The organism is Dactylosporangium darangshiense, from assembly GCF_039537565.1.
GTDB classification, from domain to species: Bacteria; Actinomycetota; Actinomycetes; order Mycobacteriales; family Micromonosporaceae; genus Dactylosporangium; species Dactylosporangium darangshiense.
In genome coordinates this window covers 398,394-454,411 of record NZ_BAABAT010000002.1, presented here as the reverse complement: position 1 = coordinate 454,411, position 56,018 = coordinate 398,394, and the positions used below count along the sequence as shown (strand labels likewise).

51 protein-coding genes (2 of these 51 cut by a window edge) are annotated in these 56,018 nt (G+C 72.7%); 26 read left to right on the top strand and 25 right to left on the bottom strand.

Going from position 1 to position 56,018, the window contains the following annotated elements; all coding sequences use genetic code 11:
• Positions 1-635: the 3' portion of a caspase family protein gene (locus tag ABD901_RS05695; RefSeq protein WP_345121978.1), read on the top strand. The gene continues 406 nt to the left of window position 1, outside the view; the window shows 635 of its 1,041 coding nt (coding positions 407-1,041); its start codon lies off the left edge, out of view; it ends in the stop codon at positions 633-635.
• Positions 622-2,010, top strand: a complete 1,389-nt coding sequence (locus tag ABD901_RS05690) for a hypothetical protein (RefSeq protein WP_345121976.1) — start codon at positions 622-624, stop codon at positions 2,008-2,010. The genes ABD901_RS05695 and ABD901_RS05690 overlap by 14 nt, the downstream gene beginning before the upstream one ends.
• On the opposite strand, the gene ABD901_RS05685 is transcribed toward ABD901_RS05690, so the two are convergent.
• A complete protein-coding gene (locus ABD901_RS05685; protein WP_345121974.1) occupies positions 1,993-3,588 on the bottom strand; it encodes a GDSL-type esterase/lipase family protein in 1,596 nt (531 codons plus the stop codon). The genes ABD901_RS05690 and ABD901_RS05685 overlap by 18 nt on opposite strands.
• Before the next feature lie 153 nt (positions 3,589-3,741).
• On the opposite strand from ABD901_RS05685, the gene ABD901_RS05680 reads away from it, so the two are divergent.
• Positions 3,742-4,983, top strand: a complete 1,242-nt coding sequence (locus tag ABD901_RS05680) for a serine hydrolase domain-containing protein (protein WP_345121972.1) — start codon at positions 3,742-3,744, stop codon at positions 4,981-4,983.
• A gap of 85 nt (positions 4,984-5,068) precedes the next feature.
• On the opposite strand, the gene ABD901_RS05675 is transcribed toward ABD901_RS05680, so the two are convergent.
• Both ABD901_RS05675 and ABD901_RS05670 read right to left on the bottom strand, forming a co-directional pair.
• Positions 5,069-5,815 (bottom strand): hypothetical protein, encoded by a 747-nt coding sequence (locus tag ABD901_RS05675; protein ID WP_345121969.1) that lies wholly within the window; start codon positions 5,813-5,815, stop codon positions 5,069-5,071.
• Between the two features lie 62 nt (positions 5,816-5,877).
• Positions 5,878-6,855, bottom strand: a complete 978-nt coding sequence (locus tag ABD901_RS05670) for a cellulase family glycosylhydrolase (RefSeq protein ID WP_345121967.1) — start codon at positions 6,853-6,855, stop codon at positions 5,878-5,880.
• A 125-nt stretch (positions 6,856-6,980) separates the two neighbouring features.
• Between ABD901_RS05670 and ABD901_RS05665 the strand changes: the two genes are divergently transcribed.
• Positions 6,981-7,421: a VOC family protein gene (locus tag ABD901_RS05665; protein WP_345121965.1), complete on the top strand. Its 441-nt coding sequence runs from the start codon at positions 6,981-6,983 to the stop codon at positions 7,419-7,421.
• 6 nt (positions 7,422-7,427) lie between these two features.
• On the opposite strand, the gene ABD901_RS05660 is transcribed toward ABD901_RS05665, so the two are convergent.
• A complete protein-coding gene (locus ABD901_RS05660; protein ID WP_345121963.1) occupies positions 7,428-8,165 on the bottom strand; it encodes a DivIVA domain-containing protein in 738 nt (245 codons plus the stop codon).
• A 210-nt stretch (positions 8,166-8,375) separates the two neighbouring features.
• Here ABD901_RS05660 and ABD901_RS05655 point away from each other — a divergent pair, with 210 nt between their 5' ends.
• The 3 genes from ABD901_RS05655 to ABD901_RS05645 are packed head-to-tail and all read left to right on the top strand — an operon-like array spanning position 8,376 to position 10,387.
• On the top strand, positions 8,376-9,212 hold the full coding sequence (locus ABD901_RS05655; RefSeq protein WP_345121961.1) for an LLM class F420-dependent oxidoreductase: 837 nt from the start codon (positions 8,376-8,378) through the stop codon (positions 9,210-9,212).
• Positions 9,209-9,613, top strand: a complete 405-nt coding sequence (locus tag ABD901_RS05650) for a TIGR03668 family PPOX class F420-dependent oxidoreductase (RefSeq protein ID WP_345121959.1) — start codon at positions 9,209-9,211, stop codon at positions 9,611-9,613. The genes ABD901_RS05655 and ABD901_RS05650 overlap by 4 nt, the downstream gene beginning before the upstream one ends.
• Before the next feature lie 9 nt (positions 9,614-9,622).
• A complete protein-coding gene (locus tag ABD901_RS05645) occupies positions 9,623-10,387 on the top strand; it encodes a dienelactone hydrolase family protein (RefSeq protein WP_345121957.1) in 765 nt (254 codons plus the stop codon).
• On the opposite strand, the gene ABD901_RS05640 is transcribed toward ABD901_RS05645, so the two are convergent.
• Positions 10,384-11,013 (bottom strand): TetR/AcrR family transcriptional regulator, encoded by a 630-nt coding sequence (locus tag ABD901_RS05640; protein ID WP_345121955.1) that lies wholly within the window; start codon positions 11,011-11,013, stop codon positions 10,384-10,386. The genes ABD901_RS05645 and ABD901_RS05640 overlap by 4 nt on opposite strands.
• A 78-nt stretch (positions 11,014-11,091) precedes the next feature.
• Between ABD901_RS05640 and ABD901_RS05635 the strand changes: the two genes are divergently transcribed.
• Genes ABD901_RS05635 through ABD901_RS05625 form a run of 3 tightly spaced genes read left to right on the top strand, consistent with a single transcriptional unit; the run spans position 11,092 to position 13,269 of the window.
• Complete coding sequence (locus ABD901_RS05635) at positions 11,092-12,549, top strand: MFS transporter (RefSeq protein ID WP_345121953.1); 1,458 nt, start codon at positions 11,092-11,094, stop codon at positions 12,547-12,549.
• A 16-nt stretch (positions 12,550-12,565) separates the two neighbouring features.
• Complete coding sequence (locus tag ABD901_RS05630; RefSeq protein ID WP_345121952.1) at positions 12,566-13,075, top strand: GrpB family protein; 510 nt, start codon at positions 12,566-12,568, stop codon at positions 13,073-13,075.
• Positions 13,063-13,269: a hypothetical protein gene (locus ABD901_RS05625; protein WP_345121950.1), complete on the top strand. Its 207-nt coding sequence runs from the start codon at positions 13,063-13,065 to the stop codon at positions 13,267-13,269. Before ABD901_RS05630 ends, ABD901_RS05625 begins: the two co-directional genes overlap by 13 nt.
• 40 nt (positions 13,270-13,309) lie before the next feature.
• Here the strand turns inward: ABD901_RS05625 and ABD901_RS05620 are convergent, their stop codons facing one another.
• From ABD901_RS05620 to ABD901_RS05605, 4 genes are all read right to left on the bottom strand, one after another.
• Positions 13,310-14,917, bottom strand: coding sequence for an esterase/lipase family protein (locus tag ABD901_RS05620; RefSeq protein WP_345121948.1), 1,608 nt, complete (start codon positions 14,915-14,917; stop codon positions 13,310-13,312).
• Complete coding sequence (locus ABD901_RS05615; RefSeq protein WP_345121946.1) at positions 14,914-15,339, bottom strand: hypothetical protein; 426 nt, start codon at positions 15,337-15,339, stop codon at positions 14,914-14,916. Before ABD901_RS05615 ends, ABD901_RS05620 begins: the two co-directional genes overlap by 4 nt.
• Positions 15,340-15,422: 83 nt before the next feature.
• Positions 15,423-16,688 carry a hypothetical protein gene (locus tag ABD901_RS05610; protein WP_345121944.1) on the bottom strand — a complete coding sequence of 422 codons (1,266 nt, stop codon included), beginning with the start codon at positions 16,686-16,688 and terminating at the stop codon, positions 15,423-15,425.
• 30 nt (positions 16,689-16,718) lie between these two features.
• A complete protein-coding gene (locus ABD901_RS05605) occupies positions 16,719-17,255 on the bottom strand; it encodes a hypothetical protein (protein ID WP_345121941.1) in 537 nt (178 codons plus the stop codon).
• 68 nt (positions 17,256-17,323) lie between these two features.
• Between ABD901_RS05605 and ABD901_RS05600 the strand changes: the two genes are divergently transcribed.
• From ABD901_RS05600 to ABD901_RS05590, 3 genes are read left to right on the top strand one after another with little or no spacing between them, the layout of a single operon-like run.
• Positions 17,324-18,115, top strand: a complete 792-nt coding sequence (locus tag ABD901_RS05600) for a phytanoyl-CoA dioxygenase family protein (RefSeq protein ID WP_345121940.1) — start codon at positions 17,324-17,326, stop codon at positions 18,113-18,115.
• A 36-nt stretch (positions 18,116-18,151) separates the two neighbouring features.
• A complete protein-coding gene (locus tag ABD901_RS05595) occupies positions 18,152-19,177 on the top strand; it encodes a LacI family DNA-binding transcriptional regulator (protein ID WP_345121938.1) in 1,026 nt (341 codons plus the stop codon).
• Between the two features lie 41 nt (positions 19,178-19,218).
• A complete protein-coding gene (locus ABD901_RS05590; RefSeq protein WP_380133233.1) occupies positions 19,219-20,235 on the top strand; it encodes a LacI family DNA-binding transcriptional regulator in 1,017 nt (338 codons plus the stop codon).
• Here the strand turns inward: ABD901_RS05590 and ABD901_RS05585 are convergent.
• Positions 20,219-20,671: a hypothetical protein gene (locus ABD901_RS05585; RefSeq protein WP_345121934.1), complete on the bottom strand. Its 453-nt coding sequence runs from the start codon at positions 20,669-20,671 to the stop codon at positions 20,219-20,221. The genes ABD901_RS05590 and ABD901_RS05585 overlap by 17 nt on opposite strands.
• A 61-nt stretch (positions 20,672-20,732) precedes the next feature.
• Here ABD901_RS05585 and ABD901_RS05580 point away from each other — a divergent pair, with 61 nt between their 5' ends.
• From ABD901_RS05580 to ABD901_RS05570, 3 genes are all read left to right on the top strand, one after another.
• Positions 20,733-21,728, top strand: a complete 996-nt coding sequence (locus ABD901_RS05580) for a helix-turn-helix transcriptional regulator (protein WP_345121932.1) — start codon at positions 20,733-20,735, stop codon at positions 21,726-21,728.
• 38 nt (positions 21,729-21,766) lie between these two features.
• A complete protein-coding gene (locus tag ABD901_RS05575) occupies positions 21,767-22,579 on the top strand; it encodes an MBL fold metallo-hydrolase (RefSeq protein WP_345121930.1) in 813 nt (270 codons plus the stop codon).
• A gap of 93 nt (positions 22,580-22,672) precedes the next feature.
• Complete coding sequence (locus ABD901_RS05570) at positions 22,673-23,521, top strand: SDR family oxidoreductase (RefSeq protein WP_345121928.1); 849 nt, start codon at positions 22,673-22,675, stop codon at positions 23,519-23,521.
• A gap of 94 nt (positions 23,522-23,615) precedes the next feature.
• Here ABD901_RS05570 and ABD901_RS05565 read toward each other — a convergent pair whose 3' ends face one another.
• Complete coding sequence (locus ABD901_RS05565) at positions 23,616-24,860, bottom strand: GNAT family N-acetyltransferase (protein ID WP_345121926.1); 1,245 nt, start codon at positions 24,858-24,860, stop codon at positions 23,616-23,618.
• Positions 24,861-25,024: 164 nt separating this feature from the next.
• On the opposite strand from ABD901_RS05565, the gene ABD901_RS05560 reads away from it, so the two are divergent.
• Entirely contained in the window at positions 25,025-26,026 is a 1,002-nt protein-coding gene (locus ABD901_RS05560) for a LacI family DNA-binding transcriptional regulator (protein ID WP_425556658.1), read from the top strand.
• 61 nt (positions 26,027-26,087) lie between these two features.
• On the opposite strand, the gene ABD901_RS05555 is transcribed toward ABD901_RS05560, so the two are convergent.
• The 7 genes from ABD901_RS05555 to ABD901_RS05525 all read right to left on the bottom strand — a co-directional run bounded on the left by ABD901_RS05555 (position 26,088) and on the right by ABD901_RS05525 (position 36,637).
• A complete protein-coding gene (locus tag ABD901_RS05555; protein WP_345121921.1) occupies positions 26,088-27,692 on the bottom strand; it encodes a glycoside hydrolase family 13 protein in 1,605 nt (534 codons plus the stop codon).
• 32 nt (positions 27,693-27,724) lie between these two features.
• The gene (locus tag ABD901_RS05550) at positions 27,725-30,172 is read right to left on the bottom strand and encodes a glycosyl hydrolase family 28-related protein (RefSeq protein WP_345121919.1); all 2,448 of its coding nucleotides are present in this window, start codon (positions 30,170-30,172) and stop codon (positions 27,725-27,727) included.
• 22 nt (positions 30,173-30,194) lie between these two features.
• A complete protein-coding gene (locus tag ABD901_RS05545; RefSeq protein ID WP_345121917.1) occupies positions 30,195-32,579 on the bottom strand; it encodes a glycosyl hydrolase family 28-related protein in 2,385 nt (794 codons plus the stop codon).
• Positions 32,580-32,606: 27 nt separating this feature from the next.
• Positions 32,607-33,488 carry a carbohydrate ABC transporter permease gene (locus ABD901_RS05540; protein ID WP_345121915.1) on the bottom strand — a complete coding sequence of 294 codons (882 nt, stop codon included), beginning with the start codon at positions 33,486-33,488 and terminating at the stop codon, positions 32,607-32,609.
• Between the two features lie 11 nt (positions 33,489-33,499).
• Positions 33,500-34,441 carry a carbohydrate ABC transporter permease gene (locus tag ABD901_RS05535; protein WP_345121913.1) on the bottom strand — a complete coding sequence of 314 codons (942 nt, stop codon included), beginning with the start codon at positions 34,439-34,441 and terminating at the stop codon, positions 33,500-33,502.
• Entirely contained in the window at positions 34,442-35,824 is a 1,383-nt protein-coding gene (locus ABD901_RS05530) for an ABC transporter substrate-binding protein (RefSeq protein ID WP_345121911.1), read from the bottom strand.
• Positions 35,825-36,172: 348 nt separating this feature from the next.
• Entirely contained in the window at positions 36,173-36,637 is a 465-nt protein-coding gene (locus ABD901_RS05525; RefSeq protein WP_345121909.1) for an SRPBCC family protein, read from the bottom strand.
• A gap of 90 nt (positions 36,638-36,727) precedes the next feature.
• On the opposite strand from ABD901_RS05525, the gene ABD901_RS05520 reads away from it, so the two are divergent.
• The 3 genes from ABD901_RS05520 to ABD901_RS05510 all read left to right on the top strand — a co-directional run bounded on the left by ABD901_RS05520 (position 36,728) and on the right by ABD901_RS05510 (position 39,379).
• Positions 36,728-37,747, top strand: coding sequence for a hypothetical protein (locus ABD901_RS05520; protein ID WP_345121907.1), 1,020 nt, complete (start codon positions 36,728-36,730; stop codon positions 37,745-37,747).
• Between the two features lie 22 nt (positions 37,748-37,769).
• Entirely contained in the window at positions 37,770-38,594 is an 825-nt protein-coding gene (locus ABD901_RS05515; RefSeq protein WP_345121905.1) for an alpha/beta fold hydrolase, read from the top strand.
• A gap of 83 nt (positions 38,595-38,677) precedes the next feature.
• Positions 38,678-39,379, top strand: coding sequence for a hypothetical protein (locus ABD901_RS05510; protein WP_345121903.1), 702 nt, complete (start codon positions 38,678-38,680; stop codon positions 39,377-39,379).
• Between the two features lie 18 nt (positions 39,380-39,397).
• Here the strand turns inward: ABD901_RS05510 and ABD901_RS05505 are convergent, their stop codons facing one another.
• The 5 genes from ABD901_RS05505 to ABD901_RS05485 all read right to left on the bottom strand — a co-directional run bounded on the left by ABD901_RS05505 (position 39,398) and on the right by ABD901_RS05485 (position 44,897).
• Entirely contained in the window at positions 39,398-40,456 is a 1,059-nt protein-coding gene (locus tag ABD901_RS05505; protein WP_345121901.1) for an MFS transporter, read from the bottom strand.
• 127 nt (positions 40,457-40,583) lie between these two features.
• Positions 40,584-40,964 carry a hypothetical protein gene (locus ABD901_RS05500; protein WP_345121899.1) on the bottom strand — a complete coding sequence of 127 codons (381 nt, stop codon included), beginning with the start codon at positions 40,962-40,964 and terminating at the stop codon, positions 40,584-40,586.
• 25 nt (positions 40,965-40,989) lie between these two features.
• Positions 40,990-42,849, bottom strand: a complete 1,860-nt coding sequence (locus ABD901_RS05495; RefSeq protein ID WP_345121897.1) for a dynamin family protein — start codon at positions 42,847-42,849, stop codon at positions 40,990-40,992.
• A 24-nt stretch (positions 42,850-42,873) separates the two neighbouring features.
• Entirely contained in the window at positions 42,874-43,239 is a 366-nt protein-coding gene (locus ABD901_RS05490) for a hypothetical protein (protein WP_345121895.1), read from the bottom strand.
• A 2-nt stretch (positions 43,240-43,241) separates the two neighbouring features.
• Entirely contained in the window at positions 43,242-44,897 is a 1,656-nt protein-coding gene (locus ABD901_RS05485) for a dynamin family protein (protein ID WP_345122388.1), read from the bottom strand.
• Between the two features lie 275 nt (positions 44,898-45,172).
• Between ABD901_RS05485 and ABD901_RS05480 the strand changes: the two genes are divergently transcribed.
• The 3 genes from ABD901_RS05480 to ABD901_RS05470 all read left to right on the top strand — a co-directional run bounded on the left by ABD901_RS05480 (position 45,173) and on the right by ABD901_RS05470 (position 49,221).
• Positions 45,173-45,733 carry a sigma-70 family RNA polymerase sigma factor gene (locus ABD901_RS05480; RefSeq protein ID WP_345121893.1) on the top strand — a complete coding sequence of 187 codons (561 nt, stop codon included), beginning with the start codon at positions 45,173-45,175 and terminating at the stop codon, positions 45,731-45,733.
• Positions 45,730-46,083, top strand: a complete 354-nt coding sequence (locus ABD901_RS05475; RefSeq protein ID WP_345121891.1) for a hypothetical protein — start codon at positions 45,730-45,732, stop codon at positions 46,081-46,083. The genes ABD901_RS05480 and ABD901_RS05475 overlap by 4 nt, the downstream gene beginning before the upstream one ends.
• A 75-nt stretch (positions 46,084-46,158) precedes the next feature.
• Positions 46,159-49,221, top strand: a complete 3,063-nt coding sequence (locus tag ABD901_RS05470) for an Hsp70 family protein (protein ID WP_345121889.1) — start codon at positions 46,159-46,161, stop codon at positions 49,219-49,221.
• A gap of 158 nt (positions 49,222-49,379) precedes the next feature.
• Here the strand turns inward: ABD901_RS05470 and ABD901_RS05465 are convergent, their stop codons facing one another.
• Both ABD901_RS05465 and ABD901_RS05460 read right to left on the bottom strand, forming a co-directional pair.
• Positions 49,380-51,686: an Hsp70 family protein gene (locus ABD901_RS05465; protein ID WP_345121887.1), complete on the bottom strand. Its 2,307-nt coding sequence runs from the start codon at positions 51,684-51,686 to the stop codon at positions 49,380-49,382.
• Entirely contained in the window at positions 51,683-51,886 is a 204-nt protein-coding gene (locus tag ABD901_RS05460; protein ID WP_345121885.1) for a hypothetical protein, read from the bottom strand. The genes ABD901_RS05465 and ABD901_RS05460 overlap by 4 nt, the downstream gene beginning before the upstream one ends.
• A 117-nt stretch (positions 51,887-52,003) precedes the next feature.
• On the opposite strand from ABD901_RS05460, the gene ABD901_RS05455 reads away from it, so the two are divergent.
• The 3 genes from ABD901_RS05455 to ABD901_RS05445 all read left to right on the top strand — a co-directional run.
• Positions 52,004-54,796 carry a helix-turn-helix transcriptional regulator gene (locus ABD901_RS05455; protein ID WP_345121883.1) on the top strand — a complete coding sequence of 931 codons (2,793 nt, stop codon included), beginning with the start codon at positions 52,004-52,006 and terminating at the stop codon, positions 54,794-54,796.
• A 36-nt stretch (positions 54,797-54,832) separates the two neighbouring features.
• Positions 54,833-55,711: a DUF72 domain-containing protein gene (locus ABD901_RS05450; RefSeq protein ID WP_345121881.1), complete on the top strand. Its 879-nt coding sequence runs from the start codon at positions 54,833-54,835 to the stop codon at positions 55,709-55,711.
• A 74-nt stretch (positions 55,712-55,785) separates the two neighbouring features.
• Positions 55,786-56,018 carry the 5' end (the start) of a TetR/AcrR family transcriptional regulator gene (locus tag ABD901_RS05445; RefSeq protein ID WP_345121879.1) on the top strand. The gene runs 376 nt beyond the window's last position, so the window shows 233 of its 609 coding nt (coding positions 1-233); its start codon is at positions 55,786-55,788; its stop codon lies off the right edge, out of view.

The following is a 56,018-nucleotide window of genomic DNA, read 5'->3' as shown; positions in this document are numbered from 1 at the left end:
TCTACCAGCAGTGGTACCGGCGCAGCGGGTGCTTCCACGAACTGGTGCTCTTCGCCGACTGCTGCCGCAACGACTTCCCCGGCGCCCCGTCCTCCCCGCCGCCGTTCGTGCAGAGCTCGACGGTCGACCGCGAGGTGCGCGTCGCCATCGGCTACGCCACCAGGTTCGGTCGCCGTGCCTACGAGGACGTCATCCCGGGCGACGAGCACGACGACACGCCGCCGGACCAGCGGCGCGGTTTCTTCACCACAGCGCTGCTTCGCGGGCTGCGTCAGCACCGGCGCTGGGACCAGCTCAGGGCGTTCGTGGACCGGACGCTGCCGGACCTCGCGGAGTCCAGCCGGCGCGTCCAGCACGCCGACTGGTACGGCGACGACGACATGCTCTTCGGCCGGGAGGACGCGGATCGGGCGCCCGCCACGTACGAGGTCACCATCAACTTCCCGGCCGGCACGCCCGCGGTCGTCGAACTGTTCGACGACCGGCTCGCAGTGATCGACTCGTGGGACACGACACGAGGCCCATGGCGGCGGGCATTGCCGCCTGGCCTGTACGGCGTGCGCGGCCATTGTGGCGGGCCCGTCGTCGGCCGGCTGTTCCAAGTGGCGGGGGCGGACATCGATGTCAAGCTCTGAGAAACAGCCCGGTCGCATCCGCCTGTCCGCGGCACAGCCCGGCGTCGAGTTCGTGGTCCGCGACGGCAGCCTCACCACGCTCGCCGCGGCCACGCAGCGCCTGGATCTGACGGTCGAGCCGGGCCTGTACCAGATCGAGCGCCGCGCCGGCGAGGCCACCGTGACCGACGTGGTCCTGGTGCTGCCCGGCGGCGCCCACGACGAGGACGACGTGCGGCTGCCGCTGCCCGCCGTCGCACCGGTGTCGGCCTCACGCGACGCTCCGCCGAGGTTTCGCGAGACCGCGGAGGCGGCCAGCGCGGCGCTCACTACCAGCGCGGCCGCGCTGCACGTCACCGCCGGACTCGTGGTGGTGACCTGGCGGTCCGGACCGGGTCGCGGCTTCGAGGTGCTGGACGACAGGTTGCGACGACTGCAGGGAGTGGTGGTCTCCGAGGGCTTCCTCGCCACCTGGAGCGCACTGCTGCAACCGGGCGGGTACGTCTTGCGGACTCCGGCGAATGCCGACGTGTCCCTGTACCTGGTGGCGGGCTGGCAGACGGTGGTGTTCCACCGGGAGGGCGCCGGGATGTCGGTGCACATGACGCCGATGGACGTGCCGTGGCGGGCCGACGCGCCGGCCCACACGGCCACGGAGGCGGCGCTGGCCGGGTTGCGCCAGGGCCGCCCGGTCTTCCGCCACGACGTTGCCGGCGAATGGCTCGGCGCGCCGGATGCGATCGACCCGATGGTCGGCATCCTCGCCGCGCACGCACTGCGCATCGCCGGCGAGGCCGACACCAGGTACGGCGACATCGTGCAGCGCCTGCAGGAGCTCCTGCCCGGCCACCCCGACGTGACGGCCCTGGCCATGCTCCGCGGCGGGCGGATCGACCCGCGAGAGCTGTCCGTTTCGTGGCCGCCGACGCTGCTCGCGTCCTACCGCGACCTCATCCTGCCGGCGGACCTGGTCAGCCCGTCGGCGATCGCCGACGGCTCCATGGCCGAGCGCATCGCCGGCCGCACGGTGCGGTACGGCCCGTGGCTGGCCTGGTCGGACGCGCCCGGGCCGTTGCGGTCCCCGGTCCTCGCGCTCGCCGCCGGCGACCTCGAGGTGCGGGGCCTGGACCGCACGGCGCGAGGCATCGGCGGCCCACGGGCCGACCCGGCGGCGTACCGGCAAGTGACCGAGTTCCTGGCCCAGGTTGCCGGGTTCGAGGGCACCGATGTCGCGGACGTGCGGTCCCGGTGGAGCACCGCCGACATCGCCCGGGCCACCGAACTGCCGGTCCGGGCGGTCACCGCCGCGCTGGAGCTGCCGTCCTACGACCCGTCCATGGCCGGGGACGAGGCCCCGGCCATAGACCTCACCACATGGTCAAAGAAGGTCGAATGACTCCCAGGCGCCGATGGCGGTGCGGTTGGCGATGAGGGCGGCCGCACCGGCGTTCTCGGCGCAGACGTACTTGGCGTTGACCGTGGCCCGCAAGGCAACGCTGCCGTCGGGGTTGTGGATCAGGTCGAACGTCTCCCAGGAGCCGACGGACACTGCGCCGGCGATCAGTGGGGAGGCGCCGGCGTTGTTGGCGCTGACGTACTGGTTGTTGGCGTGGGCGCGCAAGGAGATGCGGCCGCCGCCCAGGTCGGCCATGTCGAACTGCTCCCATGGGCCGACCGCGGTGCGGTTGGCGATCAGCGGGGCCGCGCCGGCGTTCTCCGCGGTGACGAGGCGGCCGTTGGCGTGTGCGCGGAAGCTGACGACGCGGGTTGCCGGAGGCGTTGACGTACCGAAGAGGGAAAAATCGACGGCGTTGGCGATGGCCTGCAGGCCCGCCTCGTTGGGGTGCAAGTGGTCGCCGGTCTCCAAGGACGCCAGGAACCACGTCGGGCGGGCCGGGTCGTGGGTCGCGGTGTCCTGGTCGACGACGCCGTCGCAGCCGCTGCCGGCGCTGCGCACGAACGTGTTGAAGGCCTGGCGGCCGTTCTCGCCGGCCTGGGTCCAGTAGCCGGCGCCCTGGAAGGGCGTCAGCGTGGAGCACAGGAACTTCACGCCGGCGGCGTGCGCGCGCGTGATGAGCTGGCGGGTGGCGTTGATGAGCTGGTCGCCGGTGACGGAGCCGGCGCTGTTGCCGAGGTCGTTGATCGGGTCGTCGGAGAAGATGACCCACTTGACGCCGGGCTGGGACAGCACGTCGCGGTCGAAGCGGTTGGCGGCGCTCTGGCCGGCGCCGTCGCCGAGGAGGCGGTTGCCGCTGATGCCCTGGTTGAGCACGCCGATGGTGCGGCCGGCCTGGTTGAGGCGCACGGCGAGGTCGTTGGGCCAGCGGCGGTTGGCGTTGCCGCCGGAGCCGACGCCGTCGGTGATGGACGCGCCGAGCGCCACCACGGCACCCTCCGACGCGGCGTTCTGCACGTCGAGGTTGGTCAGGAAGAAGTAGTTGCTGCGGGTCTGCGGCCCGGACAGCGTGGCGTTGCCGGCGACGTTGCCGGCGGCGACGTAGTTCGTCTGGTTGCCGAAGTCGTGCACCGTGGCGTTGCCGGTGTTCGACGGCAGGTAGAAGCTGACGGCGACGTCGGCGAGCGCGTCGACGGTGAACGCGACCTGGTCGCTGGTGACGCTGCCGCCGACCGGGATCGTGGTCTGCGCGGCACCGCCGAAGGTGACGGCGCGGTCCGAGGCCGCGTCGATGGAGGATCCGCTGGTACGCCGGGCCAGGTGCACGTTGGCGATGGTGACCGGCTGGTTGCCGAACGCGTTGGACAACCGGATCCGGGCGGCGGTCCCGCCGATGCTGGTACGCACGATCTGGCGGATCGTCTGCTGATTGAACGTGGTGCCGCTGGACTGCGGCGAGGCCGCCCAGGTGCCGGTCCAGGCCGGCGCGGCGGCGGCCGCGCTGGTGAGGTGGATGGCGAGGCCCCCGATGGCGAGCGCCGCGACGATCGCGGCGGAGGCGAGCTTCCGTGTGCTCATGGCTCCGTTTCCTTCGAGACGGTACGGGCGTGGAAGCACGATTCGCCGAAATCGTGATGACCCGACCATAGCCGATCCTCGATAGCGCGGCACGGCCCTCTATATTGCACGAACTATATTGCACGGGCAGTGCCGAAACTCTATCGTCGGCTGATGTTGAAGGTTGACGTACCGCCGGACCTGATCGGTGGCGACGTCGACGAGGGCTACGGCCCGGTCGCCGACGCGTTCCGCCGCAACTTCACCGAGCGCGGCGAGATCGGCGCGGCTTGTGCGGTGTACCAAAACGGAAAAAAGGTTGTCGATCTGTGGGGCGGCTACCGCGACGGCCGCACCCGCACCCCGTGGGAGGAGGACACCCTCGTCACGGTCTTCTCCACCACCAAGGGCGTCTCCGGCCTGGCCCTGGCGCTCGCGCATTCGCGCGGCTGGATCGACCACGACTCGCCCGTGGCCGCGTACTGGCCCGAGTTCGCCCAGGCCGGCAAGGAGACGGTGACGGTACGCCAGCTCCTCGCGCACCAGGCGGGCCTGGCCGCGATCGACCGCCCCCTGACGGTGACCGACCTCGCCGACCTGGATGTGGTCGCCGCCGCCCTGGCCGAGCAGCGCCCCGCCTGGACACCGGGCACGCGCCACGGCTACCACGCGATCTCGTTAGGGTGGTACGAGGGCGAGCTCATCCGCCGCGTGGACCCGCAGGGCCGGACGCTGGGCCGCTTCTTCGCCGAGGAGATCGCCGCCCCACTGGGCCTGCAGTTCCACATCGGCGTCCCGTCCTCCGTCGACCCGGCGCGCATCGCGACCGTCCACGGCTTCAAGCCGGCCGAGATGCTGCTGCACATGGGCACCATGCCGCGCGGCTTCGTCCTGGGCTTCCTCAACCCGCGCAGCGTGACGGCCCGCTCGTTCGCCAACCCGAAGGTCCTGTCCCAGACCGGCAACTACAACCTGCCCGAGGTGCGCGCCCTGGAGCTCCCGGCCGCGAACGGCACCGGCGAGCCCCGCGCGATCGCCCGCGCGTACGGCGAGGCGGCCACGGGCGGCGCCGCGCTCGGCCTGCGCCCGGCCACGCTGCAGGCGCTGATCCGCCCCGCCGAGCCGCCGACCGAGGGCCTTGCCGATGTGGTACTCCGGGTCGACACCATCTTCTCGCTGGGCTACGTGAAGCCGTTCCCACGCCTGCGCTTCGGCGCTTCGGGCAACCAGGCCTTCGGCACGCCGGGCGCCGGAGGCTCCTTCGGCTTCGCGGACCCGGAGACGGGCGTCGGCTTCGCGTACGCCATGAACCGCGCCGGCTTCCACCTGTGGGACGACCCGCGGGAGCTGGCGCTGCGCGAGGCTCTGTTCCGCACCGTCCTCGGCGAGCGCACCCAGCACCCCGACCCCCGCTAGCGCTGGAGGCATTCGTACGCCATCACGCGAACCACGGCGGGCTCGAGCCGCACCAGGACGCCGACGGCCGAATCACCGTGAGGAATCACGTGCTCACGATGACTACTGCACGCCCTGCGGTCAACGAACGGCTCCGGACCGTGGCGAGCGTGGCGAAGGCGATGCCCCAGGCCATGCTGAGGACCGACCAGACCGGGCCGAAACCGCCCGGCGTGCCGGGCCAGGCGAGGCAGACGAGGCCGAGATACGCGGCCACCAGGCCGACCCCGATCCCGATGAAGCGCCGGCCCCGCGGCCGGCACGCCGCCGCGCCGCTCAGCAGCACGAGGGCGAGACCGACCGCGCCCTGCACCGAGTAGTGGTCGATCCCGATGCTGATGTCCACGGGCAGTTCCGCCCGGTTCGCCGCGTACATCGCGTAGGCGTACACCAGCCAGGGCACAGCGGCGAGGACGGCAAGGGCCGCCAACGGCCGGTCCACGTGGAAGCCCCGCGGCGCGAGCGGCTCGTGCCCGGGTGCGAACGCCACGAGCAGGGCCTCGCCGGCCACGGCCAGGGCGACGAGCAGCAGGAGCCATTCGAGCGAGGCCACCGCGGAGGCGGCAAGGGCGGCCGCCACCAGCAGCAGCTGCACGACGGCCGGGGCCGAACGTCGGGGACGGACGGCGAACCAGGCGAAGGGCGCCGCGACGAACACCGTGAACAGCAGGCCCCAACCGGCCTCGAGTCCCTGCGCCCAGAACGGGTCCCACGTCACCGACAGGTCGATCAGGCCGAAGCCGGGGAACACGAGCCAGCTCAGCGCGAAGATCGCCGCCACGATTCGGAACACCGGATCATGTTGGCGGAGCGGCCTCGGTCCGAGGTCGGCATCGGCGGCAATCCGACAACGGGCTACGGGGCGTACACGGTGGCCTCGTGGGAGGTCCGGCGGATGCCGTTCGGGCCGTCGAAGACGCGGTGGCCCCACCAGGTGAGGGCGCCCGCATTGAAGCGGGTCGCCATGTCCAGGTTGCTGACGTCGCCGCTGTTGCCGCTCCAGGACCAGGCCAGATAGCCGATGTGGTCGGCCTGGGTCTCGGACATGATCGCGTCCTCGTCGACGTCGCCATCCTGGTGCGTGTAGGCGAACTCGGTGACCGCGATGGGGAGCTTCGCGCGCAGGAAGTGGCCCAGGTAGTCGTGGGGGTTCGTGGCGCGGAAGAAGGCGCCGTACATGTGGATCGAGAACATCGTGTTGTGGTCCGGGTCGGCCGCGTAGACCTCGGCGGCGTGGTCGCGCATGGTGAAGGACAGGTCCTGGCCCCAGTCGGGGGCGTCGACCAGGAGGGTGTGGTCGAGGCCGGCCCGGCGCAGGCGGCGGATCGAGTTCTTCGTGTCGGCGGGCCAGGTGCGGAAGTTGTCGAGCACGTACGGCTCGTTCGCGACGTGGATCATCACGTACTTCTCCTGGCCCATCAGGGCCTTGCGGATGCTGATCCAGTAGTCGACCGCCTGCGACTGCGGGATCGCGGTGGCGCGGTAGCCCCATCCGGTGGTGTCGGCGACGACGAGGACGCAGATGAGGCGGTTGCGGCGGCACAGCGAGATCACGTTCGCGACGTCGGCGGCGTCGTTGCGCTTCCCGATGGCGCCGGTCGACAGCTCGATGCGCACGGTGTTGGCGCCCAGCGCCTTGACGTCGCTGAGCATCCGGGCCGTCCGGTCCGGGTAGTCGACGTGGCTGTGGCCGACGCCGCGCATGACGAACTCGTGGTTGCGGGCGTCGTAGAGCCGCCCGTTGTCCACGTGGAACTCCGGCTGAAGGCGCACCCCGTATCCACCGAGGGTGACGATGAGCGAGATACCCGCGATGGCGGCGCGCATTCGCATGGCAGTGCACTTCCCCGGCGCCGTGACGCAAACGCCACCCGCGGGTGAAGGCGCCTGGCTGTCGAGAACGCGCCGCCGGCTCCGTCCCGGGGACGACAACGAACGAACCAGGGACGGGAACGATCATGATCAAGCGGATGGACAACGTCGGCATCGTCGTCGAGGACCTCGAGGCGACGGTCGCGTTCTTCGTCGACCTCGGCATGCAGCTGGAGGGCGAGCCGCAGCAGGTGCACGGGCCGTGGGTGGACCGCACCGTCGCGCTGGACGGCGTGAAGGTCGACGTCGCCTTCGTGCGCACCCCGGACGGCCACAGCCGGTTCGAGCTGATGCGGTTCCGCAACCCGGCGGCGATCGGCTCCGAGCCGCGCAACGCGCCGGCGAACACGCTCGGCATTCGCCGGATCATGTTCGCCGTCGACGACATCGACGCCGCCGTCGCCGGCCTGCGGGCGCGCGGCGTGCAGCTCGTCGGCGAGGTCGTGCAGTACGAGGACCTCTACCGGCTCTGCTACGTCTGGGGGCCCGAGGGCATCATCGTCGCGCTGGCCGAGCAGCTGTTCTGACGGCGGTCACTGGGCCGGGTCGAGAGTGCCGGCCTCGAGGCTGCGCTGCGTGGGGATGGCGCTGGCGGGGCGCGGGTCGTCGTCCTCGCTGGCGTCGATGTCCGCGCCGACCTGGGGCTGGTCGGCCCAGAGGGCGCGCAGCTGGCCCTGCATGAAACCGGTGAGGCGGGAGCGGTACTCCCGGTCGAACTGCTCCAGCGACTCGATCTGCTGCTGCAGGCCCTCGCGCTTGGCGGCCAGGCTGCCGACGACGTCCTGGTAGCGCATCTCGGCCTGGTGCTTGAGGTCGTCGGCGCGCTGTGTGGCGATCTTCACGATCTCGGCGGCCCGGGCGCGGGCGTCGGCGAGGAGGTCGTCGGCGGCCTGCTCGGTCTTGTCGGCGTGGGCGCGCGCCTCGTGCACGATCCGGCCGGCGTCCGCGCGGGCCTGGCTCAGCACATCCTCGGCGTCGGCGCGCAGGTCGTCGGCGTGCGCCTCGGCCTGCTGCACGATGCGGTCGGCGGCGGCCTGTGCCTCGGTGAAGATCCGGTCCGCCTCCTGGTGCGCGCCCGCGACGTGCTCGTCGGCGGTGCGCTGGGCCAGGGTCAGCACCAGCAGGGCGTCGCGCTGGGCGTTCGCGGCGGTCGGCGCGGCGTGACCGCCGGAGCCGTCCATCGGACCCGGATGCTGCTGCATCGGCTGCTGCGCAGCGGGCGGCGTGTTCGGAAGCCCCTTGAATCGGCCTCGGATGCCGTCGTCGGCCATGGTCGTCCTCCTTCCCTAGGCTCGTGCACGCTACCAGCGAAAAGACCGTTCGCGCGCGGGTCGGAAACTGTCGCTCATCCGGCAGCGGGAAGCGGCGTGCGGCGCACCGCCGACAATTGCGACATAGGCGGCGAGGTGGTCCGGTCGAGCCCGGCACATCATCCCCCGTGGCGGGCCGGACCGGCGGCGCCGCGGGGTAGAGATGGAGACATGGACTTCGGAGTCGGATACTTCCCAACCCACAACGCCATGGCGCCCGGCGACATCGCCCGGCTGGTCGAGGAGCGCGGGCAGTCCGCGCTGTTCTTCGCCGAGCACACGCACATCCCGGCCAGCCGCGACACGCCCTACCAGGAAGGGCGGGCCGAGCTGCCGCAGCGGTACTGGCACACGTACGACCTCTTCATCGCCCTGACCGCGGCCGCGGCGGCGACGAGCCGGCTGCGGGTGGGCAGCGGCATCTGCCTGGTCATCGAGCGCGACCCGATCATCACCGCGAAGGAGGTCGCGTCGCTGGACCAGCTCTCCGGCGGCCGGTTCGAGTTCGGCGTCGGCGCCGGGTGGAACCGCGAGGAGATGCTCAACCACGGCACCGACCCGCGGGTGCGCATGGCCGTGCTGCGCGAGCGGGTCGAGGCGATGAAGGCGATCTGGACGCAGGAGGAGGCGTCGTACCACGGGAAGTACGTGGACTTCGAACGCATCTGGTCCTTCCCGAAGCCGGCGCAGCGCCCGCACCCGCCGGTCCTCGTCGGCGGCAGCGGCCCCGGCGTGCTGGACCGCGTGCTGGCGTTCGGCGACGCCTGGTTCCCCAACTACGAGGAGAGCGTGTTCGACCGCATTCGCGAGCTGCGGTCCCGGGCGGAGCGCCCGGTCGACGTGCAGGTCCTGTCCGCACCGGCCGACCCGAAGATCCTCGAGCGGCTGCACGCCGCCGGGGTGCAGCGCGCCAGCCGGTGGCTGCCGTCCGGGCCGCGCTCGTCGGTCGAGCGCGGGCTGGAGGAGTGGGAGCAGGCGATCGCCGAGTTCGCAGGGGAGGCGTTATGACCCTGGAGGAGACCAGGCAGCGGTTCGGGGCGGCGGCGGTGGCCCGCCTCGCCACCGTCGCCCCGGACGGCTCGCCGCACGTGGTGCCGATCGTGTTCGCGCTCGACGGGGACACGATCTACCACGGTGTGGACGCCAAGCCGAAGCGCCACACCGCCCTGCGCCGCCTGGCCAACCTCGCCGCCGAGCCGCGGGCCGCCGTCCTCGTCGACCACTACGACGACGACTGGTCCGCGCTGTGGTGGGTGCGGGCCGACGGCGTCGCGCGCGAGATCGAGCCGGACGGGGAGGAAGGGCGCCGGGCGCTGAAGCTGCTGGAGGCGCGCTACCCGCAGTACCAGATCCGGGGAAGCATGATCGCGATAGACGTCGCGCGGTGGTCGGGCTGGTCGGCCTCGTAGAGTCGGGGCATGACCGACTTCTCCGCCGAGCACCGGCAGCTCATCGACGCCGTAGCCGAGCGCCCGGGCGCGCAGATCGCCGAGGCGACGGTGGCCTACGACCACGACGGGCAGCCCATGGAGGGCTACGCCGCACACGACACCGCGATCGCCGGCCCCAAGCCGGCGGTGGTGATCGTGCACGACTGGACCGGGCTGCGGGAGTACCCCAAGGCACGCGCCCAGATGCTGGCCCGCCTCGGCTACTACGCCTTCTGCGCCGACGTCTACGGCACCGGGCGCCGCTTCGACAACTCCGAGGAGTCCTCGGCGGAGGCCGGGAAGTACTACCGCAACATGCCGCTGCTGCGCGCCCGGGTGCGCGCCGCGTACGACGTCGTGGCGAACGACCCGGCGGTCGACGCGGGCCGGATCGCCGTCATCGGCTACTGCTTCGGCGGCACCGCGGCGCTCGAGTTCGCCCGCACCGGCGCGCCCGTGGCCGGCACGGTGGCCTTCCACGCCGGGCTCGTCGCGCACGACCCGGCCGACGTCGCCGCGATCACCGGCTCGGTGCTGGTGTGCAGCGGCGGCGCCGATGACGTCGTGCCCGACTCGGACATTGCCGCGTTCCAGGACGAGCTGCGCACCCGGCCCGACCTGGACTGGCAGGTCAACGTGTACTCCGGGGCGCCGCACGCCTTCACCCTGCCCGGCGGCGCGTACCGCCCGGTCGCCGACCGCCGCAGCTGGCGCGAGCTGACCGGCTTCCTGTCGGACGTCTTCGCAAGCTAGGGCACCGCGGCCGCCAGGACCCGCTCCAGATGGGTGAGCGGGTCCGGCGGTGCGTCGCGGAAGTAGTCCTCGTACCACACCCGGAACCCGGCGATCGAGCACGCGACCAGCAGCCGGCGCCGCCAGTCCGCCGGGTCGCCGCCGCCCCGCCCGGCGAGCTCGGCGGCGAGCTTGGCCTCCTGGTCGGGGCGCACGCCCGGATACGAGCCGCGCAGGTGGCTGGACTGCAGGGCCACCGCGCGCAGCCCGGTGAGCAGCTCGCGGTGCTCGACGACGAACCGGCCCACCGCCAGCAGCGCCTGGCGCATGACGGCCGCGTCGGAGGAGCCGGGCGGCGCGCCGGCGATCTGCTCGAACACGATGCCGGTCATCCGCCGCACGGGCTCGGCGACCACGTCCTCCTTGCTGGCGAAGTACCGATGGAAGGTCCGCGGGGCGATGTCGGCCGCGGCGCAGATGTCCTGCACGGTGACGTGGTCGTAGCCGCGCTCGATGAACAGCCGCCACGCCGCCTCGACGGTGGCGGCGCGGTTCTGCTCGCGCTTGCGCTCCCTGAGGTTCTCGATCGCCCCGCTCCCTTCCGATGTGGTCCCTGTGACCGGGGTCTCAACTATCCCGCCGGCCACCTTCCGGCAACAATTCCGTGGCAGGCTCTGCCTCGTGGCAGATTGTGCCACGAAACCGCTGCCCCTTGGAGCCTGATCATGACAAACACCGCCGAGGTGGCCGCCGACACGGCGGCGCCGGGGACCGAGGCGAGCGAGGGCCGGTCGTGGACCGCCGCCCAGGTCGTCGTCGTGCTGGTCATCGGCACCGCGGCGCTCATGGTGTCGCTGACCCAGTCGCTGCTGGTCCCGGTCCTGTCCGAGATCGCCGTCGACCTGCACGCCGGCGGCGACGGCATCGCCTGGGTCCTCACCTCGACCCTCCTCGTCGGCGCCGTCGCGGTGCCCGCGTTCGGCCGCCTCGGCGACCTGTTCGGCACCCGCCGCATGGTGCTGGTCACCCTCGTCGCCCTCATCGCCGGCTCCCTGATCTGCGCCGTGGCGCACAACCTCACCGTCATGATCATCGGCCGGGCCGTCGTGGGTCTCTCCGTTGCCGCGGTACCCCTGAGCATCAGCCTCATCGGCGTCACCCTCCCCAAGGCGCACGCACCGGCCGGCATCGCCCTCATCAGCGCCATGCTCGGCGTCGGCGGCGCTCTCGGCCTGCCGCTGGCGGGCCTGATCGCGCAGTACGCGGACTACCACCTCCTGTTCTGGATCTGTGTGGCCGGCGGCATCCTGGCGGTCCCCGGCATCGTGCTGCTGGTCCGCGAGCCCGCCCGCGTCGCCAAGGGCCGCATGGACCTCATCGGCACGGCGCTGCTCGGCGCCGCGATGCTCGCTCTGCTGCTCCCCCTGGCCCAGGGCGACTCCTGGGGCTGGACCGATCCGCTCACGATCGGCCTCTTGGGTGCCGCAGTGGTACTCCTGGTGCTCTTCGTCGCCGTCGAGCTGCGCATCGCCTCGCCGCTCGTCGACGTGCGCACGACCGCCCGCCCGTCCCTGCTGCTGACGAACATCGCGTCGCTCTGCGTCGGCTTCGCGCTCTTCGCCACCCTCATCGGCACCGCCTCCTACGTGCAGGCCCCCGCGGCCACGGGCTACGGCTTCGGCAAGTCCGTCCTGGCCGGCGGCCTGTGCATGCTCCCCGGCGGCATCGCGATGCTGCTGCTGTCCCCCTTGTCGGCCAAGCTGCGCCCGCGCACCGCGCTGGTCATCGGCTCGCTCATCATCGCCGCGGGCTTCGCCACCCGGATCGTGCTGACCGACAGCCTCTGGCAGGTCGTGCTCGGCGCCACGATCGCGGGCTCGGGCACCGGCATCGCGTACGCCGCCATGCCCGGCCTCATCATCCACGCCGCACCGCGCTCAGAGCTGGCCGCGGCCAACGGCCTCAACGCCCTGTTCCGCAGCGTCGGCAGCTCCCTGGCCAGCGCGATCGGCGGCGCGATCCTGGCGTCGCAGACCATCCTGCTGGCCGGCCACGCCCTGCCGTCCCTGGCGGGCTACCGCACCCTGTTCGCCATCTGCGCCGGCGCCGCGGTCCTGGCCGCGCTCCTGGCCCTGTTCATCCCGCGCCACGCCAGCACCTCGGACGCCGCCCTGCCGGAGTAGTTGTTACCGTCCCTCGGTGACGTCGATCGAGGTGCACGATTACGACCCGTCCTGGCCCGCGCTCGCGGCCGCCGCCATCCTCGAGGTACGCGCGGCCGCGGGCGCGGCCGTCATCGACATCGAGCACGTCGGCAGCACCGCAATCCCCGGCCTTGCGGCCAAGCCGGTCATCGACCTGATGGCCTCGACGGACGACCTCTCCTGCGATTTCGCCGGTCTCCTCGACCTCGGGTACCGCCGGCTGGAAACCGGCATGCCGGAGCGCCTGTTCTACCGCCGCGAGGGCTACCACCTGCACGTGGTCACTGCCGCTTCGTGGCCAACCCGCAACGAGCGCCTCCTGCGCGACCACCTCCTGTCCCATCCGTCGGCCCGCGAGGAGTACGCGGCGCTCAAGCGGTCGCTGGCCGCGGCGGACCTCGACGGGGACGCGTACACGCGCGGCAAGACGGCCCTGATCCAGCGCCTCGTCGACGAGGCCCGCACGGCCCGCGGCCTCCCGACCGTGGACGTGTGGGAGGCCTGACCCCGGTGAAGGTGGCGGGCTCCGGCGACGCCATCGCCGCGAACGGCGGCGTCGCGATCAGCGGGATCGTCAACGTGGCGGCCCCGCCTCTGCTCTGGCAGGCGGTCGCCGACAGGGAACGCATCCTCGGTGCCGAACACCCGGAGACGACCGCCGGCGTCAGAGCGCTGCAGGCATGGAAGGCCGCCACCTGACGGCGCCCGGGAAGACCCGGATAGGTGAACGGAGAACCGATCACTCGCAGGGTTCGAAGGTGTTCGTGATGAAACTGATCTTTCCTGAGCCGTCCTGGTGGTCTCCGGACCACATCATCTCGGGCTCACGGTCGGTCCGGATCGAGTACATGCCGAACACGTCGTCCCACTCGGCCGTTGCGCCGGGGATGGTGCGCATGGCGTCGCGGACCGTCGTCGATGTTGTCACGCCGTGCGGCAGGCGTAGACCCGGTGGCGTCTTGCCGTTGCCGACGCTCCAGCCGACCAGGCGGCCGGCGCCGCCGGTCGGGGCCAGCGTCACCGTCAGGGCGCCCCAGGACAGGTAGCGGCGCGGTTCCGGAGGTGAGACCAGCTCGCAGCCCTTGCTGTCCTGGGTTCGGTCCGGTTTGCCGAGCACCTGGCGCAGCATCTCTTCCGCTGCCGTTCCCGAGCCGCCGACCGCGATCCGGCCGACCGCCTTCGGAGTGAGCTCCAGGGAGTACCGCTGCAGCTCCTCGGCGATCGCGGACAGGATCTCGCTGGTGTGGTCGAGCAGGACCGACTCGTGGATGTGGAAGCAGGCGCCGAGCGGGCGCAGGCCGACCAGCTTCGCGGGGTCGGAGTCCAGGCGCATGCCGAAAGGCTCGAGGAAGTTGTTCACGTCGTCGGTCAGCTTCGCTGTGGTGTAGCGGCACTCGGCGACGTGGCTCTGGTGGCCGCCGGACGTCGCGGATGCGCGGCCCACCACTACGTCGCCGAGGTCGACGGTGCCGGGGCCGCGCACCAGGAACAGGCCGCCGACGTCCTGGACCACCGAGCTGCTGGCGAGGGTCTCCACGCGCATGCCCTTGGGCCACGGGGACAACGACGACAGCTCGGGGCTGCCGGGTGCGAAAGCGTGCATGCTGGCCAGGAACTCGATGACCTTGTTGAGGTAGGTGCACGGGTCGAGGGCGGCCACCTCGTGCTCGCGGCAGGCGGCCATCGCCAGGTGCATCAGCTCGAGCAGCGGCGCCGCCTCGGCCTTCACCACACCGGTCGCGATGTTGGCGGCCGTGTCGACCAGGAAGGAGCCGAGCGCGGCCAGCCAGGCGCCCTCGTACGGGGTGCCGACCGTGATCGCCAGGCCCATCCTGGCCCGGCGGGCCGCGGCGCCGGGTGCGTCGGTGACCGACCAGCGCGCGATCAGGCCGCCCATCGAGTGGGCGGCGACCACGACGTTGTGGCCGGCGTACCGGGCCTCGCCGGTGATGCAGTCGAAGACGTGGGTGAAGACAGCGCCGCCGGCGCCGGGCTCGGTGAACCAGCGCGTCGCGGTGTCGTGGTAGTCGACCGTGTACACGATCGCGCCGGGCAGCGCCTGCAGGTTGCCCAGAAGGCTGCGCTTGACGTTCGGGCGCTCCTCGGTGTGCGACGAGTAGACGGTGGGCTTCGACCAGATGGCGGGGCTGCTGATGAAGCCGTGGACGAGCACGATCGGGGTGTACTTGCCGTCGGCGTGCGGTACCGGGGTGCCGACGCCGTCGACGCGGGTCGCGGGCTGCACGTCCGAGCAGCCGGGCTCCGCGGCCGCCGGGCGGGAGGGCGCGACCAGGGCGCCGGCCAGCAGCACGGCTGCGGCGGCGCACGAGGCCAGGCGGCGGATCATGCGGCAGCCACGTCGTACGTGCCTGACACCTTCCAGGCGCCGTCCTCGCGGATGACGACCACGACGAAGCGGACCGGTGGCCGGCCCGCGACGGTCATCGTCACCGTGGCGGATCCGATGGCGCCCGTGCGGCGCCAGGTGGAGCGGTCCATGGCGAGCTTGGCCCCGGCGGGCAGCGCCTGGCGCAGGTCGATGCCCCGCTCCCGCGCGGCGGAGGACAGCACGCCGCTGTCCCCGGCGGCGAACGCCTCGGGAAGACGACTCACCAGGCTGTCGACGGCCTGGACGCTGTCGTCCGACGCGGCGGCCCCACGTGCGGCCGGCGGACGGTCGGAGGTGCGCAGCGCCCACCAGACGGCACCGGCCGCGACCAGGGCCGCGAGGGCGGCGCCGGCCAGGATCCAGCGCCTCGTCCGTGTCATCGGCTCAAGGTAGCGACGCCGTCACTGCCCGCACAGCACCGTCCGGACGGGCCGCAATGACGATCGGCCACCCGATTCCGACCTCAGGTGTCCAGCAGCGACGCCGTCAGGTCGGCGGGGCAGTCCCACAGGGCTCGGGTCAGGCGGGCGTTGCTCGCGGTCCAGATCATCGTGAGGCGGGGCGGGCCGTTGCGGGCGTCCAGGGCGACCATGGGGCGCGACTGCTGGTTGAGGCCCTTCAGGCCGAAGAGCGCGATCGGCTCGTCCGCGGGGCGGCGGGCCGCACGGCGCTCGTCCTGCCAGGCGCGGTACGCCGCCGCGAGGCGCCACGGGGCGCAGTCGGGCAGCTGGGTGTACAGCACCCGCACCCACGTCTCGGTGTAGCGCGCGTGCGAATAGTCGATCGGGTAGCCGGACAGCAGGGCGCCGATCTCGGCGTCGACCTCGACGCCGCACAGGGTGAAGGCGTCGATCAGCTCGTGGCGGGCCAGGAGCTCGGCGATGGGCGCGACGGCGGCGGCGTCCGGTGCCTGCCAGCGCCGGGTGGGCGGGGCATCGCGCTCGCCGGTGCGCCACAGCCACGGCAGGCGGTCCCAGCGGTGGTCCTGGTTGGCGCCGATGAGCGCCTCGACGCCGACGACGAGGGTGTCGCCGGCGGCCCTTGCGGCCAGCCACGGGCCGCGCTTGCTCAGGGCGGTGCCGTCGCCGGCCAGCGCGACGACGGCGGTGCGGCCGTAACGTCCGTTACGGTCGCGGGGGAAGTGGTAGCAGAGCAGCTCGGGGTCGAGGTCGTCCGGCAGCAGGGCGCCGTCGGCCTCGATGCGCACCTTCGCGGCCGCGGCGGCGGCGCGGCGGGCGTTGGCCTGCCGGGCGAGGGCGGAGCGCCGGCGCGGGTCGGGCGGCGGGGGCGTGCTGCGCAGCGTGTCGCGGTACCCGTGCCAGAGCCGGATCGCGTCGACGACCGCCTGCTCGGTGTCGACGTGGCGGCGCGGCGCCCAGACCGGCCCGTCGCCGAAGGCGTCCAGGGTGGTGACCTCGAAGACCATGTCGGCGCCCAGGTCGTACTCCAGGTCGACGTCGCGCACCCACATCCGCCCGTCGGCGGACATCCCGCCCTCGCCGGGCGGGGCGGTGCGCCGGGCGCTCACGACGGTCACCTGCATCCGGCCGGGCCCGCCCGGCTCGGGCACCACGAGGCCGGTCAGGCCCTCGGGCACGCCGCCGTAGAGGTCGTAGTAGGGCACCAGCACGCCGAACTCCGCGTCGATGCCGAGCCCGCGCAGCCGGGTTGCGACGCCTTCGAGGCGCTTGGCGCGGTGCGGGCCGTACTGATCGACCGGCTTGGACACCCGGCCATCCTGCCACAGCCCGGGCGCGCTTCAGGCGCCGAACAGGGCGCGCAGATACGGCTCGCTGCCGACCGTGCCGGGCTCGGCGCCGGCGATCTCGTCCCAGCACGTGTCGTCGGTCCAGCAGAAGTGCAGGGGCTGGGTGAAGCCGTGCCCGCCGGCGCGCAGCGCGCGGTCCATGGCCGCGAACAGCGGGCGTTGGTCGAGGCGCCAGTGCTCGATGTCGTGCTGCGCGCCGGACGCCACGACGGCCAGGCCCTCCGGCGGGAACAGGTACCCGACGCCGAAGTTCCATCCGTAAAGGCGGAAGCGGACGGTACCGGCGGCGTCGACGACCTCGGCGGCCTCGACCTCGTACTCCTCGTCGGCCAGCACGTCATCGAGCGAGCAGTCGTGCCACACGGCTCCCAACTGCTCCAGCTCCGCGGGCAGGAGATCGGCGACGGCCTGCGGCTGCCGGCGGCGGCTGATCCGCAGGTCCGGCGCGTCCGGCGGAGGCTCGGCCGTGGGGCGCGCGGCGATGATGTCGCCGACGACGCTGCGGTACGCGCTGGAAGGATCGGTCACCCGCAGCACCTTAGGCGCCACAGTGCCCCGACGGTACCGCCCGTGGAGGCATCACGTACACAGGGTGCATGAGCGACGACGGTTTCGTCATCCTGCCCGAGCTCCTGCCCGCCGACCAGCTCGCCGCGGTCCGCGAGCACGCCGACACGCTGCTCCGGGACGTACCGTGGAGCAACAACGACTTCGACGGCCGCCGCACCCGCCGCGTCTACTCCCTGCTGTCCCGCCTCGGCCCCTTCGAGCCGTTGCTGACCCACCCGTCGGTGCACGGCCCGGTCGCCGCGGCCATCGGCGAGGTGTACCAGTTCGGCATGCTGTTCCTCTCCGCCGTCGACCCCGGCCAGGGCGCACAGCCCCTGCACTTCGACGCCGGCGTCTACCCGCTCCCCCGCGACGTCGAGGCGGAGACGAACGTCATCTGGGCGCTGGACGACTTCACCCCCACCAACGGCGCGACCCTGGTCGCTCCCGGCAGCCATCTGTGGCCGGCCGGTCGCCGTCCGCAGCCCTCCGAACTGGTCCCGGTCGTCATGCCGGCCGGCAGCGCCGTGGTCTACAGCGGCCGGTTGTGGCACGCGGCCGGCGAGAACCGATCCGCGGCCACGCGCCGAGCCCTGATCTGCGAGCACGTCCTGCCATGGCTGCGCCCCGCCGACAACCACGGCCTGGCCACCGGCGTCGAGGCCCTGCGCGCCTTGTCCCCGCAGCTTCGCCGCCTGGCCGGCATCGCCCCGGCCAGCACCTACCTGGGCACCATCGCCGGCCGCGACCCCGAGGAATGGCTCAGTCGTCCGCCGGCCACGCCATCATTCCGTAGCGGCATGGATCGCCCGAGTGGACAAACACGACGAGGGGACTAGCATCGGTGAACCGAGAAAGCGACGCAGGGGGCCGGGGTGAAGCGACCGACGATCGCGGACATCGCCCGCGAGGCCGGGGTGTCCAAGGGCGCCGTCTCATACGCGCTCAACGGCCGGCCCGGGGTCTCACCCGCCACGCGGGAGCGGATCCTCGCCGTCGCCGACCGGCTCAACTTCCACGCCGACAGCAACGCGCGCGCCCTGGCCGGGGCCAAGGCGCGGGTCGTGGGGCTGACGCTGCAGCGGCCGCCGAGCACGCTCGGGGTCGAGCCGTTCTTCATGGAGCTCATCAGCGGCCTGGAGCAGGAGCTGTCCCGGCAGTCGTATGCGCTGCTGCTGCAGATGGCCACCGGGCGCGACGAGGAGCTGGCGTACTACCGGCGCTGGTTCAGCGAGGGCCGCGTCGACGGGGTGCTGGTCTGCGACGTGCGCACCGGCGACCCGCGGGTGCCGGCCCTGGAGGAACTCGGCGTGCCGGCGATCGTGATCGGGCCGCCGGACGCCAGCGGCGCGCTGCCCAGCGTCTGGTCCGACGACGCGCAGTCGATGGTGGAGGCGGTGGAGTACCTGGCGGCGCTGGGCCACCGGCGCATCGCCCGCGTCGGCGGCATCGCCGAGTTCGCGCACACCGCGATCCGCACCGCCGCCTTCGCCGAGGTCGGCGACCGGCTCGGCCTGGCCGGCGCGGTGACGGTGCCGGCCGACTACACCGGCGAGTCCGGCGCGCGGGCCACCCGGCGGCTGCTCACCGGGCCCGACCGGCCGACGGCGATCATCTACGACAACGACATCATGGCGGTCGCCGGGCTCACGGTCGCGCACGAGCTCGGCATCGCCGTGCCGGCGCAGCTGTCGATCATCGCCTGGGACGACTCGCCGGTCTGCCGGCTGCTGCACCCGCCGCTGACCGCGTTGAGCCGCGACATCGGCGACTACGGCCGCCGGGCCGCCCACCTGCTGCTCGCCGCGATCGCCGGGGAGCCGGTGGCCAGCACGCTCGGCGCGCCCGCCCACCTCAGCCCGCGCGGCAGCACCGCCCGCCTGCGGCCGCCCGCGCACTGAGCCGGTTACGCTTCGTCCAAAACATGGCGGACGGGGCACGGATGGCAGGGCGGCGACCGACGATGAGCGACATCGCGCGGCGCGTCGGCGTGTCGCGGGTCGCCGTGTCGTACGCGCTCAATGGCCGCCCCGGCGTCTCCGACGACCTGCGCGAGCGCGTCCGGGAGGTCGCCGAGGAGCTCGGCTTCACCGCGCACCGGGCCGCCGTCGCCATGCACGGCGCCGCCGCCGATATCGTCGGCCTGGTGTTGCACCGCACGTCGGCGGAGCTGCGCAGCGAGGTCTTCCGGCGCCAGTTCATCGCCGGTCTGCAGATGGAGTTGTACGCCAGGGGCTTCGGCCTCGCCCTGCAGTTCGTCGAGGACCTCGCCGAGGAGGTCGCGATCTACCGCCGCTGGCACGCGGAGCGCCGCGTCGACGGCGTGGTCCTGTGCGACCTGCGCGTCGACGACCCGCGCCTCGCGGCGGTGCTCGACCTGGGGCTGCCCGCGGTCGTCGCCGGCGGCTCCGGCGAGCTGCCCGGCCTGGCGAACCTCTCCACCGACGAGCACGCCGCGGCGGGCAAGATCGCCGGGTACCTCGCCGCGCTCGGCCACCGCCGCATCGCCCGCGTGAGCGGCCCGGCCGAGCTCGCCCACACCGGCGCCCGCACCGGAGCGCTGGAGGCCACCGGCCTGCTCGAGGTCGCCACCGTCCCGGCCGACTACACCGGCGAGGCGGCCGCGCAGGCGACCCGCCGCATCCTCAGCGCGCCCGCCCGCCCGACGGCGATCGTGTACGACAACGACCTCATGGCCCTGGCCGGGCTGGGCGTGGCGGCGGAGATGCACATCGCGGTACCGCACGACGTGTCGATCCTGGCCTGGGAGGACTCGCCGCTGTGCCAGCTGGTCCACCCGGCCCTGACGGTCCTGCAGCGCAACATCACCGACTACGGCATGCGCACCGCCGGCCTGCTCTTCGAGCTGCTCGACGGCCACCCGCCGCGCAGCGTCCGCTACGGCAACGCCGTCCTCGTCGTGCGCGACAGCACCGCCGGGACTACGCGGAGCGGGTAAGTTCCATGATCCAGTTGGACTCCCAGGTCTCACCGCCGTCGGCGGAGAACTCCTGCTCCCAGCGGGCCGAGTCGGTGGTGATGTCCGACCAGATGAAGTGGGCGCGGATCGGCCGGCCCTCGTGGGTGTCGTCGCCGTAGAAGTCGCCGTGCCCGGCGGTGAAGGTGCCGACCACGGGCGGGTAGAGCAGGCCGGTGCGGCCGGCGGCCCAGTAGATCGACCATTCCTTGCGCTCGACGTCGAAGAGGCGCAGCGTGAGCCCGCTGGTGCCCAGCGTCGGGAAGTCGATCTCGTCGACGTTGCCGACGCCGTCGAGGACCTGCCGGCAGGTGCCGACGCCCGGGAAGGTCTCCCAGTCGTCGCTGCCGGCGAACAGGGTGCGCAGGCGGTGGTTCGTGACGTTCCACCGGCCGATCAGAAAGTCGAAGTCGTTCATGCCGCACAGCCTGGCGGCGTACCACTGACATCTTCTGTCAGTGGTCTGCGACACTGGCCGGGTGCGCGCCAGCCGTCTCGTCTCCCTGCTGCTGTTGCTGCAGAACCGCGGCCGGATGAGCGCCGCCCGCCTCGCCGACGAGCTCGGCGTGACCCCGCGCACCGTCTACCGGGACGTGGAGGCGCTCGCCGCGGCCGGCGTGCCGATCTACGCCGAGCCCGGCCCGGCCGGCGGCTACCAGCTCATGGACGGCTACCGCACCCGCCTGACCGGCCTGACCGCCGACGAGGCCGAGTCGCTGTTCCTGACCGGCCTGCCGCAGCCCGCCGCCGAGCTCGGCCTCGGCGCGCACGTCGCCGCCGCCGAGCTGAAGCTGATGGCGGCGCTGCCCACGCCGTACCGCGACGCCTCCCTGCGCATCCGCCAGCGCTTCCACCTCGACGCGCCCGGCTGGTACCGCGAGCCGGACGCCGTGCCGCACCTGCTCACGGTCGCCGAGGCGCTGTGGCAGGACCGCTGGATCGAGATCCGGTACCGCCGCTGGGCCCCGGAGCCGGGCGAGGTGACCCGCCGCCTGCGCCCGCTCGGCCTCGTGCTCAAGGCGGGCGTGTGGTACCTGATCGCCGCCCGCGACGAGCAGCCGCGCACCTACCGCGTCTCGGCGATCCGCGAGGTGTACCCGCTGCCGGAGCGCTTCACCCGCCCCGACGGCTTCGACCTGGCCGCGTTCTGGCGCACACACGTCGAGCGTTACGAGCGCGCCGAGGCCGCCGCGGTCGCCGTCGTGCGCCTCTCCCCCGCCGGCCTGTCCGCCCTGCCGGAGGTCCTCGGCCCGCGCGCCACCCGCCTGGCCCGCGAGACCCTCGGGCCGCCCGACGAGGAGGGCTGGCACCGCGCCACCGTCCCGTTGGAGAGCGTCCCGCACGCCACCGCGGGCCTGCTGCGCCTGGGCGCCGAGGCCCAGGTGCTCTCCCCGCCGGAGCTGGTCGACCACATGGCCGCCACGATCCGCCGGATGCTGCGGCTGTACCCGAATCCCGCCGCCGAAAGCGGGTAGCCCCCGCGAATTGACACCGACGCTGAGGGGGTAGAGCCATGCGGACGTCGGCCACATTCATCGGCACGGCAACCGTCCTGCTGCGGCTGGGCGGCTTCACGGTGCTCACCGACCCGAACTTCCTGCACCGCGGGCAGCGCGCACACCTCGGGTACGGCCTGTCGAGCCGCCGTCGCACCGACCCCGCGATGGAGCCCGGCCAGCTACCGGCACTCGACGGGATCGTGCTGTCACACCTGCACGGCGACCACTTCGACCGGATCGCCCGGCGGCGGCTGCCGCGGGACGTGCCGGTCATCACCACCCGCCCCGCCGCGCGGACGCTGCGCAAGTGGCGCTTCGACGCCACGGTCGGCCTGCGCGACTGGGAGGACGTCGTACTGCACCGCGGCGGCGAGACCCTGCGGATCACCGCCGTCCCGGCCCAGCACGGCCCGGCCGGCCTCCACCTGGCGATGCCGCTCACGATCGGCACCATCCTGGACTGGCGCCACGACGAGGGCGAGCGCCTGCGCCTGTACATCACCGGCGACACCCTGTTCCGCGCCAGGCGCCTGCGCGACATCCCACGCCACTTCGGCGACATCGACGCGATGCTGCTGCACCTCGGCGGCACCCGCATCCTCGGCGCACTCGTCACCATGGACGCCCGCCAGGGCCTGGCCATGTCCCGCCTGATACGCCCCGGCGTGATCGTCCCGATCCACTACGACGACTACACGGTGTTCCGCGACCCACTGTCGAACTTCCTGCGCGCGGCCGCCGCAACCGAACTCGCCGGCACGGTGAAGCCGGTGGTCCGCGGCGAGACGGTAAGCCTGCTACCGGAGCCGGCCCGCATCGCCGGCTGAACAGCTTGAACACGGCGCCGGATCGAAGGAGCTCGGTCGGCAGCTGAGCGCCTCGATCGGCCACTGCTGCAGGCAACGGATTAGGAGAACGAAATGACCAAGGTCCTCATTACGGGATGCGGCACCGGTTTCGGGCACGAGGTGGCCATGCGCCTGGCGGAGAAGGGTTTCGACGTCATAGCCTCCGTGGAGATCTGGGCCCAGGTGCAGACCCTGAAGCAGCAAGCAGCGCAACGCGGCGTGAACCTGCAGGTGGAGAAGCTCGACGTCACCGACGACGGAGATCGCCGCAAGGCGTTGACGTGGGATGTCGAGGTACTCGTGAACAACGCCGGCGTCGGCGAGGGCGGCTCGACGCTCGACATCCCGGCAGGCAACATCCGCCGGGAATTCGAGGTGAACGTCACCGGGCCGCTGTTGCTGACACAGGGCATCGCCAAGCAGATGGTCAAGCGCGGAAAGGGACGAATCGTCTGGGTCTCTTCTCGAGAAGGGCTCAACGTCAATCCCTTCACCGGCATCTATTCGGCGTCCAAGCACGCGATCGAGGCCATCGCCGAGACCATGGCGATGGAGCTGCAGGAGTTCGGCATCGAGGTCGCCACCATCAATCCCGGACCGTTCCTGACCGGCTTCAACGACCGAATGTTCCAGACTTGGCAGAGTTGGGAGGACGACCCGTCCCAGCGGCTCTTCGACTACTCGAAACTCGCGTTTCCTCGCCCACAGTTCGACCCCGAGCCGGTGTACGCCACGATGACCGCCGTCGCCGCAGGCGAGGTGGACACGTATCGCAACCTGGAACCCAAGCAGATGATCGACGAGACCAAGAAACTTCAGCAGGCACCGTGGGAGAGGAAGACGAAGGACGGCTTGGGCACCCGACCCGGGCAGCTGCAGGCCTCCTACGACATGGAGCCCGAAACCCCGATCGCTGTGTAGCTGACGTACGTGGACGCCGTGGATGACAGCCGACCAAGTCCCCACCCTCGCCCTCAAGGAACCGGTCGACGGGTGGGTGGGGGCTGGCGTGGGGTCAGAACCAGTGCAGGCAGTGCGGGTGCCGGTCGGCGTGGAAGAGGATGTCGGCGAGGGTGGCCGCGTCCGGGCGGTGGGCGCGGACATGTCCGGCACGGACGAGCGTGCTGGGCGCAGTGCCGCCGAGGTAGATCGAGCCGAGATCACTCACGTCCAGGGAGAGGTCCGGGTCCCGATCCGTAGCAACGCAGTCGGCCTTGCCGTCCCGGACGGTCAGCAGGTAGCGGTGGTGCTCGCCGAGGAACGGGTCGTCGACGTCGAGGACGAGTTCGCCGTCCGTGAACCAGCCGCGTGCGGTCAACGCCTGCGGTACGTCCAGTAGCCGCACCCAGAGCCAGTCGGAATCGCTGCTCACCTGGGCGGCACGGAAATCCGCCAGCTGCCAGCGCAGCGGGTGCCCGGGCGGGAAGTGCTTGAACGCGACCTGCGTGACGAGGTCGTGGCCGAGCAGGAATCCGATCAGGGCGGTGGAGACGGCGTCGTCGGTGGCGATGGTCTCGTCGACCGTCAAAGTGCCGTCGCTGAGCGAGTAGCTGGCGTACCCGTCCGGGACGCCGTCGGCGTCGCGGTGGACGGCGACGTAGCGCGGCGCGCGAGCGATCGGGGGTTGCCCCGCGCCGAGGGTCCACCAGCGGTGCGGCCGGGACAATGCGCCGGGCTGTGCACGGCGGTACCGGTCATAGACCTGTTCAAGGATCTCGCCGCACTCGGCACGCCGCATCACCTCGACCGAGCCGCTGTTCGAGCTGGCACCCGAGTCGGCCGCCGGGGCGTCTGCCCGTCCGTGCGCCCGCAGTGCAGCGAGGGCGCCCTGGTGGCGTGCCACCGTGATCCGTCCCGTGTAGGTCGCCGGTCCGTAGCCGAACCTGCCGTAGATCGGGGCCTCGGAGGCCAGCAGGACGCAGAGGAACTCCCCGCGTGCCCGCAGCTCGGTGAGCTGGTGCCGCATCATCGCGGTGAGCACACCCTGGCGTCGATGCGAGGGCAGGACGCCGACGGCGCTGATTCCAGCGGCCGGGGCGAGGATCTCGCCGGGCAGGGTGAGTTCGAATGTGTATGCGGCGGCGGTCCCGACGGGCCGCCCGTCCGCGGTCACGGCCAGCAGCCCGCGGTCCATCTCGAACGCCGACCACCAGACGCCGCCGCCATCCTCGTTCGGGGTATCCGGGTAGAGCCCGAACGCGGCATGGAGTGTGTCGACGAAGACGTCGAGGTCCTGGTCGGTCGTGGGACGGATTTCCATTGTTGCTGCTGCCTCCCCTGGGATTCGGGCACCACGACTGGTGGTGTCCGGCCCACAGTGCAAGGTTGACCCTTGGCCGGGTCAAGTGAATTTCGCAGGGCTCGGGAGCACTAGCCAACGCAGCGCAAGTTCTTGCGGTGACAGCGTCGGTTCTTGCTCGTAACATGGGCTCCGTGGCGACGAGGCTGGCTGAGGTGGCGAAGTACGCGGGGTTCAGCGAAGCGACCGTGAGCCGGGTGCTGCGCGACGTCCCCGGCATCGGCGAGGACACGCGCAACGCCGTGCTGACCGCGCTCGACGTGCTCGGATACCAGCGGCCCGCCCGGCATCGCCGCGAGCTCGGCAGCCTGGTCGGCATGGTGCTTCCCGACCTGCACAACCCGATCTTCCCGGCCTACGCCGAGGCGATGGCCGGCGCACTGGTGAGACGGCAGCTCATCCCGGTGCTGTGCACGCGCACGGCCGACGGGGTGTCGGAGGCGCACTACATCGAGATGCTGCTGGCCCGCAAGGTCGCCGGGATCGTCTTCGTGGGCGCGAGCTATGCCGACGCGGGGCCGGAGCAGGCCAAGGCGCTGCGGGCCCGGCGGCTGCCGATCGTGCTCATCAACGAGGCCGACGAGAACCTCGGGGTGCCGCGCGTCGGGGTGGATGACACCGTCGCGGTGGACCTGGCGGTGACGCACCTGCGGGAGCTGGGGCACAAGCGGATCGGGCTCATCGTGGGGCCGCGCGGGCACGTGCCCTCGGAGCGGAAGCTGGCGGAGTTCCGGCGGCTCGTCGACGGCGCCGACCGGCAGAAGCTGGTTGCGCACACGATGTTCTCCATCGCCGGTGGGCAGACGGCGATCGGGCCGCTGCTGGAGGCGGGGGCCACCGCCGCCGTCTGTGCCAGCGACACCCTGGCGCTCGGCGCCATCCGCGGCGCCCGCAAGCAAGGGCTGAAGGTGCCGGAGCAGCTGTCGGTGGTGGGGTTCGACGACTCGGTGTACATGCCGATGATGGACCCGCCGCTGACCACCGTGCGGCAGCCGATCGGGGCGATCGGGGTGGCCGCGGTGAACTCCCTCGTCGCGCAGATCGAGCGGCGGCCGGTGACGCTGGACGAGGAGCTGTTCGAGCCGGAGCTGATCGTGCGGGACTCGACGGCCGCCTGCCCCGAATAGAGCTGCAAACGCTTGCGCGCCCGGCCACGGTTCTTGCACAAACCGTGGCCGGGCACGAGATCTACAGAGCGAGCCAGGCGCAGGCATCCGGAGGCAGGAAGCCGCCGACGACCGGGGCGCTGGCGAGCAGGACCGACTCGTGTGCCGGAAGGCGGGCCGGTGCGGACGAGAGGTTCAGCACGCAGGCGAAGGCGTCGCCGCGGCGGAACGCGAGGACGCCGTCGTCCGCGGTGATCCAGGCGAGGTCCTCCGGCAGGCCGGCGAGTGCGTCGCGGCGCAGGCGCAGGCCCTCGCGGTACAGCTGCAGCATGGAAAGCGGTGCGGCCTCCTGGGCGGCCACGGTCAGCGCGGCCCACGACGCGGGCTGCGGCAGCCACGGTTCGGTGGCGCCATCCGGCGAGAAGCCGAACGGGGCGGCCTCGCCGGACCATGGTAGCGGCACGCGGCAGCCGTCGCGGCCCCGGTCGGTGCGGCCGGAGCGTTCCCAGGTCGGGTCCTGGATGCGGTCGAGGGGGATGTCCTCGACCTCCTCCAGGCCCAGCTCGTCGCCCTGGTAGACGTACACGCCGCCGGGCAGCGCCAAGGTGAGCAGCGCCGCCGCCCGCGCCCGGCGGCGGCCCAGCTCGAGGTCCGTGGGTGTGCCGTGGCGGCGGTTGCCGAGGTCGAAGGTGGTGTCCTCGCGGCCGTAGCGGGTCACGTGGCGGATCGTGTCGTGGTTGGACAGGACCCACGTCGGCGGCGCGGACACGAGCCGGTGCGTGTCCAGGGTGTCGTCGATGGTCTTGCGTAGTGCGTTGGGCTCCCACGCGCAGCACAGGAACTCGAAGTTGAACGCCGAGTGCAGCTCGTCCGGGCGCAGGTACCGGATGAACTGCGCGGTCGTCGGCAGCCAGACCTCGCCGACGAAGACCCGCGGGTCCTCGTAGGCGTCGGCGATCCGCCGCCAGGCGCGGTAGATCTCGTGGACGCCCTCGTGGTCCTGGTACGGCAGGTCCGCCGGGTCCGGGTCGGCGCCGACGTCGGGCAGGCCGGGTGTCTTCATCAGGCCGTGCGCGACGTCGATGCGGAAGCCGTCGACCCCGCGGTCGAACCAGAACCGCAGCACGTCGCAGAACTCGGCCCGGACCCCGGGGTGCTCCCAGTTCAGGTCGGGCTGCTGCGGCGCGAACATGTGCAGGTACCACTCGCCGTCGGCGACCCGGGTCCAGGCCGGGCCGCCGAAGTACGAGCGCCAGTCGTTCGGCGGCTCGGTTCCGCCCGGGCCGCGGCCCGGGCGGAACCAGAACCGTTGCCGGGCCGCGGATCCGGGCGGCGCGGCGAGCGCCTCCCGGAACCACGCGTGCCGGTCGGAGCAGTGGTTCGGCACCAGGTCGACGATGATCCTGATGCCCTGCTCGTGCGCCTCGGCGAGGAACGCCTCGGCGTCGGCCAGGGTGCCGAACAGCGGGTCGATGTCGCGGTAGTCGGCCACGTCGTAGCCGCCGTCGGCCATCGGGGAGACGTTCCACGGCGTCAGCCAGAGCGCGTCCACGCCCAGGTCCCGCAGGTACGGCAGCCGCCGCCGGAGGCCGGCGAGGTCGCCGACGCCGTCCCCGTTGCCGTCGGCGAAGCTGCGCAGGTAGATCTGGTAGATGGCGGCGGTGCGCCACCAGGCGGTCGCAGGCATGGAAAAGTTCTCTCCCCTGTCCGAAAAGCGGGTTACCAGCCGGAGTTGCCGGGCCCGCGGGTGATGGTGAAGCCGCCGGGGTTGTTCAGGCCGCCGGCGGCGGCGCCCGTCACGGTGACGTAGTTGGCCGTCATCGCGCCGGTCACGTTGTTGACGTCGATGCCCCAGGTGCCGGCGCCGCTGACGGCGACGTGGTCCAGCAGCAGGTTGCCGATGCGGTGGCCGTAGCTGAGCAGCACGGCCTGGTAGGTGCTGTCCACGATCGAGTTGTCCGACACCGTCACCGGGGTGGTGATGTCGGACTGGTCGGCGTAGATCCACAGCGCGCCGAGGTTCGTCTGCCAGTTCGGCTCGTAGCCGCCGGTGCGGGTCAGGGTGTTGCGGGCGACGGTCGTCGGGCCGCTGAACGGGATGCCGAAGCGGCTGCTGACCGCGACGCCGGCCGAGCCGGTGACGGTGTCGGACAGCAGGTTGTCGGTGACCGCGTTGCCGTTGCCGCCGTAGACGCCGACGGCGTTGGCCAGCAGCGGGGTCTGCACGGTGTCGAACGTGAAGGCGCAGCCGGTGACCGCGGTGCCGTCGGAGAACATGGCGAGGGCGTCGTCGCCGGTGTTGCGCACCGTGGACTGGTCGACGCGGGTGTTCTGCACGTTGGCGTGCAGGTTGACGCCGTCGGCGAAGGTATTGGCGATGCGGATGCCGGCGGCGTAGAGGCCGTTGGTGCCGGAGTCGATCCACATGCCGACCTTGGTGTGCTCGATGCGCACGTCGAAGAGCAGCGAGCCGGTGCCGAAGTTGCCCTCGATGCCGGTGTCGAAGCCGGCGTCGTCGCGGTAGGTCACGTCGCCGGAGATGGTCAGGTCGGCGATGGTCACGCCGGCGCCGGTGGCGAAGAAGCCGCCCTTGCCGTTGTGGCCCTTGATCGTGGTGTACCACTGGCCGGCGCCACGCACCGCGACGCCCGCGAGGTTGACGCGGGAGGTGATGTCGAACGTGCCGGATGGGACCCACACGCCCCGGCCGGCCGAGCGGGCCGCCGACACCGCGTTGTTGAACGCGGCGGTGTCGTCGGAGCCGTCGCCGGCGGTGGCGCCGTACGACTGCACCGAGACGAAGTTCGCCGGCGCGGCGTAGGCGGCGTCGACCTGCTCGGCGTCGACGACGTCGATGGTGTAGGAGCTCGCCGTGTCGGAGGCGTCCTTCTGCAGCTTCAGCACGGTGCCGGCCGGCCAGCTGCCGATCATCGCGCGGGTCTCGTCGAAGAAGTGGTGCGCGGAGCCCTGGCTCGGGACGTTGGTGTACGGGTACGCGCCGTAGACCCACGAGTAGCGCGACGTCAGGGAGATGTCCTGCACGTGCGAGCCGTTGGCGTAGAGCGAGATCGGCGCGGTCAGGCCGGCGCCGTCGCCGCTGTCGGGGATCGAGTAGCGGATGGTGAGCGCGTTGGCCGGCTTCGTCAGGGTGAACTGCACGTACTGGCCGGTCGCGGCGAGCTGCACCGCCGAGCGGCCGGTCGCCTCGCTCGCCATCGACAGGTAGGCGCGGCCGGCGGCGAGCTTGGTGCCGTTCGTCGTCTGGTCCGCGGCGCGGAACTCGGTGTAGGGCACGGTGGCGCCGCGGGTGGCCAGGGCGCTGCCCCCGGTGACGGTCACGGCGTCGATGGCCACGCCGCCGCTGTCGCCGGTGTCGAACTGCCAGCCGACGAGGTTGAGCCCGGCGCGCAGCGCGAGGGTGCGGGAGTTGGTGAGCGTGCCGGATCCGGCGGCGAGGCTCACCTGAGCGCTTTTGATGCCGTTGAGGTACTGCGAGAGCGTCCGAGCAGCCCCCGTGGAGTTCGTGTACCGAAGCCCGACGGCGTAGTTCCCGGCGGCCGGCGCGTTGACGGCGACGATGACTCGCGCCCCGACGCCGTTGAAGCCGCTGACCATGCCGCCGGACGCGGCCGGGCCGCCCGAGAGGAACCCGGTCTCGGCCTCATAGACGAGTCCGTCGGACGGCGGGGCCGAGCCGACGGCCAGGTTGTCGAGGTTGACGTTGCCCGAGTCCGTCGAGTCGAACCGATAAGCGACGGTGTTACCACTGCCGGTCAGGTTCACCGACTCCGTCTCCGTCGACCAGGTGTCCCAGTTGGCGGTGGCGGGCAGCTGGATCTGGCGGAGCTTCGTGCCGTTGACATACAGGGACAGGGTCATCGTCGAGCCGGTGCCGTTGGCGTAGCGCAGCACCAGCTGGCTGGCGGCCGGCACGGTGAACGTCGTCGCGGCGGTGCCCTTGTTGCCGTCGGTGTAGCCCGCGACGAAACCCGAGCCTGTGTATCCGCTGTGGTCGGTGGCGACCACCGCGCCGCCGGACAGGACGGCGGACTCGGCCTGCAGCGTGGACGTGGCGGCGTCCGCGGGGTGTGCGACGAGGGCGATGGCGGTGCCCAGGGCCGCCGCGGCGGTGACGGCCGCCGCGGCGATCAGACGTCTGCGGTGCATGGGGTGTCCTTCCGTTCGGTCTTCAGTGCGCGTAGACCTCGAGCTCGCACAGCTGAGCCGCCGGCCAGCCGGTGTTGCCGGTGAAGGTCAGCGTGAGGTTGCGCACCGTGGTCGGCGGGAACGTGATGGTGACCGCGTTGCCGGTGTCGGGGTTGAACTCGTAGTCGGCGGCCGGTGCCAGGGCCGCGCCGCCGGCGGCGACGGCGATGGTCTGGACGCGGCCGCCCCAGTTGGCGGGAAGGCGCAGGACGATCCGGTCGACCGAGCGCTGCGCGCCGAGGTCGAGCGTGACGGTCTGCGGGAAGGCGTTGTTGGCGCTCTCGAAGTACGTGCCGGGGTCGCCGTCGACGAGGTTGGCCGGGCCGAGCCAGGACAGCGCCTGGGAGCTCGACGTGATCTGCTGGCCCAGCGCCAGGTTGCCGTCGGGGTCGAAGCCGACGCCGTGCAGGGCGACGACGTAGGGGCCGGCCGGCGACGTGCTGTCGATGGTGAGCTTGCCGTTGTAGACGCCGGCGCGCTGCGGCGCGAACGTCACCGGGACGGTGCACGAGCCGCCGACGGGGATCGTGGCGCAGGAGCCGCCGGCCGTGTACCCGTCGGTGGCCTTCACCGAGCGGACGGTGATCGGGTCGGGGCCGGGGTTGGCGATCGTCAGGCTCAGGGTGCCGCCGGCGTGCAGCGCCTGCTGGCCGAAGTCGAGCGTGTCGGCGCCGAGGCGCAGGGCGCCGGCCGGCGGGAAGCCGCAGCGGGTCGAGGACCAGCCGAGGTCGCCGGGGCCGCGGGTGAGCGTGAAGCCGCCGGCGCAGTCGTAGGTGCCCGCGACGCCGACCCCCGTGGCGACGACGCGGGACATGCGGGCCGCGCCCGGGGACTGCAGCTGCACGGCGAACGTGCCGGCCCGCACGATCGCGACCCGGTCCAGGGTCACGTTGCGGATCTCCTTGCCGTAGAACTGCACCGCCGAGAACGGGCTGTCGACGATGGACACGTCGTGCACGTCGATCGCGCCGGTCATCGGGGCGTCGGCGGCGTAGAACCACAGGGCGCCGATCTCCTCGGGCTGGTTCGGCACGAGGTTGCCGTCGCGCAGCAGCACGTTGCGGGCGATGGTGGTGGTGCCGGACAGCGGTACCGCACCGAACCGGTTGCCGACGTGGATCCCGCCGCCCTGGGTCACCGCGTCCCTGGCGACGCTGTCGGTGACCGCGTTGTCGTGCCCGCCGTAGACGGCGAAGCCGTTGGCCAGCAGCGGCACGGCGACCGTGTCGTGTACGAAGGCGTTGTCGTGGTCGGCGTTGGCGTCGGACCACATGGCCATGCCGTCGTCGCCGGTGTTGCGCACGAACGTGTCGCGAATGGTGACGTGGCTGACGCCGTTGTGCAGGTTGATGCCGTCGGCCATGGTGTCCTGGATGCGGGCGTGGCTGACGGTCAGGCCGTCGACGGGCCCGTCGAACCACATGCCGACCTTGGTGTGCTCGATCCAGACGTTGTCGACGGTGGAACCGCCGCCGAGCGAGCCGCCGAGGCCGCTGTCGGAGGTCGAGTCGTCGCGGACGGTGGTGTCGCCGGCGATGGCGAAGTCGGCGAGGTGCACGTCGCTGCTGGGCGTCGGGGCGAACCTGCCGAAGACGCCGACGCCGGGGCCGCGCAGGAAGGTGTACCACGGCCCGGCGCCGCGCACCGTGACCTTGTCGACGACGAGCTGCCGGTGCACGCGGTAGGTGCCGGCCGGCAGCCAGACGCCGCGGCCCTGCGCGGAGCCGGCGTCGATGGCCGCCTGGATGGCCGGGCCGGAGTCGGCGGCGCCGGTCGGGTCGGCACCGAAGTCGGCGGCGCTGAGGAAGCCGGTGGGCATCCGGCGGGCGGGGCCGGCCTGCTCGAAGTCGGCGAGGTCGACGACGACGGGCGCGGTCGCGGTGAGCCGGACCCGGGTGCCGGCGGGCAGGGTGCGGCCCAGCAGCGCGTGGACGTCGTCGAAGTAGTGGTGCTCGCCGCCGTCGGCGGGGTCGTTGGTGTACGGGTAGTTGCCGTAGACGTGCGAGTAGCGCGCGGTCAGCGTCAGGTCGGCGAGGCTCCGGCCCGCGGCGGACACATGCAGCGCGGCGTCGGGGCTGCCGTCGGCAACGGCGTAGCGCACGTCGACCGCGTCGGCGCGCTCGGTGAGGGTGAACTCGACGTACTGGCCGGCCTGCAGCGCGACCGCCCGGCGGCCGGACGCCTCGGCCTCGATGCGGGTGAAGGCGTTGCCGGGGCCGATCCGCGCGCCGTTGGTGGCGGCCGCCTCGGCCTCATATTCGGTGAACGGCACGTCGGCGCCCGGCGGCACCGGCCGGGCCTCGGCGGCCGCGGACAGCACGAGGACGGCGGCGCCGACGGCGGCGACCGTGAAAAGGGCGCGCGGCATCGCGGAACGAGCCACTGGAGTCTCCAATCAACCCTTGAGGCTGCCGGCGGTCAGGCCGGACATGATGTTCTTCTGGAAGATGAGGAAGAACACGACGGTGGGCACGGCGGCGATGACGGCGCCGGCGATGACCACGTTCTGGGTGAGGCCCTGCGAGAAGGCGTAGATGCCGACGTTGACGGTGCGGTTGTCGGCCGACGGCTCGACCAGCAGCGGCCACAGGAAGTCCTTCCAGATGGCCGTCAGCGAGAAGATCGAGACCACGCCCAGGATCGGGCGGGAGATCGGCAGCACCACGGACCACAGCGTCCGCAGCGGCCCGGCGCCGTCGATCGCCGCCGCCGACATGAGGTCCTGCGGTATGGAGTCGAAGAAGCGCTTGAGCAGGAAGATGTTGAAGGCGTTGGTGACCGCGGGCAGCCAGATCGCCCACGGCGAGTCGAGCATGTTCCAGTGCACCAGCGGCAGGTCGATGACGGTGACGTACTGGGGGATGACCAGCACAGTCGAGGGGATCATGAGGGTGGCGAGCATGAGGCCGAGCAGCGCGTTGCCGAACGCCGGACGCAGCTTCGAGAACGCGTACGCGGCCGCGACGTCGAACACCAGCTGGAAGGCGAGCGCGCCGAAGGCGTACCACACCGTGTTGAGCAGCAGCCGTCCGAGGCTCAGCGCCGTCCATGCCTCCGCGTAGTTGCCCGGCTGCGGGTGCTGCGGGTAGAGCGTGGGCGGGATCTGCGCGACCTCGGGGCCGGACTTCAGCGCGCCGGTCACCATCCAGTACAGCGGCCCGGTGAACACGACGGTGAAGAGCAGCACGACGAGGGCGACGATGGCCCAGTAGACGCGGCGGGCGCCCGGTCGGCGCAGCCGGGCCGGCGAGACGAGCGTGCGGGCGGCGGTGTCCATGTGCGTGGCCCCTAGTCCTGCTTCGGGCTCAGCCGCGCGTAGGCGACGGAGAAGCCGGCGAGGACGACCATCAGCATGACGCCGAGCGCGGCGGCGCCGTTGAGGTCGTTCTGCTTGAACGCGTGCTGGTACATCAGGTAGACCACCGACGTCGCCGAGTCATTGACGCCGGCGCCGCCGGCGAGGATGAGCGGCTCGATGAACACCTGCATGGTGGCGACGACCTGCAGCAGGAACATCAGCGACAGGATCAGCCGGGTCTGCGGCACGGTGACGTGCCACAGCCGGCGCAGCAGCCCCGCCCCGTCGAGCTCGGCGGCCTCGTAGAGCTCGCCGGGGATGTTCTGCAGCGCCGCGAGGTACACCAGGATCGAGCTGCCGACGTTCATCCACGTCGAGGCGATGACCAGCGACGGCTGGGTCATCGACGTCGACTGCACCCACTGCGACGTGGGCAGGTGCGCCGCGTGCAGCAGGTAGTTGAAGATGCCGGCCTGGCTCGGGTCGTAGGCGAAGCGGAACAGCAGCAGCGCCGAGGCCGGCGGCAGCATCACCGGCAGGTACACCACCGCCCGCAGGTAGCCGCGGGCGTGGCGCAGCTCGTTGAGCAGCACGGCGATGAAGAACGGCAGGGCGTAGCCGACCACGAGGGCCAGCAGCGTGAACGTCAGGGTGTTGCGCCACGCGGCGAGGAAGCTCGGGTCGTGCCACAGCCGCACGTAGTTGTGCCAGCCGACCCAGGTGGTGACGCCGCGCCGGGTGCGCTGGAAGCTCATGACGATCTCGCGGACCATGGGGTACCACGAGAAGACGGCGAAGCACACCACCGCCCCGATCAGGAAGCCGTGCCCGGTGAGGTTGTGCACCAGCCGGCGCCGCAGCGCCGCACCGGCCGGGCGAGGGATGGCGCGGGCCGGCAGCCCCGCACCGTCGAGCCGGACCGCGCCGTCCACTCAGGACTCCTGCGACAGGATCGTGTTGACCTTCTGCTCGGCCGTGGCCAGCAGCGCCGGGATGTCGGCGCCGGGCTGGGTCAGCACCGCGGACATCGCGGCGTCGAGCACGGCGTAGACGGCCTGCGCGCGCGGCGGCTCGGCCTTGATGGTGACCGGGCTGCCGGCGTAGGGCGCGTAGTCGGCCAGGTTGAGGTTGCTGCTGGCCTTCTTGAGCTGGTCGTCCTGCTGCTGCACGTCGGTGCCGGGCTTCCAGATGAGCGGCTCGGGCAGGCCGACGGGCACGCCCATGTCCTTCTGGGCGGCGTAGTTGAACTGGCCCTGGCCGGGGGTGAACTCCTCGAAGGCGAGCCACTGCAGGCCGGCCTTGATCTGCGCGGCGGTCAGGCCCTTCTTGAAGAAGTAGCCGCTGCCGCCGCCGAGAGTGGCCTTGGCCGGGCCGTTGTCGCCGGGCATCGGGCCGATCGCCCAGTCCTCGTACTTGCCCTTGAACTGGGTGACGATGGCCTTGATGGTGTCGGGGGCGCCGATGTACATGCCGACCTTGCCGGCGCCGGCGTTGGTGAGCAGGTCCGCCCACTGCAGCAGCTGCTTGTCGCCGACGCTGTTGTCGGTGAAGCGCATGTCGTGCAGGTTCTGCAGCACGGCCTTGCCCATGTCGTTGTTGAACGCGGCCTTCTTGCCGTCGTCGCTGACCACCGAGCCGCCGCGGGAGTACAGGGCCGCCGAGAAGTGCCAGCCGCCGGTGTTGCCCGCGCTGTACTCCTGGTAGCCGGCGACGCCGTTGCCCAGCGCGCTGATCTTCTTGGCCGCCGCGGCGACCTCCTGCCAGGTGGCCGGCGGCTTGCTCGGGTCCAGCCCGGCCTGCTGGAACAGGTTCTTGTTCACGACCAGGCCGAGGCCGTAGCCGGCGTAGCCGATGCCGTAGATCTTGCCGTTCTCCACGAACGGGTCCTTGATCGCCGGCAGCACCTTGTCCCAGTTGGGGATCGTGTCGGTGTTGACGTACTTGGTGATGTCCTCCGCGCCGCCGGCGTCGAGGACCTGGTCGAGGTCGGTCATGTACCCGTAGAAGATGTCGGCCTGGGTGCCGCCCTGCAGGCGGGCGGTGAAGTCCGGCGGGTTGTCGCACTGGCTGCCGACGGACACGGTCTTGATCGTGACGCCGGGGTGCGCCTTCTCGAACGCGGCGACGTCGGCGTTCCACAGCTCCAGCGACTTGCCGTTGTTGTCGGTTTTCTGCGGCGGGCAGTCCACGGTGATGGTGGCCCGGCCGTCGCCGCTCGCCGCGTCGTCCTTGCTGTCGCCGCACGCGGCGAGCCCGGCGGCGAGCGCGGTGCTCATGCCGAGCGACAGCGCCAGGCGGAGCGCTTTTATCGACATCGATCAATCCCTTCGGGTGTACCGGTTTCAGGAAGCTCGTGTTTCGCGTTGATTGCTCGCGCGTAATCCGCAAGCGATAGGGGCGTGCGCAGACAGTACGACCGCCCGCGTCAGAAGTCCAGAGTTTGATGCAAAAACTCGACGGATTTTCGGTCAGCGATTGCACTCACGACTGGCCGCTTACAACGCGTTTTGCCTGGCCGCCCAGCACACGCCGGTCGACGCCCGTACGGTTCCCGCGTCAATTCCGGTCGCCTTGTCGCGCAATTTCTGAGTCCATGATCGCAAGCTATTGCAAACGAAAAATGGCCCCGGCGCGAAGCCGGGGCCATTCGGTGCGGTACGGGGTCAGGCGCCGTGGCGCGGCACATCACCGCGCCAGGCGCCGGTCGCCTGGCCGCGATACTCGATGAACTCCTTGAAGCGCTTCGTGTCCGCCTTGACCTGCAGGCTGTCGGCGCCGATCGCGCTGCCGGCCTTCTCAGTCAGCCCCTGCGGCTGCCACTCCAGCTGCACGGTGACGCGGGTGTCCGCGTCGCTGAGGCGGTGAAACGTGACCACGCCCGCGTGCTGGGTGTCGCCGGCGGTGCTCTTCCACGCGATCCGCTCGTCCGGGTGCTGCTCGGTGATCTCGGCGTCGAACTCGCGCCGCACGCCGCCGACCTTCGTCACCCAGTGCGTGTGCCGGTCGTCGATCTGCCGAATCGACTCGACCCCGCCCATGAACTGCGGGAACGACTCGAACTGCGTCCACTGGTCGTAGGCGGTGTGCACCGGGACGTGCACGTCGACGGACTCGGTGACCGTACTCATGGCAAACCTCCTGCGGTCTCTGCTGATCGGGTGCCCTGAGCGTGACCTGGGAAACGTGCGCACGGTCACGAGTTGCGGTACTCCTGTGCGGTGACGCTTTCGCACGAGCGGGAACTGCGGTCCGCGACGGTCCCCACCGGCCAGCGGCGGACGTTGTCGGTGGAGATCCGGGACGAGGCGCCGCCGCGCCTGACGTTCATCGAGAAGTACTCGGGCGAGGGAACCGGCTGGCTCGGCCGGTTCACCTCGTTCCGGGCCGAGGCGGCCCTCGACGCCGACCCGGAGCCGCTGGTGCAGGCCGTCGCGGCGCTCGCCGACGCCGGCAAGCTGGACCTGCCGCCGATGGGCGCCCGCGAGCGGGTCGCCGACCTGCTGGCCGCGGCCGGGCTCATCGTGCGGCGGCAGAGCACGATCCCGTGGGCGCACCTGGGCCGGCGCGCCACCCTTGCCGTCTCACCGGACGGCCGCTCCCCGTCCATCACGTTCTCCCAGTACGCCGGCGACGACGGCCGCTTCCAGGTCACGACCCCGTACGACGGCCTGGACCGGATCGCGTCACACCTGGCCACGTTGTCCACTGTGGACGGCCCGGCGGGCGACCGGCTGGGGCGCTTCATCGCCGCCTTCGAGGCCTTCGCCGCCGAAGACGTCGGCGCCGAGCGCGTCCACGAGATGTTCGTGGCGGCCGGCGTCGAGTCGCACCGCCGCGAGGAGCGCCGCTACGTGCTGCTGAAGGTCCACCGCGAGAACACCGACTGCATCTTCACGCTCTCGCTGCTCGTCTCCTCCATCGACGACAAGATCTCGTTCTCCGAGTTCTACGACTACATGCCCCGCTCCGGCGACTCCGGCCGCGAGTACGGCTACAGCGCCGTCACGCCCTACGACTCCCTGGCACCGTTGACCGCCCTGCTGGAGTCCCGCCTGGGCGTTGCGCCGGACGGCGCGCTCCCCGACCGCCTGGCCGCGTGCCTGCGCGAGTTCGTCACCCGCGGCGCGCTCGGCGACGGCCGGCCGATCGAGGCCTGCCGCGACCAGGTCGCCCTCTGGTACACCGAGGCGGGCGTGCCCTACCGGCCGGACCACTGGGTGTGGTTCAACAGCGACTGAGGTGCGCGCCTAGGATCGAGCGATGTTCGATGCGCCGGACGGCACCCGGCTGGCCTACCACCGCATCGGCGGCGACGGGCCCCCGACGGTCTGCCTGCCGGGCGGCCCCATGCAGGCCTCCGCCTACCTCGGCGACCTCGGCGGCCTGGCCGCGCACCGCCCGCTGCTCGCCCTGGACCTGCGCGGCACCGGCGACTCGGCGGTGCCGGCCGACCCGGCGACGTACCGCTGCGACCGGCAGGTCGACGACGTCGAGGCGCTGCGCGAGCACCTCGGCGTCGACCGCCTGGACCTCCTCGCGCACTCGGCCGGCGCCACCATCGCTGTGCTCTACGCGGCGCGCCACCCCGAGCGCGTCGCCCGCCTGACGCTGGTCACCCCGAGCCCCCGCGCGGTCGGCATCGACGTCACCGTCGAGGACCGCCGCGCGGTCGCCGAGACCCGCCGCGGCGAGCCGTGGTTCCCTGCCGCGTTCGCCGCCCTCCAACGGATCTGGTCCGGCCAGGGCGGCAAGGCCGAGTGGGCGGCGATCACCCCGTTCGTCTACGGCCGGTGGGACGAGGCCGCACAGGCCGCCGCCGCCGCGGCCGCGGCCCGCACCAACGCCGAGGCCGCCGCCGCGTACTACGGCGAGGGCGCGTTCGACCCCGTCGCGGTGCGCGCCGGTCTGGCCGCCGTCGGCGCGCCGGTGCGCCTGCTCGGCGGCGAGCGCGACATCCAGCTGCCGCCGCACCGCGCCGCCGAGTACGCCGCGCTGTTCCCCGACGCCGAGCTGTCGGTGCAGCCCGCCGCCGGTCACTTCCCGTGGCTGGACGACCCGGCGGCGTTTCTTGATCACGTAGCGTAACGGCGGTTTTTTTCGGCGCTGATCACGGCGCGTCACATGGTGCCGGGGCCGTGGCGCCGCAACGGTTCTGGCACACTGCCCGAATGCAACGACCGGCGATGCGCCTGACCGTCGGACCACACGCACCCTCCGTCTACTGGCGCCGCCGCGCGCTCGTCGCGGCGGCGGTGCTGGTGCTGGTGGTACTGGGCTGGTACGCGTTCGGCGGCGGCGGCGAATCGAAGCCGGCCGCCGTGACCAGCGCACCCGCCTCCGGCTCCGGCAGCACCCCCGCCCCGCCGACATCGGCCGCGCCGGCACCGAGCGACCTCGCCTCCCCCTCGTTCGTCCCCGCAACCCCCGACCCGAGCGCCGCGGCGACACCCCCGCGCAGCCCCGCCCCGGCGAACGTGGCCCCCTGCACCGACGACCAGATCACCGTGACGGTCGCCACAAACCCGTCGCCGGGCGTGTTCGGCGGCACCTTCACGTTCAACATCGCCATAGCATCGAAGGCCACCGACTGGTGCTCGCGCGACCTGGGCTCGGCCGCCCAGGAGATCCGCATCCTGCACGACGGCGCCCTGGTCTTCTCCTCCGATGACTGCAACGGCGGCAACAAGAGCGACGTGCGCGCCTTCGCAACGGGCGACGCGGTGCGGTACAGCTACACCTGGAGCAGCTACCGCGCCACCCCACACGCCTGCGACCCCGCCGCGGCCCCCGCCGCGCCCGGCACCTACCAGGTCGTGGCCCGCGTCGGCACGAAGACGAGCGCCCCGTCGGACTTCGTCATCAAGCGCTGACCTCCGGCCCGCGAACGGTCACGCCAGCCAGGCCTGCACGGCCGCGCCGCCGACAGGCCCGGCCAGCGCGATGCCGGCCGCGCTGAGCGCCGACATCAGCGCGAACGCCTGCGTGAGCCGCCCCGGCCCGGCCCGCCGCTCGACGAGCGTCCCGGTGACGACGATGAGCGGCCCGACGCCGAGCCCGAGGACGAACAGCGCCGCGAACCCGCCGACCGTCAGGACTGCGACCGCTCCGGCACTCACGAGGAAGACCGCACCCACGACTCGGTACCAGACCGGTCCCCGCCAGCGGATCAGGCCGTACACGGCGCTGGCGGCCAGGCTCCCGAGGCTCATCGTGAGGTAGTACAGCCCGGCCAGCCCCTCCGCGCCGCGCTCCCGGGCGAGCGCGGTGACGGCGAGCTGGGCAGTGCCGAACAGCAGCCCGAGCAGCAGGTTGGCCAGGCCCGGCCCGATCAGCTCCCGCCCCACCCGGGGGCCGGGCGCCCGCGCCCCGACGTCCAGGTCCTGCACGGCCAGCACCAGCGCGGCGACGACGACCAGAAGGCAGGCGATCGCCGCGGCGTGTGCCGGCCCCAGCAGCGAGACCACCGCCGCGACGGCGAGGGGTCCCGCGATGAAGGCGACGTCGTTGGCCACCGCCTCCAGCGACAACGCCGTCTCCAGCCGCGGGTCGCCGCGCAGCAGGTGACTCCAGCGCGCCGCGGCGAGGGCGCCGAGCTGTGGCACGCTCGCCCCGCCGACCGCCGCGGTCGCCACGGCCAGGGCAACGGGCGCCCCGGCGAGCAGCGCGAACGCCAGTCCCGACACCGCCACGAGGTGCAGCGCGGCCGCCGGCGCCAGGGTGCGCCGCTGCCCGTGGCGGTCGGCGAACCGCCCGAAGATCGGGCCGCCGACCGCCTCGGCGCCCGCGAACGCGCCGCCGACGAGGCCGGCGCGCACGTAGTCGCCGTAGGTGGTGGCCGCGGTGAGGATGATGCTCAGCCCGTACATGGCGATGCCGAGCCGGCCGAGCACGGTGGTGATGAAGAATCCGGCCGCGCCTTGGGTGCGCAGTAGCCGAACGTAGGACATCCGGTCGCCTTCCCGCCCGCAGGTGCGGCGGGAGCCTTGTCCCCCAGGCTATACCCGGGCGGTCAGGCGCGCCCGGGTCACCTCGCGACGGCGAGCGCCACGGCGGCGAGCACCACGAGCAGGGCCATCACATCTTCATGTTGGCGGCGATCGTGGCGTCGGCGGTCTGGATCGTCGGGGCCTCGTTGCTCATCATGAGGTCGTCGTACCCGAACCCGACCGGCTCCGCCGCCGTGTCGCCGACCGGCTCCGGCTCCGGCTCGGCCGCCGCCTGCGGCTCGGCATCGGTCTGCGCGATGTAGTCGACGTCGTGGTCCCCGTCGACGTCGACGGCGACCGTGTCGAGGTAGCCGTCGCCGTCGAGGTCGTAGGCGGCGGTGTCGACGTAGCCGTCGTGGTCGAGGTCGACGCCGACCGCGGTGACGCCGTCGCCGTCCGTGTAGGCGACGTACTGGTCGGTCGTGCCGTCGCCGTCGAAGTCGTAGCCGCTGTCGTCGTGGTGGTCCATGGCGTACTCCTCATCTGATGTCGGGTTAGCGCGAGCCGAGGGCCTCGGCGCGCCGGCGAAGGGCGCGCAGGCGCGCCTGCGTCTCGCCGTAGCGCTGCACGGTCTCGGCGAGGACGCGCAGGCGGACGGTACGGTCGGCGGCGGCCCGCTGGCGGTCGTCGTTGAGCCGCTCGACCGACAGGGTCAGCGACTCCAGCTCGCTCGTGATCTGTTCGTCGAGCGACCTGGTGAGCGACCGGACCAGATCGCGCTGCTGCTCGGCGAAGGCCTCCCGGGCCCGCGCCTGTACGGACTGCATCATCGGCATGACGTGCTCGCGGAGCTCCGCGGCCCGCTCGCGGCGGTCGCGTTCGGCGGCGTCCTGGTTCGCCTGGCCGCCGCCGGCCAGGAGCCCGAGGACGCCGCCGACGAGCCCGCCGAGCACGGTCCCGATCACCGGCACGACGCTGCCGACCACGCCGCCGACCATCGCCCCGGCCGTGAACCCGCCGTAGCGCTGCCGGAACTTGACGAACCCCGCCGCACCTTCGCCGACCTTCGACAGCTGCAGGTCGGCGACCTCGACGTGCAGGCCGGTGGTCTCCACCCCGCCGGCGGTGACGGTCGTCGACGTCAGCGCCGTGTACCGGGCCGCGATGTCCTCCGCCACCCGCGGCATCTCGGCCGTTGCCCGGTTCGCCGCGTCGACGAGCTGCTCGGTCACCTGCCGCAGGAGGCCCTGCGGGTCCGCCACCGGCCGGTCCCCCCGCAGCTCCTGCACGAACGCCGTGCGGATCGCGTCGAAGTCCGCGGCCATCCGCTCGCGGATCGGGCGTGCCGCCCGCTCGAGGTCGTCCTGCAGGTCGCTGCGCCACCGGGCACCCGCGGAGCGGAAGCCCGCGGCCCGGGTCCTGGCGGCCTTCAGCTCCTCGTCGATCCGCGCGAACTGCTCGCCGCCCTGCAGCGCCGCGCGCTCGTTCGCGATCGGCGCCAGCGCGTCGGTGACCGCCGAGTCGAGCGCGTCAAGGGCGTTGGACAGCTGTGCCGCGCCGCAGGCCACCGCGAGCCCGTCCCACAGCGCCCGCTCGAGCTCCGGGAACCCGGACTCGGCGAGCAGGTCGGGGTCCTCGTCGTCGAGCGCGTCGCGCTTGCGGAACGACGACACCGGCACGACGGTGAGCAGGTCCGGGCTCGTCGCGGTGTGCTCGGCGATCCGGGCCCGCGCCCGGGCGGCCGCGGCGGCGGGATCGGCGACCTTGTCGATCATGGTGATCGCGGTGATGACGATCGGGTTGTACTGCAACGCCAGCCGCAGCAGGTCCAGCTCGACGGTGGAGAACGGCTCGACCGCGGAGCCGACGAACAGCACGGCGTCGGCGTTGGGCAGGAAGGCCCGGGTGGCGGCGGTGTGCGCCAGGTTGACGCTGCCCGCGCCGGGCGTGTCGACCAGCACCAGCCCGGTCGACAGCTGCTCCAGCGGCAGCTCCATCACCAGCCGCGCGACCTTCTTGGTGTTGCCCGGGTTGGCCTGCTCGGTCACGTAGGCGGCGGCGTCGCTGATGTCGACCTCGACCTTGAGCGGCATGCCGGGGTTCTGCGGGTCGTCCTCGTTGTAGACGACGAACGCCCGTTCCTGCGGCCCCCAGCGCAGCATCGACACCGTCGCCGTGGTCACGTCGATGTCGACCGGGAACAGCCGGGGCCGCTCGACCAGCGCGTTGAGGAGGCTCGACTTGCCGCGCCGGAACTCGCCGCAGACCACGACGTGGTACCGGCCGCGGCGCAGCCTCGCCCGGCCGGCCTCCAGCATCGCCCGCCGCGTCGCCGGCAGCTCGCCGTCGGCGAGCTTCACCACCTCGTCGAACGCCGCGAGCACCGCGCGGCGGACCTCGTCCAGTGCACTCACGTGAAGTCCAATCCCTCGTCCCGGTCAGCCGGCGGTGAACACGATGACTTGCTGCGGCCGGATCAGCACGCCGCGCCAGCGGTAGCCGGGGCGTACCGTCTCGACGATGTGCCCGACGACGTCGGGTCCGGGCGCCGGGCGGGTGTCGACCACGTCGTGCGAGAGCGTGTCGACCGGCCCGGCGTCCTCGATCGGCTCCAGCTCGCAGGCCCGCAGCAGGGCGCCGCAACGCCTCTGCAGCGCCCGCACGATGGCGGCCGTTTGATCCGGGGTGTACCGCGCCGGGTCGGCCGGCAGGGCGACGAGCCGGTCCACGAAGCCGATCAGCTCGTGCACCACCGGCGGCGGCCCGTCGTCGTGCGGCTCGAGGCCGATGCGCTCGACGGTCATCGTCAGGCCTCCTCGAACTCGTCGCCGCCGCCGAGCAGCGCGGCCGCGCGCCTGACGCGGAAGGCGACCCGCTCGTAGCTGCGGCGCACGGTGTAGGCCGCGCGGGCCGTGTGCCGGTCCAGCATCGGGTCCTGTTCCCGCCTCGCCCATGCGGAGATGCGCGCGGAGGCGGCCGCGTCGAGTTCGGCGACCGGCGTCGCGTCGGGCAGGCCCAGCCGGGCCGCGCAGCTGACGCCGTACTCGCCCGTGACCCGCAACAGGTCCGCGACCTCTTCCGGGCTGAAGCCGATCCTGCCGAGGTAGTGCTCGGCGAGCACCGACATCTCGGCGAACGCGTGCTGCCCGCGGCGGACCCGCTCGATCCGGGCGGCCACCTCGGCGACCTGCGGTGCCGGGGCGGCGCCCGTCTGCTGTGCCGCGCGGCGCACGGCGGCGATCTCGCCGGTCACCGAGCGCAGGCCGTGATCGAGCTTGATGACGGCCGCGCGGTTGCCGAAGTGCTCGGTGATCAGCGCGCGCAAGCGGTGTACGCCGCTGTCGATGACCAGCTGCTCGCGTACCTGAGCCTCGCCGAGGCCTTCGCGCAGATGGGTGCAGGCGCGCAGGATCCCCCACACCGACAGCCGGCGCTCCAGGCTCGCGCGGCGCTCGACCGGCAGCGCAACGCCGGCGAGCTCCGGTCGGGTGGCGAAACGGCCGGCGTCGCGCAGCCGCCGCACCAGCGTCCGCGGCTCGATCGCGGCGAGGTCGGCGAGGTCGGCGAAGTCGTTGCCGGACAACGTCTGCGCGCCCGCGCCGACCAGCCCGGCGACCGGCACGATGGTGTAGAAGAGCCGGCCGACGTCGGGGCGGGCGAGATACTTCTCGGCGATCTCCTGCGACACGGCCATCGGGTCGAACGTGAGCGGGTCCGGGTCGCCGGGCAGCTCCGGGCTCGGCGGCCACTGCTGGTCGCAGCGGCTCAGCACGCCGAACGACTTCAGCGGCGTCACCGATCCGGCGAGCGAGCCCGCGACGTCCAGGGCGGCCGCCTGGTCCTTCTCGTGCAGACCGCGCGAGAAGAGGTACAGCACTGCGTCGGCCTTGCCGATCTCCTCCTCGCTGTCGTCGTGGACGTCCTGCATGCTGCGCCCCGCGGCCGCCTCGTCGCCGATGCCGAAGCTCGTGATGCCCAGCTGCGCGGCGGTGTTGTCCGAGTCCGCGCCGTGCACGCTGGCCAGGCCGGGGGTGTCGATGAGCCGGAAGGAGCGCAGCAGCGGATTGTCGCGGCCGTGCAGGACGGTGCGGATCTGCCGCAGTACCGCGAGATTCCGCTCGTCGTGGCTGGTCACCCGGTCGAAATGGTCGAGCGGGACGGCTTCTTCGGAGCCGTCCTTGTACCGCACGATCAGCACCGGCTCGCCCGAATGGAACAGCTCGGTGACCGTGTAGGTGACCTCGGCGTCCCCCGTCGCCGACACGTCCTCGCCGAGCAGCGCGTTGACCAATGTGGACTTCCCGCGCTTGATCTGCCCCACGACGGCGACCCGCATCGGCTCGTCGAGCCGCGAGGCCGCGAGGCGCAGCAACACCTCCAGCCGCTGCGTGGCCGGGCCGCCGAGCGCGGCAAGGTCGGCGCACCCGTGCAGGTCCGCCCGGACTCCGCTGTTTCCCACCATCACGCACCCCGACCGTCGTTACGGTGAGCTGGCCGCCAAGGTGGCGCCACAGTAACAGGGCGGCATGCGGGCCGCTGCTCATACTTCCGGCGCCCGCGCCGATCCGGATGGGCCATGGTTTCCGGGCCGCCTCTCCTGTCGATGAACGGTTGCTGTGACACTCGTTCGACGAGGGCCTCGGGGGGAATGTTCCCGGACTCGGGACGGTCTTGTCCGCGCGTGACGGTGTTGCGATACTCAGGGCGCCAACAGCCCTCTTCGGCAAGGAGTGTCGGGTGGGGACGTCCCGCGCGGCGAGCTACACCGACGCCCCCGACAGCTCCCTCATCGCGTGGAGCCGCGCCGGCGACACCCGTGCGTTCGACGCGCTGGCCCGCCGCCACGAGCGCAGCGTCCACCTCATGTGCCTGCGGTTCGCGGGCGACCCGGACGAGGCGCGCGACCTGCTCCAGGAGGTGCTGGTCAAGGTGTGGCGCAGCCTCGAGCGCTTCGACGGCCGGTCGGCACTGCAGACATGGATGTACCGCATCGTCGTCAACACCGCCATCGACTTCTCCCGCAGCCGGCGCCGCATCCCGGTCCCGGCCGGCGAGGACCTCCCGGCGCCGGTCGGGCGGTCGCCCGAGCACGCGGTCACGTCGGCCGACAGCGTCCGGCGCGCGCTCGCCATGCTGCCGGAGGAGTTCCGGGTCACCGTCATCCTCGCGGACTGCATGCAGTGCACGTACGACGAGATCGCCGAGCTCAGTGACGTGCCCGTCGGCACCGTGAAGTCCCGGCTCGCCCGCGCCAGAGCCGCCCTGCGCGACCTGCTCAACGCCATGGATGCCGCATGAACATGACCTGGCCGCCGATCGATCCGGCAACCGGCCTCGTGGACATGAACGTCTACGACCACATCGACATCGAGCTGGAGCTGGCGAACGGCCCCGTCGCCGAGCTCGACGTGCTGCTGCCGGCCGACCCGCCCGAGGCGCTGCCCGACGCCGCCTGGCATGCCTCCATCGCCGCCGCCACGCAGGAGCACCCGGCCGTGCACGACGCGGAGCACGCCCTGCCGCTCCACGACGACCACCACGACGACGTCTCCCACGACCCGTACGGCGACCTGTACGACGACCACCCGGCGGCCGAGGCGCCCGACCCGCACCTCGACCTCGGCCCGCACCATGACCACCCGCACTGAGCGCCGCGCGGAACACTCCACCCGCGGCGCACGTCCAACGAGGCACAGCCGCACTAGGAGAACGGAACCCGACCGATGGGCGTCGTCTACGGCATCGACTTCGGCACCTCGACCTCGGCGATCGTCGTCGGCCGGGCGGACGGCACCTTCCTGCGGGTCAAGGACCCCGGCTCGCCGTTCGGCCGGTACAGCGTGCCCACCGCGGTGTGCCTGCAGCGCGACGGGACGTTCGCCGTCGGCGCCGCCGCGGAGCGCACCAAGCGACTGCGGCCCGACCGGTACCGCGCGGGCTTCAAGCGCGAGTTCGCCGACCCGACGCCGACGATGCTGGGCGACCGCCCGTTCCGCTCGTACGAGCTCGCGGCCGAGGTCCTGCGGTTCCTGCGCGCGCAGGCGATGCAGGTCGTCCCGGAGGAGGCCGCCACGCTCGTCGTGACGGTGCCGGCCGCCTGGGAGGGCGCCAGCCACGACCTGATGCACAAGGCCGCCGCGCTCGCCGGCTTCGGCGCCGCGGATGTGCGGCTCGTGACCGAGCCGGTCGCGGCGGCCGCGTACGCCGCGCACGGCACCGCGGACGTCGGCGCCACCACGCTCGTCTACGACCTCGGCGGCGGCACGTTCGACTGCGCCATCGCCCGCCGCAACGCCGACGGGACCATGGAGGTCCTCGGCCAGCCGGGCGGCATCGACGGCATCGGCGGGCTCGCGTTCGACCGGGCCGTGCTGCGCCACATCCGCGCCGAGCACCCCGAGCAGACCGGGACCCTGCTCGACTCCGCCGCGACCGACGCCGCGACCTGGCGCAAACGCCTGCAGCTGCAGGACACCTGCGAGCAGATCAAGATCCAGCTGTCGATCACCGAGGCGCACGAGGAGATGCTGTCCGAGCTGGACGATCCCGTCGTCATCGAGATCACCCGCGACCAGCTCGAGGCGGTGCTCGCCCCGCTGCTGGACGAGACCCTGGACGAGTGCGAACGCCTCCTGGCCGAGCAGGGGCTCGAGTGGCCCGACATCGACGCCATCATCCCGGTCGGCGGTTCGAGCCGGCTGCCCCTGGTCGCCAAGCGCCTGTCCGAACGCTCCGGCCGCCCGGTCCGCCACGTCGACGACCCGGACCTGGCCATCGCACACGGCGCCGCCATCCTCGCCGGCCCCCGCCCGGCCCAACCCGCGCCGCAGCCCGAAGCCGAGCCCGAAGCCGAGGCCGAGGCCGAGCCCGAACCGCAGGCCGAACCGCAGGCCGAGGAGGTCGACGGGCCCACGACCGCACGCATCGCCGACGGCGTGCGAGCGTTCCTGGCGCGCCTGCGCCCGTCGTCCCGCTTCCACCTGGCGCCCGGCATCCCCGGCAACAAGCTCACGAACGCGCTGTCGATGCACCCTACGGCCGCGGGGGAAGAGGTGCTGGCCCTGTACGACTTCACGGTCTGGGGCGGCGCCAAGGAGTCCATGCTCTTCACCTCGCTCGGCGTCCGCTACCGCAACTCCGGCCTGGGTGAGGACACGCCCCGCTTCTTCGACTACACCACCTTCGGCTCCGGCGCCGCGACCGTCGAGTCCCAGGGCACCGCCCGCTTCAGCGACGGTGTCCCGCGCGGACTCACGATGTTCAACGAGGGCGACGTCACGCCGATCCGCGACCTGCTCCACGAGATCAACCGCCTCGCCCAGGGTCACCTCGCCGCCGTGCCGGAGGCGACGTTCGGCGAACAACCCGGCGGGCCGGTCGCGGCCCCGATGCCGGCGGCGAACCTCCTGGCGGAGGTCAGGCGGCTGCTGGCGGCGATGAAGGCCACGACCAAGCTGCGCCTCGCACCGGACATCCAGTCGTCCAAGCTGGCCAACGCGCGCTCGGCACACAAGGTCGACCCGGGCGAGGATGTTCTCGCGCTGTACGATTTCACCCTTTGGGGCGGGGCTAAAGAGAGCGCTCTGTTCACCACCCGCGGCCTGCGGCTGCGTAACGGGTGGGGGGTCGAAGGCAGTCAGAGCATCCACCCGTACACGGAGTTCCCCGCGGCGCTGTTCCGCCTCGACGGTGAGACCTGGACCCGCAATGATCCACCGCAGTCGGTCGGCTCTGTCGATCGCAGCGACGTGTTCGCGATGCGGACCCTGGTCTACGAGATCATCCGGCTGGCCGGCGGCATGCCGGTCACCGAGCGGCACCAGGCGGCGATGCGTGCGGCGCAGCCGCGGTACGCCGATGGTGTGCGGGCGCTGCTCGCCGCAACAGCGTCGGGCGGGCGCTTTTACGTCGGGACGCGGCTGACACCCGCGCAGCGCCAGTCGTTCGGTGCCGCGCTCGTCATTCCGGCGGGCGAGGAGCTGCTCGCGGTCTACAACATGGCCATCACCGGGGAAGCCGGCCCGCAGTGCCTCGCGCTGACCGACCGCGGGGTACGCTTCCGCGGCATGTCCGCCGGCGGTACGGAGTGCGCGGCGCCCTACGAGCGTTTCGCGACCGACGCGTTCGAGGTGCGCTCGACGAAGGAACTCGTGCTCGGCGACGGCGTGGTGCGCTACCCGTACAGTCTCGACGAGCTGGACCTGCCGCTCCTGCGCGGCCTGTTCGAGCGCATCACGGCGCTGGCGCGCAGCGACAGGCCGGCCCTGCCCGCCTCCCCGGTCCGGTCGCTCCCCGCGGCCCCGATCTCCCCTGCGGCCGTCTCCCCGGCCGAGTCACTCCCGGCCGTTCCCGTGTCGCCGGCACCGCCGCTGCCGGTCACGGCACAGCCGGACCGGTTCGGGGCATTGCTGGGGGTCGCGGACGAGCGGCAGGTCGCGCAGCTGCTGGCGGGGCCGTCGCGGCGGCAGGTGCTCGACGACCTGTTCGCCTGGCTGTGCACGCGGTACCGGCCGCGGCCCGGCCGGCACGATCTGGTCCTGCACTGGGTCGTCGACGGCGAGGTCTTCGAGCTCGTGCTGACCGGTGCCGGCTGCGCGCGCTCGCCGCGGCCGCTGCGAGCACCCGCGCTGTCGCTGGTGACGGCGGGCGTGTCGCTGTTCCGGCTCGCATCCGGCCGGGTGGCCCCGTTGTCGCTGTTCCTCACCGGCGAGGTGCGGCTGGTTGGCGACGTCGGCCTGGCCAACGAGCTCGGCACGCTGTTCGCGCTCGGAGCGCAGGCCCGATGAAGGGCCGCTCAGTGGCGCAGCGCCGCAGCAGCCGTGCCATGCCGGGAACGCCGGCACCGCCCGCCCCTTCGCAAGGCGTCCGCCGGCGCGCGGGTCATCGGGCGACGGCGATCACCACGGCGGTGAGCACCACGAGCAGGGCGAGGGTCACGCCGGCGCTACGACACGGCCGGGGCCGGTGCGTTCTGGCCGACCGTGCCCGAGCCGGCCGAGGCGGCGGCCGACGGGGAGATCGCGGAGGCGTACGGGCCGGTGTGCCACAGGCGGATCGTGTGGTCCTCGCTGCCCGTCGCCAGGACTGAGCCGTCGAAGTTGTACGCCACGCTCATCACCTTCTTCGTGTGGCCGGTCAGGGTCAGCAGGCTCGTGCCGGCGGACGGGTCGTAGATGCGTGCCTCGTCCACGGCCGCGGCCGCCACGTGCCTGCCGTCCGGGCTGTAGCGCACGACCTCGAACGTGGTCTCCGGCTCGATCGTGGGGCGCGCCGGAGCGCCGGAGGCCACGTCGAACAGCTTGATGCCGCCGGACGAGTTGCCGTAGCCGACGGCGGCGAGGGTCTTGCCGTCGGGCGAGAACGAGACGCTGCTGACCCCGACCCAGCCCGCGTCGATCGTGCGCAGGGTGCGGGCCGAGGCGGGGTCCCACAGGCGGATCGTGCCGTCGGCGCTGCTGGTGGCGATGGTGCGGCCGTCGGGGGCGAACGCCACGTCGTAGACGCTGGCATTGTGGCCCTGCAGCACGGACTTCTGCTTGCCCGTGTGTACGTCCCAGAGCCGGGCGGTGTCGTCGAACGAACCGGTTGCGACGGTGTTGCCGTCCGGGCTGAACGCGACCGCGCGGATCCACTGCTGGTGGCCGGTGAGCGTGACGGTGTTGTCGCCCGCCACGGTCCACAGCCGCCCGGAGTGGTCGGAGTTGCCGCCGGTGGCGATGGTCCTGCCGTCGGGGCTGACCGCGACGCAGTAGCCGCCCTTGCCGGAGGTAAACGGGCCCGTGCTGGTGCCGGACAGGACGTTCCACACGCGCAGGGTGGCGTCGTTGGACTCGCTGGCCAGTTGGGTGCCGCCGGGCAGGAACGCCAGGCCGGTCACTTCGCCGGTGTGGCCGGTGAGCACGCGCAGCAGCGGCGAACCGGAGCCGGCGGCCGCGGCGCTGTCGCCCGACCAGCCGCCGCCGCTGCTCGCGGCGCCGGAGTCGTGGTCGCGGCCGTTCCACAGCACCGCGGTCACGGTCACCGCCGCCACGGCCACGGCCGCGGCGAGCACACCGGCAAGCAGCAGCCGTGAACGGCGACGCTTGGGAGCCTCCACCGGTGCCGGCGCCTGCACCACAACGGGTGCGGGAGGCTCAGCCGGGGCCGGGGCCGGGGCCGGGGCAACCGGGGCAACCGGCGCGGTCAAAGTTGAGCCCGCCAGCAGGCTGCCCTCGGCGACGACCAACTCGGGGCGCTCGACCACCACGGGGGCCACGCCGAGGCGGCGGTGCAGCAGCGTCGCGGCCAGGGGCATCCGAGAGGCGCCGCCGACCATGAAGATGCCGGCCAGGTCGCCGGGCGCGACGCCGGACTCGCGCAGGGCCGTCTGCGTGGCGCGCATGGTGCGCTCGAGGATCGGCAGCGCCAACTGCTCCAGCTGGACCCGGGTCAGCAGGGCGTCGTCGTCGAAGATCGGGACGTGCAGCAGGGTCGACGCGGTGCGCGAGAGCATCTCCTTGCCGATGCGCACGTCCTCGCGGAAGGCGTGCGCGGCCCGGCGGTCGGCCGGGGTCTCCGGGCGGGCCAGGCGCTGCCAGGCTGCCGCATCGCGCTGGGCGTACACGGCGCCGAGGTGCCCGGCGATCGCCGCGTCGATGTCGAGGCCGCCGGCGTCGGGCAGGCCGTGCTCGGCGAGCACCTCGAAGCCATCGCCGGTGCTGCGCACCACGGACGCGTCGAAGGTGCCGGCGCCCAGGTCGTACACGAGCAGCCGGGCGCCGGGCGGTGCGGCGCCGGCCACGCCCGCGAACGAGCAGCCGGCCGCGACCGGCTCGGCGACCATCCGCGGTGCGGGCAGGCCGGCGGCGACCGCGGCGCCGGCGAGGACCGCCTGGCGGCGCGAGCCCCAGCCGGCCGGGCAGGTGAGCACGGCGCCGGGCAGCGGGGCGCCGGCGACGCGCTCGGCCTCGGCGGCGACTCGGCGCAGTACCGCCGCGAACACCTCGGAGACCGGGAACTCCTTGCCGCCGAGCAGCAGCGTGCCGTCGTCGACGCTGCGCTTGGGGTGCGGCTCGTAGCCGCCCGGATAGGCCCGCGCGGCGTGGACCGCGTCGCGGCCGACGAGCAGCGTGCCGTGCTCATCGGCGCAGACCGCGGACGGCAGCAGCTCGGTGCCGTCGAAGACGAGCGGGCGGGGCCGGCCGTCGGGGCCGGACAGCACCGCCACGGTGGTCGACGTGCCGAAGTCGACGCCGAGTCGCGGCGCGCTCATCGGGTCTGCAGCACGGCGAGCGCGAACACCGCGGCGACGGCGAGGAACACGACGAAGAAGACGGCGGTGACGACGCCGCCCGCGACCCGGCGGGCCGGCGAGGGCCGGTAGCCGGACCGCCGCCGCCGTTCGGCCAGCCGCCGGGAGTCCTCCGCCATCTGCATGAACCGGCGGCCGGCGTCGAAGTTCGGGTTGCTCACGGTCGTCTCCCCCTCGTGGTGACCGATTCCGGACTACTGCCACCCGAGGATCCCGCCGCTGCGGGGTGTGCGGCATCGTGGTACCCACCGAGAAGATTTCCAGCGGACGTGGGCGTGATGCTGATCGAACGGGAGCGGGACCTGGCGGCGGTCGAGACGCTGCTGGGGCGGGCGGCCGGCGGGCAGGGCGGCACCGTGGTCGTGGAGGGGGCGCCGGGCATCGGCAAGACCGCGCTGCTGGCCGAGGTGCGCGCCCGGGCGGCCGCCCGGGGCCTGCGGGTGCTCGGCGCGGCCGGCGGCGAGCTGGAGCAGGACCTGCCGTTCGGGGTGGTGCGCCAGCTGTTCGAGCCGGCGCTGCGGGCCGCGGGCGAGGCCGGGCGGGCCGAGCTGATGGCCGGCGCGGCGAGCCTGGCGGCACCGGCGTTCGGCCCGGCGCCGGGCCTGCCCGGCGAGGTCGAGCGGGGCGGGGTGGTGCACGGGTTGTACTGGCTGTGCTGCAACCTCGCCGAGCGCCCCCTGCTGCTGGTCGTCGACGACGCGCACTGGGCCGACGAGTCCTCGCTGCGGTTCGTGTCGCACCTCGCCCGCCGCCTCGGCGACGTCGGCGCGCTGCTGGTGCTGGCCAGCCGGCCCCGCGGCGGCGGCGAGGACACGTTGAGCCGGGCGCTTTCCGGGGTACACCCGCAGCTGCTCGTCCTGGAACCGCTGAGCGAGGCCGGTGTCGGCCGGGTGGTCCGCGACGAGCTCGGCGCCGAGGCCGACGACGAGTTCTGCCGGGCGTGCGCCCGGGCCACCGGCGGCAACCCGTTCCTGCTGACGGAGGCCCTCGCGAGCCTGCGCGAGGGGAAGGTCCGCCCGGTCGCCGAGCACGCCGCCCGGGTGGCGCGGCTGCGCCCGGACACCGTCAGCCGCGCGGTGCTGGCCCGCCTGTCCCGGCTCGGCCCGCAGGCCGAGGCGGTCGCGCGGGCGGTGGCGGTGCTCGGTGCGGCGGCCGCGCCCCGGCGGGTGGCGGCGCTGGCCGGGCTGCCGATGGCGCGGGTGGCGACACTGGCGGCACCGCTCTACGCCGAGGCGATCCTGGCGCCGGGCCGGGAGATGCGGTTCGTGCACCCGCTGGTGCGCACCGCCGTGTACGGCGACGTCGCCGGCCTGCAGCGCGCCGCCGGCCACAAGCGGGCCGCGCTGCTGCTGCGCGAGGACGGCGCCGGCCCCGAGGAGCTCGCCGCGCACCTGCTGCACTCGGAGCCCGACGACGACCCGTGGGTGGTCGAGGCGCTGCGCGGCGCCGCGGCCGGCGCGGTGGCCCGCAACGCGCCCGAGCCGGCGGTCGCGTTCCTGCGCCGCGCGCTGGACGAGCCGCCGGCGCCGGAGCTGCGCGCGACGCTGCACGCCGAGCTGGGCCGAGCGCTGGGCATGGCCAACCGGCCCGACGAGGCCGGCGACGCGCTGCGGCGGGCGATCGAGCTGACCGGTTCCGCCCCGGAGCGGATGCCCCTCGGGATGGAGCTGGGGTGGCTCATGCTGCAGACCGGGCGCAGCCGGGCGGCGATCGACGTCATGCGGTACACCCGGAGCCTCCTCGAAACGCACGACGGCACCCTGCCGCTGCCGCTGCAGGCCGCCTTCGCGATGCTCGACATCATCACCATCCGCCCGCCCGCGGTGTGGCTCGCCCGCCTCGACCCGCTCCTGCCGTCGCTGACCGGCCGCACCGACGTCGAGCGCATGCTGCTGTCGATCATCGCGTTCGGCGCGGCCACGACCGGCGACCGCCCCGCCGCCGAGGTCGCCCGCCTCGCCCGCAGCTCGTGCGAGGGCCCGCTGCCGGCGCGCGACAAGTGGATCCTCGTCAACATGGCCTCCGCCGCGCTCGCCGTGGCCGACGAGCTGACCGGCTCCCTGGAGCTGCTCGACCGAGGCATCGACGCGGCGGTACGCCTGGGCAACGCCGCCGAGTTCCGCTACCTCGCCGTCCTGCGCTCGCACACCGCCCTCTACGCCGGGCACCTCATCGACGCCGAGGGCGACGGCCGGGCGGCGATCGAGCTGCAGGAGGACACCCGACCGCAGGACCTGCCCCTCGCCGCGGCCGTGCTCATCGACGCGCTCGTGGCCCGCGGCGCCCTCGACGAGGCGCAGCGGGTGGTCCGGGAGGGCGACCTCGAGGGCGAGCAGCCGATGGACACCCTCGTCGCGCACTTCGTCCTGCTCGCCCGCGGCCGCCTGCGCCTGGCACAGGGCCGCCCGTCGGAGGCGGCCGAGGACCTCCTGGAGTGCGGGCGGGTGCTCGACGGCGGCGGGTACTCGAACCCGAACTTCGCGCACTGGCGCGCCGCCGCCGCGCAGGCCCAGCTCGCCCTCGGTCGCACCGCCGAGGCCGCCGGCCTCGCCGAGGAGGACCTGCGGCTGTCCCGCGCCTTCGGCGCACCGACCGCGATCGCCCGGGCGCTGCGGGTCGCCGCGCAGCTCGACCCGCCCACCGCGCTGGAGCGCCTCGAGGAGGCGGTCGCGCTCACCGACGGCACCCCCGCCCTGCTGGAGCGGGCGCACGCGCTCGTCGAGCACGGCGCGGCCCTGCGCCTGGCCGGCCGCCTCGCCGAGGCCGTCGACCCGCTGCGCCAGGGCCTCGACCTGGCGGCCCGCTGTGCCGCCGCCCCGCTCGCTGCCCGGGCCGGCGAGGAGCTGGCCGCGGCCGGCGCCCGCCCCCGCCGCGCCCGCCTGACCGGCCGCGAGTCCCTCACCGCCGGCGAGCTGCGCGTCGCCCGCCTGGCCGCGTCGGGCGCCACCAACCGCGAGATCGCCCAGTCGCTGTTCCTGTCGATGCGCACCGTCGAGATCCACCTGACCAACACGTACCGCAAGCTGTCGATCGGCAGCCGCCAGCAGCTCGCTTCCGCGCTCGCCGGGTGACGTTTGACCGCTCCGGAATTGGGGACGGGTGTCGTGATGGGCGACATCAAGGTCGGCACCGCGTCGTGGACGGACCGGACGCTGCTGGATTCGGGCTGGTACCCGCCGGAGGTCACCAGCGCCGAGCAGCGCCTGGGCTACTACGCCGGCCAGTTCCCGCTCGTCGAGGTCGACGCGACCTACTACGCCCCGCCCAACGAGCAGACCACCCGCCTGTGGGCCCAGCGCACCCCGCCCGCCTTCACCTTCAACGTCAAGGCGTTCAGCCTCCTGACCGGCCACCCGACGAAGGTGAGCGCGCTGCCGAAGGACCTGCGCCCCGACACCGGCAAGCCCAACGTGTACCCGCACGACCTGTCATCGGCCGCCTACGACGAGGTGTGGTCGCGCTTCCTGTCGGCCCTGGACCCGCTCGCCGAGGCCGGCAAGATCGGCTCGCTGCTGTTCCAGTTCCCGCCGTGGTTCACGATCCGCCGCTCGAACAGGCAGACCCTGCTGGAGGTGGCGTCGCGCTGCAAGCCGCTGCGCGTGGCCGTCGAGTTCCGCCACGCGTCGTGGTTCGACGGCGACAACCGGGACGAGACCCTGGAGTTCCTGCGCACGCACGACCTGCCGTACGTCGTGGTCGACATGCCGCAGGGCCACCGCTCGTCGGTCCCGCCGGTCGTCGAGGCGACGTCGGACCTGGCGCTCGTGCGGTTCCACGGCCACAGCGAGCGCTGGACGAGCAAGGACATCCACGAGAAGTTCGGCTACCTGTACTCGTCGGCCGAGCTCTCCGACTGGGCCCCGAAGCTGCGCGCCCTGGCCGCGAGCACGTCGCAAACCCACGTCTTGATGAACAACTGCTACTCCGACTATGCCCAGCGCAACGCCGCCGAGCTCATCGACCTGTTGAGCGGCGAAGACAGCTGACATGCCCGCCGTTCATCGGCTGCAGACTCAGCCGGGCCACCAAACCGAACGGTTCGGTAGGGTATTCTGGGGGTATGGCCACCGCCACCAGGACGGACTCGACCGGCGACCGGATCATCGCCGCGGCTACCGCCGAGTTCGCCCGGTATGGGATCGCCGGCGCCCGGGTCGAACGGATCGCGAACGCGGCCAGGACCAGCAAGGAGCGGGTGTACGCGTACTTCCGCAGCAAGGAGGCGCTCTACCGGTTCGTCGCCTCGCGAGAGCTCGCGGCGATGACCGTGGCCGTCGAGCTGGACCCGGCGGA

What these genes read in the sequence shown, in the direction of transcription:
- ABD901_RS05690 (WP_345121976.1), top strand. Translation starts at nt 622, where the DNA reads ATGTCAAGCTCTGAGAAACAGCCCGGTCGCATCCGCCTGTCCGCGGCA.
- ABD901_RS05685 (WP_345121974.1), bottom strand. Translation starts at nt 3,588, where the DNA reads ATGAGCACACGGAAGCTCGCCTCCGCCGCGATCGTCGCGGCGCTCGCC.
- ABD901_RS05680 (WP_345121972.1), top strand. Translation starts at nt 3,742, where the DNA reads ATGTTGAAGGTTGACGTACCGCCGGACCTGATCGGTGGCGACGTCGAC.
- ABD901_RS05670 (WP_345121967.1), bottom strand. Translation starts at nt 6,855, where the DNA reads ATGCGAATGCGCGCCGCCATCGCGGGTATCTCGCTCATCGTCACCCTC.
- ABD901_RS05665 (WP_345121965.1), top strand. Translation starts at nt 6,981, where the DNA reads ATGATCAAGCGGATGGACAACGTCGGCATCGTCGTCGAGGACCTCGAG.
- ABD901_RS05660 (WP_345121963.1), bottom strand. Translation starts at nt 8,165, where the DNA reads ATGGCCGACGACGGCATCCGAGGCCGATTCAAGGGGCTTCCGAACACG.
- ABD901_RS05655 (WP_345121961.1), top strand. Translation starts at nt 8,376, where the DNA reads ATGGACTTCGGAGTCGGATACTTCCCAACCCACAACGCCATGGCGCCC.
- ABD901_RS05650 (WP_345121959.1), top strand. Translation starts at nt 9,209, where the DNA reads ATGACCCTGGAGGAGACCAGGCAGCGGTTCGGGGCGGCGGCGGTGGCC.
- ABD901_RS05645 (WP_345121957.1), top strand. Translation starts at nt 9,623, where the DNA reads ATGACCGACTTCTCCGCCGAGCACCGGCAGCTCATCGACGCCGTAGCC.
- ABD901_RS05635 (WP_345121953.1), top strand. Translation starts at nt 11,092, where the DNA reads ATGACAAACACCGCCGAGGTGGCCGCCGACACGGCGGCGCCGGGGACC.
- ABD901_RS05620 (WP_345121948.1), bottom strand. Translation starts at nt 14,917, where the DNA reads ATGATCCGCCGCCTGGCCTCGTGCGCCGCCGCAGCCGTGCTGCTGGCC.
- ABD901_RS05615 (WP_345121946.1), bottom strand. Translation starts at nt 15,339, where the DNA reads ATGACACGGACGAGGCGCTGGATCCTGGCCGGCGCCGCCCTCGCGGCC.
- ABD901_RS05600 (WP_345121940.1), top strand. Translation starts at nt 17,324, where the DNA reads ATGAGCGACGACGGTTTCGTCATCCTGCCCGAGCTCCTGCCCGCCGAC.
- ABD901_RS05590 (WP_380133233.1), top strand. Translation starts at nt 19,219, where the DNA reads ATGGCAGGGCGGCGACCGACGATGAGCGACATCGCGCGGCGCGTCGGC.
- ABD901_RS05585 (WP_345121934.1), bottom strand. Translation starts at nt 20,671, where the DNA reads ATGAACGACTTCGACTTTCTGATCGGCCGGTGGAACGTCACGAACCAC.
- ABD901_RS05575 (WP_345121930.1), top strand. Translation starts at nt 21,767, where the DNA reads ATGCGGACGTCGGCCACATTCATCGGCACGGCAACCGTCCTGCTGCGG.
- ABD901_RS05570 (WP_345121928.1), top strand. Translation starts at nt 22,673, where the DNA reads ATGACCAAGGTCCTCATTACGGGATGCGGCACCGGTTTCGGGCACGAG.
- ABD901_RS05565 (WP_345121926.1), bottom strand. Translation starts at nt 24,860, where the DNA reads ATGGAAATCCGTCCCACGACCGACCAGGACCTCGACGTCTTCGTCGAC.
- ABD901_RS05560 (WP_425556658.1), top strand. Translation starts at nt 25,025, where the DNA reads ATGGGCTCCGTGGCGACGAGGCTGGCTGAGGTGGCGAAGTACGCGGGG.
- ABD901_RS05555 (WP_345121921.1), bottom strand. Translation starts at nt 27,692, where the DNA reads ATGCCTGCGACCGCCTGGTGGCGCACCGCCGCCATCTACCAGATCTAC.
- ABD901_RS05550 (WP_345121919.1), bottom strand. Translation starts at nt 30,172, where the DNA reads ATGCACCGCAGACGTCTGATCGCCGCGGCGGCCGTCACCGCCGCGGCG.
- ABD901_RS05545 (WP_345121917.1), bottom strand. Translation starts at nt 32,579, where the DNA reads ATGCCGCGCGCCCTTTTCACGGTCGCCGCCGTCGGCGCCGCCGTCCTC.
- ABD901_RS05540 (WP_345121915.1), bottom strand. Translation starts at nt 33,488, where the DNA reads ATGGACACCGCCGCCCGCACGCTCGTCTCGCCGGCCCGGCTGCGCCGA.
- ABD901_RS05530 (WP_345121911.1), bottom strand. Translation starts at nt 35,824, where the DNA reads ATGTCGATAAAAGCGCTCCGCCTGGCGCTGTCGCTCGGCATGAGCACC.
- ABD901_RS05525 (WP_345121909.1), bottom strand. Translation starts at nt 36,637, where the DNA reads ATGAGTACGGTCACCGAGTCCGTCGACGTGCACGTCCCGGTGCACACC.
- ABD901_RS05515 (WP_345121905.1), top strand. Translation starts at nt 37,770, where the DNA reads ATGTTCGATGCGCCGGACGGCACCCGGCTGGCCTACCACCGCATCGGC.
- ABD901_RS05510 (WP_345121903.1), top strand. Translation starts at nt 38,678, where the DNA reads ATGCAACGACCGGCGATGCGCCTGACCGTCGGACCACACGCACCCTCC.
- ABD901_RS05505 (WP_345121901.1), bottom strand. Translation starts at nt 40,456, where the DNA reads ATGTCCTACGTTCGGCTACTGCGCACCCAAGGCGCGGCCGGATTCTTC.
- ABD901_RS05500 (WP_345121899.1), bottom strand. Translation starts at nt 40,964, where the DNA reads ATGGACCACCACGACGACAGCGGCTACGACTTCGACGGCGACGGCACG.
- ABD901_RS05490 (WP_345121895.1), bottom strand. Translation starts at nt 43,239, where the DNA reads ATGACCGTCGAGCGCATCGGCCTCGAGCCGCACGACGACGGGCCGCCG.
- ABD901_RS05485 (WP_345122388.1), bottom strand. Translation starts at nt 44,897, where the DNA reads ATGGTGGGAAACAGCGGAGTCCGGGCGGACCTGCACGGGTGCGCCGAC.
- ABD901_RS05475 (WP_345121891.1), top strand. Translation starts at nt 45,730, where the DNA reads ATGAACATGACCTGGCCGCCGATCGATCCGGCAACCGGCCTCGTGGAC.
- ABD901_RS05470 (WP_345121889.1), top strand. Translation starts at nt 46,159, where the DNA reads ATGGGCGTCGTCTACGGCATCGACTTCGGCACCTCGACCTCGGCGATC.
- ABD901_RS05465 (WP_345121887.1), bottom strand. Translation starts at nt 51,686, where the DNA reads ATGAGCGCGCCGCGACTCGGCGTCGACTTCGGCACGTCGACCACCGTG.
- ABD901_RS05455 (WP_345121883.1), top strand. Translation starts at nt 52,004, where the DNA reads ATGCTGATCGAACGGGAGCGGGACCTGGCGGCGGTCGAGACGCTGCTG.
- ABD901_RS05450 (WP_345121881.1), top strand. Translation starts at nt 54,833, where the DNA reads ATGGGCGACATCAAGGTCGGCACCGCGTCGTGGACGGACCGGACGCTG.